The organism is Listeria aquatica (assembly GCF_014223975.1).
In the GTDB taxonomy this organism is placed as follows: Bacteria; Bacillota; Bacilli; order Lactobacillales; family Listeriaceae; genus Listeria; species Listeria aquatica.
Window position 1 is genome coordinate 1 of record NZ_JAARRM010000008.1, and the last position, 55,825, is coordinate 55,825.

At 40.7% G+C, this 55,825-nt stretch carries 69 protein-coding genes (1 of these 69 cut by a window edge); 47 read left to right on the plus strand and 22 right to left on the minus strand.

The window, feature by feature from the left end; genetic code table 11:
• Nucleotides 1-122: 122 nt before the first annotated feature.
• On the minus strand, nucleotides 123-1,499 hold the full coding sequence (locus tag HB912_RS12625; RefSeq protein WP_185375098.1) for a LysM peptidoglycan-binding domain-containing protein: 1,377 nt from the start codon (nucleotides 1,497-1,499) through the stop codon (nucleotides 123-125).
• A 252-nt stretch (nucleotides 1,500-1,751) separates the two neighbouring features.
• Between HB912_RS12625 and HB912_RS12630 the strand changes: the two genes are divergently transcribed.
• On the plus strand, nucleotides 1,752-2,318 hold the full coding sequence (locus HB912_RS12630; protein WP_036072753.1) for a TetR/AcrR family transcriptional regulator: 567 nt from the start codon (nucleotides 1,752-1,754) through the stop codon (nucleotides 2,316-2,318).
• A gap of 70 nt (nucleotides 2,319-2,388) precedes the next feature.
• Here HB912_RS12630 and fucO read toward each other — a convergent pair whose 3' ends face one another.
• The 6 genes from fucO to HB912_RS12660 all read right to left on the minus strand — a co-directional run bounded on the left by fucO (nucleotide 2,389) and on the right by HB912_RS12660 (nucleotide 8,804).
• Nucleotides 2,389-3,540 carry a lactaldehyde reductase gene (fucO, locus tag HB912_RS12635; protein WP_185375100.1) on the minus strand — a complete coding sequence of 384 codons (1,152 nt, stop codon included), beginning with the start codon at nucleotides 3,538-3,540 and terminating at the stop codon, nucleotides 2,389-2,391.
• A 76-nt stretch (nucleotides 3,541-3,616) separates the two neighbouring features.
• Nucleotides 3,617-3,931 (minus strand): L-rhamnose mutarotase, encoded by a 315-nt coding sequence (gene rhaM, locus HB912_RS12640; protein ID WP_185375102.1) that lies wholly within the window; start codon nucleotides 3,929-3,931, stop codon nucleotides 3,617-3,619.
• A 5-nt stretch (nucleotides 3,932-3,936) separates the two neighbouring features.
• Nucleotides 3,937-4,758 carry a rhamnulose-1-phosphate aldolase gene (gene rhaD / locus HB912_RS12645; protein WP_425324777.1) on the minus strand — a complete coding sequence of 274 codons (822 nt, stop codon included), beginning with the start codon at nucleotides 4,756-4,758 and terminating at the stop codon, nucleotides 3,937-3,939.
• Between the two features lie 12 nt (nucleotides 4,759-4,770).
• A complete protein-coding gene (gene rhaA / locus HB912_RS12650; protein ID WP_036072762.1) occupies nucleotides 4,771-6,024 on the minus strand; it encodes an L-rhamnose isomerase in 1,254 nt (417 codons plus the stop codon).
• 18 nt (nucleotides 6,025-6,042) lie between these two features.
• Nucleotides 6,043-7,491: a rhamnulokinase gene (rhaB, locus tag HB912_RS12655; RefSeq protein WP_185375187.1), complete on the minus strand. Its 1,449-nt coding sequence runs from the start codon at nucleotides 7,489-7,491 to the stop codon at nucleotides 6,043-6,045.
• 2 nt (nucleotides 7,492-7,493) lie between these two features.
• Nucleotides 7,494-8,804, minus strand: coding sequence for an MFS transporter (locus tag HB912_RS12660; protein WP_185375189.1), 1,311 nt, complete (start codon nucleotides 8,802-8,804; stop codon nucleotides 7,494-7,496).
• Between the two features lie 124 nt (nucleotides 8,805-8,928).
• Between HB912_RS12660 and HB912_RS12665 the strand changes: the two genes are divergently transcribed.
• Nucleotides 8,929-9,924, plus strand: coding sequence for an AraC family transcriptional regulator (locus HB912_RS12665; protein WP_185375106.1), 996 nt, complete (start codon nucleotides 8,929-8,931; stop codon nucleotides 9,922-9,924).
• Nucleotides 9,925-9,976: 52 nt separating this feature from the next.
• Here HB912_RS12665 and HB912_RS12670 read toward each other — a convergent pair whose 3' ends face one another.
• From HB912_RS12670 to HB912_RS12680, 3 genes are all read right to left on the minus strand, one after another.
• The gene (locus HB912_RS12670) at nucleotides 9,977-10,288 is read right to left on the minus strand and encodes a PTS sugar transporter subunit IIA (RefSeq protein ID WP_036072770.1); all 312 of its coding nucleotides are present in this window, start codon (nucleotides 10,286-10,288) and stop codon (nucleotides 9,977-9,979) included.
• Between the two features lie 41 nt (nucleotides 10,289-10,329).
• On the minus strand, nucleotides 10,330-11,619 hold the full coding sequence (celB, locus tag HB912_RS12675; protein ID WP_185375108.1) for a PTS cellobiose transporter subunit IIC: 1,290 nt from the start codon (nucleotides 11,617-11,619) through the stop codon (nucleotides 10,330-10,332).
• Nucleotides 11,620-11,709: 90 nt separating this feature from the next.
• Nucleotides 11,710-12,015: a PTS sugar transporter subunit IIB gene (locus HB912_RS12680; protein WP_149023338.1), complete on the minus strand. Its 306-nt coding sequence runs from the start codon at nucleotides 12,013-12,015 to the stop codon at nucleotides 11,710-11,712.
• A 261-nt stretch (nucleotides 12,016-12,276) separates the two neighbouring features.
• Here HB912_RS12680 and HB912_RS12685 point away from each other — a divergent pair, with 261 nt between their 5' ends.
• The 6 genes from HB912_RS12685 to HB912_RS12710 are packed head-to-tail and all read left to right on the plus strand — an operon-like array spanning nucleotide 12,277 to nucleotide 20,005.
• Nucleotides 12,277-12,366 carry a potassium-transporting ATPase subunit F gene (locus HB912_RS12685; RefSeq protein WP_221635750.1) on the plus strand — a complete coding sequence of 30 codons (90 nt, stop codon included), beginning with the start codon at nucleotides 12,277-12,279 and terminating at the stop codon, nucleotides 12,364-12,366.
• On the plus strand, nucleotides 12,363-14,054 hold the full coding sequence (gene kdpA / locus HB912_RS12690; protein WP_185375110.1) for a potassium-transporting ATPase subunit KdpA: 1,692 nt from the start codon (nucleotides 12,363-12,365) through the stop codon (nucleotides 14,052-14,054). The genes HB912_RS12685 and kdpA overlap by 4 nt, the downstream gene beginning before the upstream one ends.
• 12 nt (nucleotides 14,055-14,066) lie before the next feature.
• The gene (gene kdpB / locus HB912_RS12695) at nucleotides 14,067-16,112 is read left to right on the plus strand and encodes a potassium-transporting ATPase subunit KdpB (RefSeq protein ID WP_185375112.1); all 2,046 of its coding nucleotides are present in this window, start codon (nucleotides 14,067-14,069) and stop codon (nucleotides 16,110-16,112) included.
• 11 nt (nucleotides 16,113-16,123) lie between these two features.
• Nucleotides 16,124-16,654 carry a potassium-transporting ATPase subunit KdpC gene (kdpC, locus tag HB912_RS12700; RefSeq protein ID WP_185375114.1) on the plus strand — a complete coding sequence of 177 codons (531 nt, stop codon included), beginning with the start codon at nucleotides 16,124-16,126 and terminating at the stop codon, nucleotides 16,652-16,654.
• A 17-nt stretch (nucleotides 16,655-16,671) separates the two neighbouring features.
• Nucleotides 16,672-19,305 carry an ATP-binding protein gene (locus tag HB912_RS12705; RefSeq protein WP_342354376.1) on the plus strand — a complete coding sequence of 878 codons (2,634 nt, stop codon included), beginning with the start codon at nucleotides 16,672-16,674 and terminating at the stop codon, nucleotides 19,303-19,305.
• Nucleotides 19,295-20,005 (plus strand): response regulator, encoded by a 711-nt coding sequence (locus HB912_RS12710; RefSeq protein WP_185375116.1) that lies wholly within the window; start codon nucleotides 19,295-19,297, stop codon nucleotides 20,003-20,005. Before HB912_RS12705 ends, HB912_RS12710 begins: the two co-directional genes overlap by 11 nt.
• Nucleotides 20,006-20,383: 378 nt before the next feature.
• Here the strand turns inward: HB912_RS12710 and rpiB are convergent, their stop codons facing one another.
• The 3 genes from rpiB to HB912_RS12725 form a co-directional block, all read right to left on the minus strand.
• Nucleotides 20,384-20,839 carry a ribose 5-phosphate isomerase B gene (gene rpiB / locus HB912_RS12715; protein WP_185375118.1) on the minus strand — a complete coding sequence of 152 codons (456 nt, stop codon included), beginning with the start codon at nucleotides 20,837-20,839 and terminating at the stop codon, nucleotides 20,384-20,386.
• 166 nt (nucleotides 20,840-21,005) lie between these two features.
• Nucleotides 21,006-21,470: a universal stress protein gene (locus HB912_RS12720; protein WP_185375120.1), complete on the minus strand. Its 465-nt coding sequence runs from the start codon at nucleotides 21,468-21,470 to the stop codon at nucleotides 21,006-21,008.
• 86 nt (nucleotides 21,471-21,556) lie between these two features.
• Nucleotides 21,557-22,114 carry a class I SAM-dependent methyltransferase gene (locus HB912_RS12725; RefSeq protein WP_185375122.1) on the minus strand — a complete coding sequence of 186 codons (558 nt, stop codon included), beginning with the start codon at nucleotides 22,112-22,114 and terminating at the stop codon, nucleotides 21,557-21,559.
• 280 nt (nucleotides 22,115-22,394) lie between these two features.
• Here HB912_RS12725 and HB912_RS12730 point away from each other — a divergent pair, with 280 nt between their 5' ends.
• A complete protein-coding gene (locus tag HB912_RS12730; RefSeq protein WP_185375124.1) occupies nucleotides 22,395-23,789 on the plus strand; it encodes a deoxyguanosinetriphosphate triphosphohydrolase in 1,395 nt (464 codons plus the stop codon).
• Nucleotides 23,790-23,809: 20 nt separating this feature from the next.
• Nucleotides 23,810-24,196 carry a DUF2871 domain-containing protein gene (locus HB912_RS12735; RefSeq protein ID WP_185375125.1) on the plus strand — a complete coding sequence of 129 codons (387 nt, stop codon included), beginning with the start codon at nucleotides 23,810-23,812 and terminating at the stop codon, nucleotides 24,194-24,196.
• A 143-nt stretch (nucleotides 24,197-24,339) separates the two neighbouring features.
• Here HB912_RS12735 and HB912_RS12740 read toward each other — a convergent pair whose 3' ends face one another.
• From HB912_RS12740 to HB912_RS12760, 5 genes are all read right to left on the minus strand, one after another.
• Nucleotides 24,340-24,867 (minus strand): hypothetical protein, encoded by a 528-nt coding sequence (locus HB912_RS12740; RefSeq protein ID WP_185375127.1) that lies wholly within the window; start codon nucleotides 24,865-24,867, stop codon nucleotides 24,340-24,342.
• A complete protein-coding gene (locus HB912_RS12745; protein ID WP_185375129.1) occupies nucleotides 24,857-25,492 on the minus strand; it encodes an ATP-binding cassette domain-containing protein in 636 nt (211 codons plus the stop codon). Before HB912_RS12745 ends, HB912_RS12740 begins: the two co-directional genes overlap by 11 nt.
• 12 nt (nucleotides 25,493-25,504) lie before the next feature.
• Nucleotides 25,505-26,227 (minus strand): hypothetical protein, encoded by a 723-nt coding sequence (locus HB912_RS12750; RefSeq protein ID WP_185375130.1) that lies wholly within the window; start codon nucleotides 26,225-26,227, stop codon nucleotides 25,505-25,507.
• 666 nt (nucleotides 26,228-26,893) lie between these two features.
• Nucleotides 26,894-27,694, minus strand: a complete 801-nt coding sequence (locus HB912_RS12755) for a hypothetical protein (RefSeq protein ID WP_185375132.1) — start codon at nucleotides 27,692-27,694, stop codon at nucleotides 26,894-26,896.
• A 62-nt stretch (nucleotides 27,695-27,756) separates the two neighbouring features.
• Entirely contained in the window at nucleotides 27,757-28,164 is a 408-nt protein-coding gene (locus tag HB912_RS12760; protein WP_185375134.1) for a hypothetical protein, read from the minus strand.
• Nucleotides 28,165-28,686: 522 nt separating this feature from the next.
• On the opposite strand from HB912_RS12760, the gene rpsL reads away from it, so the two are divergent.
• From rpsL to HB912_RS12785, 5 genes are all read left to right on the plus strand, one after another.
• On the plus strand, nucleotides 28,687-29,100 hold the full coding sequence (gene rpsL, locus HB912_RS12765; protein WP_115753688.1) for a 30S ribosomal protein S12: 414 nt from the start codon (nucleotides 28,687-28,689) through the stop codon (nucleotides 29,098-29,100).
• A gap of 41 nt (nucleotides 29,101-29,141) precedes the next feature.
• Nucleotides 29,142-29,612 carry a 30S ribosomal protein S7 gene (gene rpsG, locus HB912_RS12770; RefSeq protein ID WP_036072795.1) on the plus strand — a complete coding sequence of 157 codons (471 nt, stop codon included), beginning with the start codon at nucleotides 29,142-29,144 and terminating at the stop codon, nucleotides 29,610-29,612.
• Between the two features lie 79 nt (nucleotides 29,613-29,691).
• Complete coding sequence (fusA, locus tag HB912_RS12775) at nucleotides 29,692-31,779, plus strand: elongation factor G (RefSeq protein ID WP_036072812.1); 2,088 nt, start codon at nucleotides 29,692-29,694, stop codon at nucleotides 31,777-31,779.
• A gap of 119 nt (nucleotides 31,780-31,898) precedes the next feature.
• Nucleotides 31,899-33,083 carry an elongation factor Tu gene (tuf, locus tag HB912_RS12780; protein ID WP_185375136.1) on the plus strand — a complete coding sequence of 395 codons (1,185 nt, stop codon included), beginning with the start codon at nucleotides 31,899-31,901 and terminating at the stop codon, nucleotides 33,081-33,083.
• 118 nt (nucleotides 33,084-33,201) lie between these two features.
• On the plus strand, nucleotides 33,202-33,594 hold the full coding sequence (locus tag HB912_RS12785; RefSeq protein ID WP_185375138.1) for a hypothetical protein: 393 nt from the start codon (nucleotides 33,202-33,204) through the stop codon (nucleotides 33,592-33,594).
• Nucleotides 33,595-33,636: 42 nt separating this feature from the next.
• On the opposite strand, the gene HB912_RS12790 is transcribed toward HB912_RS12785, so the two are convergent.
• The 4 genes from HB912_RS12790 to HB912_RS12805 all read right to left on the minus strand — a co-directional run bounded on the left by HB912_RS12790 (nucleotide 33,637) and on the right by HB912_RS12805 (nucleotide 37,702).
• Nucleotides 33,637-34,617 carry a polyprenyl synthetase family protein gene (locus HB912_RS12790; protein ID WP_185375140.1) on the minus strand — a complete coding sequence of 327 codons (981 nt, stop codon included), beginning with the start codon at nucleotides 34,615-34,617 and terminating at the stop codon, nucleotides 33,637-33,639.
• A gap of 22 nt (nucleotides 34,618-34,639) precedes the next feature.
• A complete protein-coding gene (eetB, locus tag HB912_RS12795; protein WP_036072818.1) occupies nucleotides 34,640-35,182 on the minus strand; it encodes a flavinylation system FAD exporter subunit EetB in 543 nt (180 codons plus the stop codon).
• A 33-nt stretch (nucleotides 35,183-35,215) separates the two neighbouring features.
• Nucleotides 35,216-35,653 carry a NusG domain II-containing protein gene (locus tag HB912_RS12800; protein ID WP_185375142.1) on the minus strand — a complete coding sequence of 146 codons (438 nt, stop codon included), beginning with the start codon at nucleotides 35,651-35,653 and terminating at the stop codon, nucleotides 35,216-35,218.
• Nucleotides 35,654-35,809: 156 nt separating this feature from the next.
• Nucleotides 35,810-37,702 carry an FAD-dependent oxidoreductase gene (locus HB912_RS12805; protein WP_036072822.1) on the minus strand — a complete coding sequence of 631 codons (1,893 nt, stop codon included), beginning with the start codon at nucleotides 37,700-37,702 and terminating at the stop codon, nucleotides 35,810-35,812.
• Between the two features lie 433 nt (nucleotides 37,703-38,135).
• On the opposite strand from HB912_RS12805, the gene pplA reads away from it, so the two are divergent.
• The 32 genes from pplA to rplQ all read left to right on the plus strand — a co-directional run.
• Complete coding sequence (gene pplA, locus HB912_RS12810; RefSeq protein ID WP_185375144.1) at nucleotides 38,136-39,035, plus strand: extracellular electron transfer flavoprotein PplA; 900 nt, start codon at nucleotides 38,136-38,138, stop codon at nucleotides 39,033-39,035.
• A gap of 159 nt (nucleotides 39,036-39,194) precedes the next feature.
• Entirely contained in the window at nucleotides 39,195-40,154 is a 960-nt protein-coding gene (menA, locus tag HB912_RS12815) for a 1,4-dihydroxy-2-naphthoate polyprenyltransferase (RefSeq protein WP_185375146.1), read from the plus strand.
• A 20-nt stretch (nucleotides 40,155-40,174) separates the two neighbouring features.
• Nucleotides 40,175-40,975, plus strand: coding sequence for an FAD export ECF transporter transmembrane subunit FmnA (gene fmnA, locus HB912_RS12820; RefSeq protein ID WP_185375148.1), 801 nt, complete (start codon nucleotides 40,175-40,177; stop codon nucleotides 40,973-40,975).
• Between the two features lie 846 nt (nucleotides 40,976-41,821).
• On the plus strand, nucleotides 41,822-42,130 hold the full coding sequence (gene rpsJ / locus HB912_RS12825; protein WP_007474836.1) for a 30S ribosomal protein S10: 309 nt from the start codon (nucleotides 41,822-41,824) through the stop codon (nucleotides 42,128-42,130).
• A 51-nt stretch (nucleotides 42,131-42,181) separates the two neighbouring features.
• Complete coding sequence (gene rplC, locus HB912_RS12830) at nucleotides 42,182-42,811, plus strand: 50S ribosomal protein L3 (RefSeq protein ID WP_036072838.1); 630 nt, start codon at nucleotides 42,182-42,184, stop codon at nucleotides 42,809-42,811.
• 24 nt (nucleotides 42,812-42,835) lie between these two features.
• Entirely contained in the window at nucleotides 42,836-43,459 is a 624-nt protein-coding gene (gene rplD / locus HB912_RS12835; RefSeq protein ID WP_036072839.1) for a 50S ribosomal protein L4, read from the plus strand.
• The gene (rplW, locus tag HB912_RS12840) at nucleotides 43,459-43,743 is read left to right on the plus strand and encodes a 50S ribosomal protein L23 (RefSeq protein WP_185375150.1); all 285 of its coding nucleotides are present in this window, start codon (nucleotides 43,459-43,461) and stop codon (nucleotides 43,741-43,743) included. The genes rplD and rplW overlap by 1 nt, the downstream gene beginning before the upstream one ends.
• 41 nt (nucleotides 43,744-43,784) lie before the next feature.
• Nucleotides 43,785-44,618, plus strand: coding sequence for a 50S ribosomal protein L2 (gene rplB, locus HB912_RS12845; RefSeq protein WP_036072851.1), 834 nt, complete (start codon nucleotides 43,785-43,787; stop codon nucleotides 44,616-44,618).
• A 90-nt stretch (nucleotides 44,619-44,708) separates the two neighbouring features.
• Nucleotides 44,709-44,987, plus strand: a complete 279-nt coding sequence (rpsS, locus tag HB912_RS12850) for a 30S ribosomal protein S19 (RefSeq protein ID WP_167628338.1) — start codon at nucleotides 44,709-44,711, stop codon at nucleotides 44,985-44,987.
• A 21-nt stretch (nucleotides 44,988-45,008) separates the two neighbouring features.
• Nucleotides 45,009-45,365: a 50S ribosomal protein L22 gene (gene rplV / locus HB912_RS12855; protein WP_036072854.1), complete on the plus strand. Its 357-nt coding sequence runs from the start codon at nucleotides 45,009-45,011 to the stop codon at nucleotides 45,363-45,365.
• Nucleotides 45,366-45,368: 3 nt separating this feature from the next.
• Nucleotides 45,369-46,025, plus strand: coding sequence for a 30S ribosomal protein S3 (gene rpsC / locus HB912_RS12860; protein WP_115753704.1), 657 nt, complete (start codon nucleotides 45,369-45,371; stop codon nucleotides 46,023-46,025).
• Nucleotides 46,026-46,027: 2 nt separating this feature from the next.
• The gene (rplP, locus tag HB912_RS12865; protein WP_007474821.1) at nucleotides 46,028-46,462 is read left to right on the plus strand and encodes a 50S ribosomal protein L16; all 435 of its coding nucleotides are present in this window, start codon (nucleotides 46,028-46,030) and stop codon (nucleotides 46,460-46,462) included.
• On the plus strand, nucleotides 46,452-46,643 hold the full coding sequence (gene rpmC, locus HB912_RS12870) for a 50S ribosomal protein L29 (RefSeq protein WP_036072858.1): 192 nt from the start codon (nucleotides 46,452-46,454) through the stop codon (nucleotides 46,641-46,643). The genes rplP and rpmC overlap by 11 nt, the downstream gene beginning before the upstream one ends.
• A 28-nt stretch (nucleotides 46,644-46,671) precedes the next feature.
• Nucleotides 46,672-46,935: a 30S ribosomal protein S17 gene (rpsQ, locus tag HB912_RS12875; RefSeq protein ID WP_036072860.1), complete on the plus strand. Its 264-nt coding sequence runs from the start codon at nucleotides 46,672-46,674 to the stop codon at nucleotides 46,933-46,935.
• 68 nt (nucleotides 46,936-47,003) lie between these two features.
• Nucleotides 47,004-47,372: a 50S ribosomal protein L14 gene (gene rplN, locus HB912_RS12880; RefSeq protein WP_003723686.1), complete on the plus strand. Its 369-nt coding sequence runs from the start codon at nucleotides 47,004-47,006 to the stop codon at nucleotides 47,370-47,372.
• 35 nt (nucleotides 47,373-47,407) lie between these two features.
• Entirely contained in the window at nucleotides 47,408-47,719 is a 312-nt protein-coding gene (gene rplX, locus HB912_RS12885; protein ID WP_115753705.1) for a 50S ribosomal protein L24, read from the plus strand.
• A 31-nt stretch (nucleotides 47,720-47,750) separates the two neighbouring features.
• Nucleotides 47,751-48,290, plus strand: a complete 540-nt coding sequence (rplE, locus tag HB912_RS12890; protein ID WP_036072862.1) for a 50S ribosomal protein L5 — start codon at nucleotides 47,751-47,753, stop codon at nucleotides 48,288-48,290.
• A gap of 28 nt (nucleotides 48,291-48,318) precedes the next feature.
• On the plus strand, nucleotides 48,319-48,504 hold the full coding sequence (locus tag HB912_RS12895) for a type Z 30S ribosomal protein S14 (RefSeq protein WP_036072865.1): 186 nt from the start codon (nucleotides 48,319-48,321) through the stop codon (nucleotides 48,502-48,504).
• A gap of 31 nt (nucleotides 48,505-48,535) precedes the next feature.
• Nucleotides 48,536-48,934, plus strand: coding sequence for a 30S ribosomal protein S8 (gene rpsH / locus HB912_RS12900; protein WP_036072868.1), 399 nt, complete (start codon nucleotides 48,536-48,538; stop codon nucleotides 48,932-48,934).
• 26 nt (nucleotides 48,935-48,960) lie between these two features.
• On the plus strand, nucleotides 48,961-49,497 hold the full coding sequence (rplF, locus tag HB912_RS12905; RefSeq protein WP_036072870.1) for a 50S ribosomal protein L6: 537 nt from the start codon (nucleotides 48,961-48,963) through the stop codon (nucleotides 49,495-49,497).
• A 34-nt stretch (nucleotides 49,498-49,531) separates the two neighbouring features.
• Nucleotides 49,532-49,891, plus strand: coding sequence for a 50S ribosomal protein L18 (gene rplR, locus HB912_RS12910; protein ID WP_185375152.1), 360 nt, complete (start codon nucleotides 49,532-49,534; stop codon nucleotides 49,889-49,891).
• A gap of 22 nt (nucleotides 49,892-49,913) precedes the next feature.
• On the plus strand, nucleotides 49,914-50,417 hold the full coding sequence (rpsE, locus tag HB912_RS12915) for a 30S ribosomal protein S5 (RefSeq protein ID WP_036072874.1): 504 nt from the start codon (nucleotides 49,914-49,916) through the stop codon (nucleotides 50,415-50,417).
• Between the two features lie 16 nt (nucleotides 50,418-50,433).
• Nucleotides 50,434-50,613 (plus strand): 50S ribosomal protein L30, encoded by a 180-nt coding sequence (rpmD, locus tag HB912_RS12920; RefSeq protein WP_036072876.1) that lies wholly within the window; start codon nucleotides 50,434-50,436, stop codon nucleotides 50,611-50,613.
• A 49-nt stretch (nucleotides 50,614-50,662) separates the two neighbouring features.
• Nucleotides 50,663-51,103 (plus strand): 50S ribosomal protein L15, encoded by a 441-nt coding sequence (rplO, locus tag HB912_RS12925; protein ID WP_036072879.1) that lies wholly within the window; start codon nucleotides 50,663-50,665, stop codon nucleotides 51,101-51,103.
• The gene (secY, locus tag HB912_RS12930) at nucleotides 51,103-52,398 is read left to right on the plus strand and encodes a preprotein translocase subunit SecY (protein ID WP_036072881.1); all 1,296 of its coding nucleotides are present in this window, start codon (nucleotides 51,103-51,105) and stop codon (nucleotides 52,396-52,398) included. The genes rplO and secY overlap by 1 nt, the downstream gene beginning before the upstream one ends.
• 63 nt (nucleotides 52,399-52,461) lie before the next feature.
• A complete protein-coding gene (locus tag HB912_RS12935; protein ID WP_185375154.1) occupies nucleotides 52,462-53,109 on the plus strand; it encodes an adenylate kinase in 648 nt (215 codons plus the stop codon).
• A gap of 337 nt (nucleotides 53,110-53,446) precedes the next feature.
• On the plus strand, nucleotides 53,447-53,665 hold the full coding sequence (infA, locus tag HB912_RS12940) for a translation initiation factor IF-1 (RefSeq protein ID WP_036072884.1): 219 nt from the start codon (nucleotides 53,447-53,449) through the stop codon (nucleotides 53,663-53,665).
• 101 nt (nucleotides 53,666-53,766) lie between these two features.
• Nucleotides 53,767-53,880, plus strand: coding sequence for a 50S ribosomal protein L36 (rpmJ, locus tag HB912_RS12945; protein WP_003720928.1), 114 nt, complete (start codon nucleotides 53,767-53,769; stop codon nucleotides 53,878-53,880).
• Nucleotides 53,881-53,909: 29 nt separating this feature from the next.
• On the plus strand, nucleotides 53,910-54,275 hold the full coding sequence (gene rpsM, locus HB912_RS12950; protein ID WP_036072887.1) for a 30S ribosomal protein S13: 366 nt from the start codon (nucleotides 53,910-53,912) through the stop codon (nucleotides 54,273-54,275).
• Between the two features lie 27 nt (nucleotides 54,276-54,302).
• Nucleotides 54,303-54,692, plus strand: coding sequence for a 30S ribosomal protein S11 (gene rpsK / locus HB912_RS12955; RefSeq protein WP_036072890.1), 390 nt, complete (start codon nucleotides 54,303-54,305; stop codon nucleotides 54,690-54,692).
• A gap of 104 nt (nucleotides 54,693-54,796) precedes the next feature.
• Entirely contained in the window at nucleotides 54,797-55,741 is a 945-nt protein-coding gene (locus tag HB912_RS12960) for a DNA-directed RNA polymerase subunit alpha (protein ID WP_185375156.1), read from the plus strand.
• A gap of 24 nt (nucleotides 55,742-55,765) precedes the next feature.
• Nucleotides 55,766-55,825, plus strand: partial view of a 50S ribosomal protein L17 gene (rplQ, locus tag HB912_RS12965; protein ID WP_115753714.1) — the 5' end (the start) only. It continues 336 nt past the right edge of the window; 60 of the gene's 396 nt are visible here — the first part of the coding sequence; its start codon is at nucleotides 55,766-55,768; its stop codon lies off the right edge, out of view.

Here is a 55,825-nt window from a genome sequence, read left to right on the forward strand (position 1 = left end):
CTTCTTCTTCTGATCGGCGTGTATTTATTAGGCAGAAAATCACGCAAGAAAAAGGAAGAGGAGTAATAGATGAAAAATAAGCCGAGTAAAGCGGGAAGGCTTTGCTCGGCTTATTGATACTTTTATTTTACACGTAATTTTTGACCTACATAGATTGTGTTCGAAGACAATTTGTTAAGTGATTTAATTTTAGCTACAGAAGTTTTGTTTTTTGATGCTAAACTCCACAGTGTATCACCTTTTTTAACGGTGTAGTAAGAAGCTTGTGAACTGTTGTTGCCAGGTTTTGGAGTGGAAACATTTCCGTTTGTGCTAGACGAAACTTTTAGAACTTGTCCAATGTGAATGACGTCAGATTTTAATCCGTTCCAGCTTTTTAGGTTTGCAACAGAAACACCAAATTTGCTCGAAATGCGCCATAAAGTATCGCCAGCGCTTACTTTATAAGTTTTTGCAGGGGCAGAAGAACCACCGCCTGTATTCGAATTTCCAGGATTTATGCCACCTGATGTTGGCGGTGCAACCACGGTTCCTTTTTTCACGATTAGTTTTTGATTTACATAAATCGTGTCGGATTTTAGGTTGTTCATCGATTTGAGTGCGGCAACGGAAACGCTGTGACGTGTTGCAATGCGCCACAAAGTATCACCTTTTTTGACAGTGTAATACACATCAGCCGAGGATCCTGCGTTATTTCCGCTTCCCGGTGTGTCAAACTGTGTGAGGTTATACGTTTTAATCAAGTTATTGAGCTTTACGCTATAGCTTGTATCTGTTGCGTATGTACCTGTTAGCGCTTTTGTTGCATCCAAGTAAGAAGCAGTGTTGCTCTTCCATGCGCCTGCATAATAATTTGGATTCCATGATGGACCTCCTTTAATAACGCGCGCATAATCTTCAAGAGATTGGTGATAAGATGGATACTTCCGGAAATAAGCATTTACTGGGTAAAGATTTCCTTTCCCATCATCTTCCATCGTTTGTTTCAATACGGACTGACCATTGTAGGATCCTTTTATGCCAAACAAGTTATAGTTTGGTACAGAACCTAACATGCTGGTTCCATATGCACTTTCTAAAATGGCTTGTGCCATCATAACGGAAGCATAAAGGTCGTTTTGCGACGCGATTTGCGATGCACTGCCGCTGATTTGGTTAATGAATCCTTGGACAGTTGCTGTCGAACGCATTGTCGTTTTTTGAATGTTGCTGTAAGTCGCAGAAGCGGAATAGCTTGCTATTGGTTGTGCTACTGAAGTTGCTTCCACATTTTGCTGCGATGTTTGCTCTTCAGCTGCTGGTGTGTGCTCTCCACCGTTTTGATCGTTTGCTGCCACTTCATCAGCGCTAACTGTTGTCGCATAGGCAGGAACGATAACGGAACTTGCTGCAGCTGTGAAGCCTGCTAGTGCTACTCCTTTTTTCAGTGCATCTTTTTTTTGTTGATCTTTTTCTTGGAGTTTAGCGGCTTCGATTCTCTCTTTTCTACTTACGTTCATGAACGCTCACCTCTATTATTCAATAATTTACAGACATTTGTCATCCTCTTTATTATCGCATGTTTTTAGCACGATAACCATCCAAAAAAGATTACAATTCAGTTTCAATTCCTTGTTATACAAAAAGTTGTCACATTTATTCGAATATATACCTCTACAAGATCAAAAAATAAGTAGCTTGAAGATTTTGCAAGGCTCTGCTATACTCTAATTAAGTAAGTACTTGCTTTAGGCAGTGAGGGGAGCAAATTTGTGATTACAAATGAATCGATCATGGAAGCCACTTTAGAAATGGTTGCCAAAAATGGAATCAAAGGTTCGACAACGAGACAGCTTGCAGAAGCTGCAGAAATCAATGAAGCGACGATTTTCAAGAAATTCAAAAGCAAAGAAAATTTGATTCACATGACGCTTGAATTTCAGTTTGAAGCAATGAAACAAGAAATTGATGATTTTTTCGCGAAAGAAATCACGGATAACGAAGTTTTCTTGCGTGAAGTGAGTCGATTTATTTTTGAACTTTACGACCAGCACCGCTCCTTCATGGTCATTTCTGTAAAAGAAATTGGCAGTAAAGACATGGAGTTTATTAATCCTACGATTGTTGAATATTTATATGAAAAAGTAGATACCAAATTGAAGAGTTTTATGGATAGAAAAGGACAAGCAGAGCAGTCAGAGATGGTTTCTCTCGTGCTGAATAGCGTGATTTTACTGACGATGGTGGAGCGCGTTAATGATGATATTTACGATCGACCGCCCAAAATCTCGATCGATGCTGAAATGCTTGCAAACGTGTTGCGAAAAATAATTTATTAAAAAGAAAAGCCAAAATCCGGCAAGAAAGCAGGGTTTTGGCTTTTTCGATTTTGGGGGACTAAAAGATAAGTTAAAGCATGGCCTTGTAAAGCGCCAAAATGTCGTGGAGAGAGGCTTCCCGCGGGTTCCCGCCTGTGCAAACATCTTTTAACGCGTCACTTGCAATGGCCTCAAGATCTGCTTCCTGAACGCCTAGTTCACTAATGTTTTGTGGAATCCCCACCGCTATTCCAAGGCTTTTCACTGCTTCTACCGCTTTTTCGCGGACTTCTTCAAGCGGAAGTGTTGCTGCATCAGGAACACTCATTGCGATCGCAATATCCCGGTATTTTTCGCCCGTTTCCGCTTTATTATAATCCATCACAATCGGAAGAAGCGAAGCACAAGCAACGCCATGTGGCACATCATACCAAGCACTTAACGGATGAGCCATGCCATGAACGAGTCCAAGCCCCACATTTGAAAATCCCATTCCCGCCATGTATTGTCCAAGTGCCATTTCTTCGCGCGCCTTTTCGCTACCAGAAACAGATGCTTCAAGCGCGTGGCTGATAATTTCAATCGCCTTTAAATGAAGCGAATCAGTGAGTGCCCAAGCGCCTTTTGTGATATAACCTTCAATGGCGTGAGTTAGGGCATCCATCCCTGTTGCCGCCGCAAGACCTTTTGGCATTCCGAGCATCATATCGCTGTCGACAAATGCGCAAACCGGGATGTCGTGCGGATCTACACAAACGAATTTACGATTATTCGCCGCATCAGTGATGACGTAATTGATCGTAACCTCGGCCGCAGTTCCTGAAGTCGTTGGGACTGCAAGAATCGGCAAGCTGGGTTTTTTCGTCCCCGGTTCCCCTTCAAGGCTCAAAATATCGGCGTGTTGCGGATTTGTGTGGATAATGCCCATTGCCTTCGCTGTATCAATTGGGGAGCCTCCGCCCACCGCCAAAATATAATCCGCACCAGAGGTCTTAAGCATATGAACCCCTTCCGTTACATCTTGCATAGAAGGATTCGGTTTAATCCCATCAAACACCTCAAAATTCAATTGATTTTGCTCTAAAATCACCGTAATTTTATCCAGAAGCCCCGACTTCACAATTCCTTGGTCAGTAACAACCAAGCCTTTTTGAAAAGCACGTTTTTCTACTTCCTCTGCAATTTTAGAAATTGCACCTTTACCAAAATAAGAAGTTTCATTTAAAATCATTCGGTTTACCACATTAAACAGCTCCTTTGTTAGTTTTTTCACAATAAATAACATAGAATTGGAGCTACAAGCGAGCAGCTCCAATTCGCTAAGCAAGGTAGAAAACTTGCACCAAGTCCTTTGAAACAGGACTATTATCTTCATTGGATTTCATGATGGGAGCCATATAAGCCCACCATTTTTGGCAGATTTCAGTTTTTGAAATCTTATCGTAGGTTGCCTTGTCAGCCACTTCCAAATAAGCAAATAAAATATCTGTTGCAGGATCTAGAAAGATTGAATAATTGGATGCACCGTGTTCTTTTAGTGCTTGCTCCATCTCAGGCCAAAGTTCATCATGCCGCTTTTTATATTCCTCTTGCTGTCCTTCATATAAATACATGATTGAAGCAATCCGTTCCATGTGAGTTAATCCTCCTTCAAATAGCCTTCTTTTGGGATAACGCCAAATCTTTCACCTAGCTGAGTTAGCTCTTCATCAGTAATCGTTTGTTTGGCGCCGCCTTGTGCGCAAACAATCGTATAAACCTGTGCTGCTTTTTCAGCCGTTTCAATTAAACCGAACGTTTCATCCATCGTTTCTCCAGAACCATAAATACCGTGGTGAGGCCAAACAACAAGTCGTGTTTCCTTCATTTTTTCAGAAGTCGCGATTCCAATTTCATTCGTTCCTGGAATTAGCCAAGGAACGATGCCGACGCCGTCTGGAAATACAACGAGGCATTCCGTGCACATCTGCCAAAGCGTCCGCGTAAAGAGGCGCTCATCTAATTCGTGCGTAAACGTCATGGCTAGCAAATGAGTCGCGTGGCAGTGCATCACAATCCGGTTTTTAGAATTGACAGAAAGCCTAGCGATGTGACTCATCAAGTGAGAAGGTAGTTCGCTTGTTGGCGTTCCGCCATCCGTGTAGCCCCATAGCACTTCAACCCCAGCACCATCCGCCGCAATTCGAATAATACCCAAGTTTTCAGCAGGCGCTTTAGCCACATTTTTAAAATATTTCCCAGAACCTGTGACAAGAAAGTATTTCCCAGCGAGGGCTTTTCCGTCAAAGTCCATCGGTATCAACCTAAGCGCATTGGTGGGATCAAGATAAGGCGTAATTTCACTTTCTTCTAGCAAATAACTAATATTGCCGCCATTTCTTTCATCCCAACCTAAGCGATATAAATTGGAAGTAGTTTCAATCATTTCCCGAAGAAAAGGGGCGTTTTCAATATTTTCCATCAAAGAGGACTCCTATCTATTTAAAAGTACATTTTTTTCATATTCGCGAACTTCTTTTAGCCAGTCAAGACCAACTGGAACCCCATTTAGTTCACAGAATTGGTTCCAGATATCGCCGAATGGAAAATCCTTTAATTCTTCCGTAAGAACCATTCGCGTTGTAAAGTCATTTTCAAGTTCGATTTTCTTCAGGTCGTCCGTTGGTTCAAGAAATGCTTTAAGCAAAGCCTTTTGCGTGTTTCGTGTGCCTACAACCCAAGCAGCGATACGGTTGATGGTCGCGTCGAAGAAATCGAGTCCAATATTTGTGATCGGTAGTAAATCGTTACGAACGAGCTCACGGCCGATTTCAGTTAATTCATCATCCATTAAGACCACATGGTCGCTATCCCAGCGCACAGGACGGCTAACATGCAACATAACACCCTTAGAAAACAAAGCTAACGAAGAAAGTTTGTTGGAAATAAATTCAGTTGGGTGGAAGTGGCCTGCGTCTAAGCAAATCAATTTGTCGCGAGTTAAGCCGTAGCCCATATAAAATTCGTGGGAGCCGACTGTATAGGCTTCTGCACCCAGTCCGAACAATTTGCTTTCTACCGCTTCTTGCGTATAGTTTTCATCTAGTTTTTCTTCAAAAATTTCATCGAGTGCTTCCATCAAACGTTTGCGCGGAGAAAGGCGATCAATCGGGTTATCTTTCATTCCATCTGGCATCCAGAAGTTGTTGATACAAGTTTGACCGAGTTCTTTTCCAAAGTATTCCGCAATTTTCCGGGAACGTTTGCCGTGCTCGATCCAGAAGTCACGCACTTCTTTATCAGGAGACGCTAGTGTGTAATTGTCCTTAAACATCGGGTGCGAGAAGAAAGTGGGGTTGAAATCAAGTCCCAATCCTTGTTCCTTTGCCCAGTCTACCCATTTTGAAAAGTGTTTTGGTTCAATCGTATTGAGATCCACTTTTTCATCGGTATCGACATAAATCGCATGCAAGTTCACTTTATGCTTCCCGGGAATCATCGCAAATGCTTTTTCCAAGTCAGAACGAAGTTGTTCTGGCGTATGTGCGGCGCCCGGATAATTTCCTGTTGCCATAATACCGCCCGTTAATTCGCCATCTGGATTTAAAAATCCCTTCACATCGTCGCCTTGCCAGCAGTGCATCGAAATTTTGACCTCTTGCAATTTTTTCAGTGCCTCATCTGTATCGACACCAATTTTTGCATAGCGTTCTTTAGCCGCCAAATAACGTTTTTCTACTTCACTCATTGTAAAAGCCTCCTCTGATTAGTTACGAATTAGCGCCGCATAGCTTTCAAGCGCCTTCGTTTCCTTCATTTGTTCAGGAATAAATTCTTTTATTTCAAAAGACTCGCGGATTAAATCGCGTGCATCTTGCACGCTTCCGATTTCGCCTTCTGTAATTAGTTGTACACTTAAGTTCCCGATAGCTGTTGCCTCTTGTGGGCCGGCATAGACCTTGATACCTGCTAGATTCGCCGTAAGCTGATTCAGTGTCGCTACATTACTTCCGCCGCCAACAATATAAAGCGCACCAATTTCCTTCGAAGTGATCTCTTTCATTTTTTGAAGCGCCTGCGCGTAACAAAGTGCCAAGCTACCATACACACAATTGGTTAGTTCCCCAATTGATTCTGGAACCGACTGCCCCGTTTCCCGGCAGTAAGCTTGAATTTCCTCAATCATGTTATCTGGATTGTTAAACCGGTCGTCGTTTACATCAATGATGGATACAAAGAATTCTTCTTTTTCGGCCAGTTGGGCCATCTCGGAAAAGCTATACTTATAACCTGTCAGGCGCGCGATTTCCTGTACGATCCAAAGCCCCATGATATTTTTTAGGAACCGGTAAGTGCCGTATGCGCCCCATTCATTTGTATAGTTTTCCTGAAAGGCAAGCTCACTTGTGACAGGCATCCGAAGTTCCATCCCAAGAAGTGACCAAGTGCCGCTGCTTAAGAAAGCCCAGTTTTCGCCTTTTGCGGGTGTCCCGACAACCGCAGAAGCCGTATCATGTGTCGCAACCGTGATGACATCCGTTTCTGGCAAGTCGAATTTTTCATGCCATTCGGGTTTTAATTTGCCAAGGTGTGTTCCGGCATCACGAAGTTCTGCAAATTTGCAAGGATCAATCCCGAGGTGCTCCAGCAAGTCCGAATCAAACAGCTGCTCCCGCAAATTGAGCATTTGTGTTGTGGATGAGTTGGTGGTTTCAGCAACTTGCTTGTCGGTAAGGATGAATCCAATATAATCAGGAATCAGTAGGATTTTGTCAGCAGCCGCAATTAAATTCTTATCTTCCACATAAAGCTGATAAAGCGTATTTAATTCGAGAAATTGAATCCCCGTTTTCTTGTAAATATAATCTTTCGGGTATTCACTTGTTAGCACGCTAATTTTGCCTGCTGTTCGACTATCACGGTAGCTCACTGGATCGCCCAGTTTGTTACCCGCCGAATCAACGAGGACATAGTCTACGCCCCATGTGTCGATTCCAAGCGTACACGCGGAAATACCCATTTGTTTGACCTTTTCAAGGCCGGTAAATATTTCGTGAATCAGAGAATCCATGTCCCAGCGGTCGTGCCCATCGCGAAAGGTAAATCCGTTTTTAAAACGATGGATTTCGCTAAGTACAAGTTTCCCATCTCGGATATTTCCGAGTAGGAGCCGTCCGCTTGATGCCCCAATGTCAATGGCAACATAATTTTTCATCATTAATCACTTTCCTTTAAAACGCCTGTCGTTTCTTTTCTTACAAGATTAGGCTCTAAGTTTCCATAACGTTCTTTTGTAATTTCATTAAGAGTTCGACCGCGTGTATTTGGTGCCCAAATAACACCGATTAAGAGTGAGATCGCAAGGAGAGCAATCATAATCGTTCCTGCAACTGTAAAGCCGAGATTTGCAAGAATCACAGGGAAGATGATGGACCAAATTCCTGCACTACCACGAACGAGGAAGAACATGATTCCTTGAACCCCGCCACGATATTGAGTTGGGAAGAGTTCCGTTGACCAAAGTGCATAAAAAGCTTGTGCACCGATTCCAGCAGAAACGCCCCAAAGAACAACGAATGTCCAAAGACCAAGCCAGCTCATGCCAACGTAAGTAAGAACGACCCAAGAAGCAACGGCCATTGCTGCGCCGACAAAGAATAAGAGGCGATGGCTTACGCGGTCGCCAAATTTGGCGAAGCCGAAATAAGTTCCAGCAGCAGTTAGTATCCAAAGTACCGCTTGTAGCAAATTGGCTTGTGTGTTGGTAAGGCCACCAACGGTTTCATAAACAAATGGCATGAAAAAGCCCATTGCTCCGGCAACAAGATTCCAGAACATATAAACCCCGACAAGGAATAAAATCGATTTGATATTTACTAAGTTTGAAAAAGCATTTTTCATCGGATGAGCTGTTTTTGCTCCAGATGCTTTTAATTTTGCTTGCTCTGCTTCCCAGTCTTTCGATTCATCGAGTTTGCGTTGTAAGTTCCAAGCGACAACTGCGACGATTAAAAGAGATAAGAAAAGTAAACGGTTTCCAAAGAGACCAAGCGGTGAAACTAAAATACCAAGGGTAAAAATGATTGCCGGACCGCAAGACCAGGCGAACTGGGAAATTCCAATGTTTCTTGCCCGAGTTTTAGGGTCTGCCATTTCCGAGATATAAGTCCAAGAAGCGGGAACGCCCGCGCCGACTGAGAGGCCAGTAATTAAAAATCCTGCTAAAAGCATTGCAAAGTTCATCGAGAACATGATAATAGCAACGCCGAGAATGTAAACAAGCATGTTATATGTGTAAATAAATTTACGTCCATATTTATCAGCTAAATGTCCGCCGATAAGGGCACCAAAAGCCGATCCAAATGCGTTGGCACTGACTGCTCCAAGGAGCCCAACAGCAAAACTGCTGAGTCCAAATTGTTGTGCCCACAGAGTAAGACCACTAGCACCTGCAACAATACAACCTGAGTCTAGATAATTCGTTAATGATACTGCGATAGTTCCTTTTTTACTACTACCATTTGACACATTACTCACAATTAACCCTCCTACGTATTTTGTTAAGCGCTTACTTATAATATATGTTTTAATGGTTGCGCTTACAATATCGAAGAGTTATGATAATAGTATCAAATATACAGGTGGAGATTACATGGAAGAACGCGTTGAAAAGCAGTTATATCGTTTGAATGCCAAGGAAAAATGGCAAAAAGAAACTGGACAATTTTCGATGGATTACCCGAAAAAATCCTTTTCTGAAAAAGATGGAACAATGAATTTGTTAAATGAATATTTTTTCCGAAATAAAGATATCTATGTTAGTAAACACAACCGTTTTGCAGATTATCCGGCGCATTCGCACCAGTTTTTGGAACTGAATTACATGCTTCGTGGTGAGTGTAAACAAGTGATCGAAGGAAAAGAAGAAACGTTGCAAGAGGGGGAGTTATTGCTACTCGACATTGATTGCCATCACTCGATTAAAGCGACGGGCGAGAACGACATTTTGATCAACATTCTTTTTCGCGATCAAAGTATCAATTTAGAGTGGCTTACGGGGATTAAGAAGAAAAACAGTTTAGTTTATGACTTTTTATTGAATTCAGCAGTTGATGGCCAGCGGATGAAAAAATATATTATCTTCAAAAGCGCCAACATTCCCCATATCAAAAGGGTTTTGGAACAAATTATTGTCGAGTATTTTTTAGATGAAGAGTTTTCAACTAAAATGATAACGCTTTATTTGCCAATATTATTTACTGAACTTGTAAGGAAATGTGATACGTATCTATCTGATGAAGTGAAAAATTTATATTCGGAAACGAATAATATTGCATTAAATACGCTACAATTGATTGAAAAAGAATACCGTGAACTGACTTTAAGCGGGGCTGCAGCTTCGCTCGGGTATAATAAAAATTATTTAAGCAATGTGATCAAGAAAAAAACCGGGGAAACTTTTACTGAGCTTGTGAACAAACAAAAATTGCTCGCGGCGGATCTTTTGATTGAATCAACAAGCCTGCCGATCAGTGAAGTTATAGAACAAGTTGGCTTTCAAAATAAAACCTACTTCTACACGCTTTATAAGAAAAAATATGGGATGCTGCCGCTTGAAAAGCGAAATACAAGCAAGGGAGTCAAATAATATAAAAAAATCCCGTTTGGTTCAGCCCACTGAACCAAACGGGATTTTTGTTTTAACGAACGCGATACAATTCAACGATTTCTTTTGCTAAATCTTTGAAAGTGATACCGTTCATCAAGTGATCTTGCGCGTGAACTAATAACAATGATACAGGTGTTTTTTCACCGCGAGCTTCACCTTGGATAAGGGCTGTTTGCGAATGGTGAGCTTCAAGAAGCGCTTTGTCCGCTTCTTCAAGATACTTATCCGCTTCTTCAAAATTACCTTCTTTAGCGGCTTGAATAGCAAGCATTGCATTACTTTTTGCGTTTCCGCCATTGACAATGAGTCCCATGATTGTTTGTTCTAGATTTTCTGTATCCATTTTAACACGTCCTTAATTCTTTAATACTATATACAAGGTGATTAAGCTTCTGCTTCTCCTTTTTCACGACGAAGCTCTTGAATTTGAGCCATTTTCGCGAATGGAAGATAGATCAAGACAGCGATAATCAAGTTAACGGCTGCAAGAATACCACCTGCGATACTTTGTGTTGCAAGTGCGCCACCGATAACTGGAGGCATTGTCCAAGGAGTGATGATTGTTGCTGCTGGAACAAGTCCAAGTTTTGTTGCAAAGTAAGCGATTGTTACAAGAACCATTGGTGTTAAGATATATGGAATGAACATGATTGGGTTCAGTACAATTGGAAGACCGAACATCATTGGTTCATTGATATTGAACACACCTGGTGCTGCTGAAAGTTTAGATACTGTCATGTAAGCTTTGTGCTTACGAGCAACGATAAAGATCGCAATGATCAGTCCGATTGTTGCCCCAGTTCCTCCCATGTTCACAAATGAATCGAAGAAAGGTTTGTTAACGATATATGGAAGTTCTTTACCAGCTTTAAGTGCTTCTTGGTTAGCTGTAATTGCTGGAGCATTGATTGTTTGCATGAACGGGTCGATGATGTTCGCACCGTGTAAACCGAAGAACCATAGGAATGCAGAGATGAATGCAAGTAGAAGTGCTACGCCCCATGAGTTAGCAAGTCCCATGAACGGTTCTTGGATAAGTTTATAGAATTCATTAACAAGGTTTGTAATTCCAAATGCTTGGAAAAGAGCTGTAATAAGTGCAAAGATTGAAACTGTAATCATCGATGGGAATAGTGCTGCGAATGAACGAGACACTGCTGGCGGAACACCGTCAGGCATTTTGATGATTAGTTTTGGATTTCCGCTTAAACGCGTGAAAATTTCAGTAGATAAAATTGCAACGATAAGAGCTAAGAAAAGACCAACGGAACCAAGTCCGCCAACTCCTGGAATCCCTTTATCATCAGGAGCAATTGCGCCAATCGTGAAGAAAGTGGCAACTGAGATGACACCAGAAGATAGTGCGTCTTTATCGTAAGATTTGGCAAGGTTATAAGCTACAGTAAAAGCAATTAAAAGTGCAAGAATCGCAAATGTACCATTCCAGATGTTTCCGCCGAAGTTTTGCCATTTTCCTTCGCCGAAAATGTTATTCATGAAATCTAGATAACCAGGAATTGGTAAATTGTTAATTAGTACTGCGAATGATCCTAGAATCATTAGCGGCATTGTCGCGATGAATCCATCACGGACAGCAACGAGATGGCGTTGTCCTCCGATTTTAGCTGCGTATGGAATAAAGTGTTTTTCCATAAAAGCGATAAAACCATTCATTTTAATACTCTCCTTTTTTTGATCCAGTTTGGATCTTTATTTAATATTTATAGAAACAACTTGTCAAAAGACGTTGTTCGCTAACAAAAGTTACTTCATCAATTCTTTCGCTGTTGCAAGAACTTTTTCCCCATTCATCGTACCGTAATCTGTCATATCAATAACGCCAACAGGTACGCCTTTGGGTTCTAGCTTTTCTTTCATTTTTCCTTCAAGGAAACGAACTTGTGGTCCAAGCATTAAGACATCAATTTCATCAAAGTGACTATCTGCCTCAGCTTCAGCGACAGCAAAAATATTTGCTTCAAGTCCTTCTGCCTCAGCTGCTTTTTGCATTTTGGTTACTAAAAGGCTTGTTGACATTCCAGCGGAACAAACGAGCATTATGGTTTTCAAAATCAAAACCTCCTAAAGTTTCATTTTATATTAACTATATATGCAAATTCCGTGCCAACTTTTAAAAATCATGAAAGGGCTTCATAATAGCGTTTTCAAAAATATTTTTGCGTTACACATACAAAAACATCCGTGTAAAAATTACACGGATATCTTAACGAAATCTTTATGCCACAGGATAAGACCTTAACACTGTCTTTATATGCTTTTTGTTAGGATGGGGGAGTGTAGAAAAAGTGAGGATTTAAAGGAGTGGGAAAAGTGGCTATTTTAATTGGAATCATGATCTGCATCACTGTAGGTTTAATGATTTATTTATTTTATATCCTGTTTCGAGGTGAAGACCTATGAGCAGGATTGTGATGCAAGATATTGTTTTTCTTCTACTATTAATAGCACTTGCGATACCAGTTGGAATTTATATTTACCGAATTCTAACATTTAAGCCCGTTTTTTTAACGAAAGTCATCGCTCCTCTTGAAAAATTGGCTTATAAAATGATTGGGAAAAATGCGGAAGAAGAAATGAGCGCAAAAAGATACGCCGCATCCGTCGTTTTATTCAGCGGAGTAGGTTTGATTTTTTTAATGGCAGTACTCATGCTTCAAGGTGTGTTGCCGCTTAATCCAGAACATCAAAAAGGCATGTCGCTCGGGCTAGCGTTTAACACGGCAGCAAGCTTTGTCACGAACACAAACTGGCAAGCTTATTCGGGGGAAAGCGCACTTTCTTATCTTTCGCAGACGATCGGACTTACGGTGCAAAACTTCGTGTCGGCAGGAACAGGGATTGCCGTGCTGTTTGCGCTTGTGCGCGGCTTTGTTTTGAAGAAAACACATTCGGTCGGGAACTTTTGGCAGGACTTGATTCGCGTTACGTTATACTTGCTCGTGCCACTTTCGCTTGTCATGGCGATTCTCCTTGTTTCGCAAGGGGTTGTGCAAAGCTTCGCGCCATACGTGACAACGGAAACGCTCCAAGAAGGTGCGAAACAGTTGATTCCGCTTGGCCCAGCAGCTAGCCAAATTGCGATAAAACAACTTGGAACAAATGGTGGAGGCTTTTTTGGGGCAAACTCAGCTTTTCCGTTTGAAAATCCAACAGCTTTTAGCAATTTATTAGAAATCCTTGCGATTCTTTTGATTCCGGCGGCGCTTGTTGTGGCATTTGGACGTGCGGTGAAAGATGCCAAGCAGGGGCGCGTAATCCTTACAGTGATGCTTGTTTTATTTTCAGTGGGTCTCGTCGCGATGACAGCTGCTGAGCAATTTAGTTTGCCAAGTACTACAGGTGTAGCAGATTCAGCCGGTAATATGGAAGGAAAAGAAGCTCGCTTTGGTGTCTCGGGCTCGACACTATTTGGCGTAGCGACAACCGCCGCTTCAAATGGTTCAGTGAACGCCATGCATGACAGCTTAACACCGCTTGGCGGAGCCGTGCCACTTTTCATGATGCAACTTGGAGAAATTGTCTTCGGAGGCGTTGGAAGTGGACTTTATGGCATGATCGCCTTTGTTATTTTAACGGTCTTTATTGCGGGGCTCTTAATTGGGCGAACGCCGGAATACCTAGGCAAAAAAATCGAGCCGTTTGATATGAAAATGGTTTGTCTGATCATTTTAGGACCGCCTCTTCTTACTTTATTTGGAACAGCTATAGCGGTGCTTTTACCAGCCGCAACGAGCTGGCTAACCAATTCAGGTGCGCATGGCTTTTCTGAAATTCTTTATGCGTTTACATCCATGGGGAACAATAATGGTAGTGCTTTTGCGGGATTTTCAGCGGATACCGCTTTTACCAATTGGATTGGCGGAATCATTATGATTCTTGCAAGGTTCTTGCCGCTAGTCGCGACTTTGTTCTTAGCTGGAAATTTGGCGCAGAAAAAAGTTGTTCCTGAAAGTAGTGGGACGCTTTCGACGAAAAACGGGATGTTTGCGGGACTTTTGATTGGCGTTATTTTGCTAGTGGGAGCCCTTAGTTTCTTGCCAAGTTTAGCACTTGGACCGATTGCCGATTTTTTCACGGCTGGTAAGTAGGAGGACTTAAAAATGAAGAAAAAAGAAATTTATGCGGACGCGGCGGCACAGTCGTTCTTTAAGTTGTCACCGAAAATTCAAATAAAAAATCCAGTTATGTTTGTGGTGTATTTGGGAGCAGTCCTAACGACTGTCCTTTACTTCCTTGGCTTTTTCGGGATTCAAGATGAGGCGCGCTGGTACACATTTGTGATTGCAATTCTTTTGTGGTTTACTGTTCTTTTTGCAAATTTTGCAGAGGCGATAGCAGAAGGACGTGGCAGAGCGCAGGCAGGAAGCTTGCGCGGTGCAAGGAAAGACGTTTCAGCGAGAAAATTGCAAGATCCAGAAAATCACGAACTTTACACGGAAGTGCTTTCCAATGAACTTAAAAAAAATGATGTGGTTTTAGTTCAGATGGGCGAACAAATTCCGATGGACGGAGAGGTCATTACGGGAGCAGCTTCTGTAGATGAAAGTGCGATTACCGGGGAATCAGCACCAGTCATTCGCGAATCAGGTGGAGATAGAAGCGCCGTGACTGGCGGAACAACACTTGTCTCGGATTGGCTTGTGATTCGCGTGACAGCAGAGGCGGGTGAAAGTTTTCTCGATAAGATGATCGCGATGGTGGAAGGTGCGGCAAGAAAGAAAACGCCGAATGAAATTGCTTTGCAAATTTTGCTTGTGACACTGACGATTATTTTTCTGGCGGTATCGGCGACATTAATTCCATTTACCGAGTTTTCAAGTCATCTGGCTGGAAAAGGGGAAGCTATTTCACTTACTAATGTGATTGCGCTCCTTGTTTGCTTAGCTCCAACGACGATTGGTGCGTTACTTTCTTCCATTGGGATTGCGGGAATGAGCCGTTTAAATGAAGCAAACGTACTCGCGATGAGTGGTCGGGCGATTGAAGCGGCTGGAGATGTGGATGTCCTTTTGCTAGATAAAACGGGCACGATTACACTTGGAAACCGGCGAGCAAGTGAATTTTTGCCCGTAGCGGGTGTTTCGGAGCGCGAATTAGCTGATGCGGCGCAGCTTTCCTCATTAGCTGATGAAACGGCTGAGGGGAGAAGTATCGTGGTGCTTGCCAAGGAGCGCTTTGACATTCGAGGTCGGGAGCTTTCGAGTGCGGAAGCGGAGTTCATTCCTTTTACGGCGAAAACGCGGATGAGCGGTACGAATTTTGGTGGAGATGAAGTTAGAAAAGGTGCCGCGGATGCGGTAAAGCAATTTGTGGAATCGGTTGGGTCGACTTATCCGGCTGAATGTGAGGAGCTTGTCGCCAAAGTAGCACAGGCTGGTGGTACGCCACTTGTTGTCGTGAAGAATAAGCAAGTGCTTGGCGTTGTTTATTTAAAAGATATCGTAAAAAATGGTGTAAAGGAGAAGTTTCAAGATTTACGGGCGATGGGGATTAAAACGATTATGATTACAGGGGATAATCCGATGACAGCAGCGGCTATCGCGGCAGAAGCGGGTGTTGATGACTTTTTGGCGGAAGCAACTCCAGAAGCGAAACTGGATTTGATTCGCTCGTATCAAAAAGAAGGGCACCTTGTTGCGATGACGGGCGATGGTACAAATGATGCGCCGGCGCTTGCGCAAGCAGATGTAGCTGTTGCGATGAATTCAGGGACGCAAGCGGCAAAAGAAGCTGGAAACATGGTTGATCTTGATTCTAGCCCAACGAAGCTGATTGATATTGTAAGAATTGGGAAGCAGCTACTCATGACAAGAGGCGCGCTGACGACATTTAGCGTTGCAAATGATATTGCTAAATATTTTGCGATTATTCCCGTACTTTTTTATGGGATTTACCCTGAACTTGAAGTGCTCAATTTGATGCAATTAACGAGTCCTGTCACGGCGCTCTTATCGGCAGTTATTTACAATGCGTTTGTTATCGTCTGCTTGATTCCATTGTCACTTAGAGGCGTGAAATATCGTGAACTTCCCGCACAAAAATTATTAGGACGGAATATTTTGATCTATGGGCTCGGCGGCATTATCGCGCCGTTTATTGCGATCAAAGCGATTGATATGCTACTCACAGTGATGGGGATTTCTTAGGAGGCGAGAAAATGAAGGTTTTGATAAAGCAAGCTTTACTGGCATTCCTTTTTTTGACACTGGTTTGTGGTGTGGCTTATCCCGCAGTTGTAACTTTAATTGCGCAAGCTGCTTTCCATGATCAAGCAAATGGCAGTATAATAGAAGAAAATAAAGGCTCAACATTAATTGGTCAGACGTTTACGGAACCTAAATACTTGCTTGGTCGGCCAAATGACGCCGCTTCGAATTTGAATCCTGCTAGCAAAGAAGCGAAACAGGAGCGAGAGGAGCGTGCAAAAGCCCTTAAAAAGCTTGATCCGAATCAAGATACACCAGTTCCAGCTGATCTCGTTATGGGTTCTGCAAGTGGTGTCGATCCACACATTTCCGTTGCGGCGGCCGATTATCAGGCGAAGCGGATTGCAAGTGAACGAGGAGTTTCGGCAGAACAAGTTGAAAAAATTATCCAAAAGCATACAACAAAGCGACTGCTCGGTTTTATGGGGGAACCAGTTGTGAATGTGCTAGCTGTAAATTTAGAACTCGATAAAAGCTTATAGAGAAGGGGGAACTTGCTGTGGAACCGGTGAATAGGGATGAGCAAAATAAGAAACGCGGAAAGCTGAAAATTTATTTTGGTTATGCAGCAGGTGTTGGAAAGACTTACGCGATGCTCAGCGATGCGCGCGAGGAACTCGCGCGCGGTGTGGACATCCGGATTGGCTACTTGGAGCCTCACATGCGGAAAGAAACGGCGGAACTCGCAGCTGGGCTTCCCCAAATTCCACTTAAGTCGATTCGCTACCGCGAAATCGATTTAACGGAGCTAGATCTAGATGGGATTTTGGATGCGCATCCGGATGTTGTGCTCGTGGATGAGCTGGCGCATACGAACCCTGCAGGTATGCGAAATCGTAAGCGATATCAAGATGTCAGTGAACTTTTGGATGCTGGCATTAGTGTCTATACAACCGTCAATGTACAACATATTGAAAGCTTAAACGATCTTGTTTCAAGTATGATGGAGAGCGATCTTGCAGAGACCATTCCGGATTGGTTTTTTGACCAAGCAGATCAAATCCGCTTGATTGACGTTGAGCCAGATGAGCTTATTAAGCGACTTGAAGAAGGGAAAATTTATTCCAGTGATAGCATCCAAGTGGCGCTGAGCCACTTTTTTACGAAGTCAAATCTTCGCGTTCTACGGGAAATGGCGACGCGCAAAGCGGCTGACCGGATTAGTTCTTCTAATCAAAAAGAAGCTAGAACTAGCAATACAAACTGGCTTGTATGTGTTGATACATCTTTATCCGCAAAAAAGCTCATTCGATGGACAGCGCGCGCGGCAGAAGCTTTTCACGGTACTTTTACAGCATTACATGTTTCGAGTGGTAAGCCACTTTCAAAAGACGAGACAGAGCGGCTGCGCGAAAATATGGAGCTTGCAGAAGAACTTTCGGCAGAAACCGTTACAATAACGGGAAGTGAACTTGCGACGGCGATCTCTGAATATGCTAAATTGTCCGGTGTTACAAATATTGTGATTGGCAAATCAAAAAAACATAATTGGATTTTTGGTGAAGACCTAGAAGACACATTATTTCATTTGTTAGATAAAACCGAAATTCATATGGTGAAAACTGCGCCTGAAAAAGCAAAAAGGAGGTTGCGTTTTTCTTTGCGTGACACAATTAGCTGGAATGATACTTTCAAGATGTTAGTTGCACTTATTCTTGCGACATTAGTGTCAGAAGTCTTGCTGCACCTTGGAATCGGTGACCAAAATATCATCATGGTGTATATTTTGGCTATTGTTATCCTTTCACGTATAACGACAGGCTATCTTTATGGCATCATTGGTTCTTTTTTTGCCGTTTTAATGTTCAATTTTTTCTTCATGGACCCGCTTTACACCTTTGATACAATTCAAGCAGGTTATCCGATCACATACGGTATCATGTTAATTGTAGCGCTCACGACAAGTGCACTTACCGTCCGGATTAAAAACTTTGCCAAACAAGCCGTAATCAGAGAAAAGCATACTGAAATTTTATATGAATTAAATCGCAAGTTGTTAGCGGCACAAAATCTCCAAGCCATCCTCGAGCTGTCGACTAATTATATGTTGCGATTGTTTGCACGTTCAGTTGTTTTTTATCCAAAAGATCCAGAAAAAGAGTCAAGTGCTGTATTCCTACAGGCTGAGGATGAAACAAAATCTGAGGTGCTGCTCTCAAAAGCGGAGCAGGCAGTTGTGCACTGGGTATTTCATAATGGAAAAGCAGCTGGGAAAACAACGGATACACTAAGTGGCGCGGCTGGATATTATATGCCCGTCATCGCTCAAGGGCAAGTGCTGGGTGTTGTGGGCTTATATGCGAGTCGTGAAAAAGAGTTGATTTCGCAGGAGGAACGGAATTTTTTGCGGATGATAGGGTCGCAAATTGCGTTGGCACTTTTGAAACAGAAACTTTCTGATGAACAAAATGAAATCTTAGTCGTTGCTGAAAAAGAAAAAATGCGCGGCAATTTGTTGCGAGCTGTATCACATGATTTGCGTACACCGCTTACAGGAATCTTAGGAGCTAGCTCTGTTCTGCTTGAAAGCGAAGTGAAGTTAGACCATGATACGAAAACGAAACTGGTTCGAGATATTAAAGAAGATTCTGAGTGGCTAATTCGGATGATAGAAAACTTGCTATCAGTGACACGGATTAGTGATAAGGAGTTCGCGTTGAAGCCTGAAAATGAAGCCATTGAAGAAATCATAGGTGAAGCTGTTCAGCGTGTACGAGCACGATTCCCAGGAAGAGAAATTGCCGTCCAAGTTCCAAATGAAGTGGTTTTTGCGCCAATGGACGGGACCCTAATTGAACAAGTTTTAATCAATTTAATGGAAAATGCACTGCGACATGGTGGAGCAAATGCACGTATTTGGGTCACAGCGAAACTTGCTCAAAATGAGGTGCAATTTACGGTAAAAGATGATGGAACGGGGATTCCGCGCGAAAAAATGAGCCATCTATTTGATGGGATTTCAGCGTTAGAAACGAGTCGCGTAGATCAGTCGCGCGGTTTAGGAATCGGGCTTTCGCTTTGTATGTCGATTATTAAGGCGCACGGTGGTAAAATGGAGGCGTTAGAAAATCCAGGCGGTGGAACCATTTTCCGATTTACACTACCCTTAGGAGGAAATGAGGATGGGAATTAATCAATTTGTACTCGTGGTTGAAGACGAAGAAGGAATTGGTCGATTTATTCAGGCTGTATTAGAGGCAAGTGACTATAAAGTTCTCAGTGCGAAAACAGGAAAAGAAGCATTGCGCGTGGCTGCTTCCTATACACCAGACCTCATTTTGCTCGATTTAGGATTGCCAGATATGGATGGGTTAGAGTTACTAAAATCACTTCGCCACTGGTCGAGTATCCCTGTAATTGTAGTGTCAGCGCGGCTTCATGAGCGCGAAAAAGTAGAAGCACTTGATTTAGGTGCTGATGACTACATTACGAAACCTTTTGGAACTTCTGAACTGCTCGCACGAATTCGGACAGCTCTTCGTCACCGGAATAACAACTTAACGAATGAACAGGGACAAGAAATGACGATTTTTCAGTTTGATGATTTGCAAGTTAATTTTTTAAAACGACAAGTCACTTTAAATGGTGTAGAAATTCATTTTACACCAATCGAATATAAAATTGTGGCACTGCTTGCCAGTCATGCAGGCAAAGTGTTGACACATGACTTCATCATGCATGAAATTTGGGGCCCCTATGCAAATGAAAATCAGGCACTGAGGGTTAATATGAGCAACATACGCCGGAAAATTGAAGCAAATCCGGCAGAACCCCATTATATTCGAACAGAAGTAGGGGTAGGCTATCGGATGCTAGAACCAGAGAGAGATTGATATTTTAATTAAGATAAAAGGAATGCACAGAGTACCGTTGAGGATCCCTATTTATACTGTGTCTTTTTGCGAGCCTTATTTGGATGTTATGATAAATTTATCTGCGGACATAGTTGAAAATGGAAATTTAGGAATTTATCCACAACCTGAAAGATGGATGAGAAAGGAATTTTGGAAGGCAGCTGTGGAAATTGTGGATAACTTGTGAGTGAACGATTGGCTTTTTAGCGGGCTAATAGGTATTTTTATACAAAAATATGCAGGGGAGAACGGCTTTTTAAAGCCATTCTTCCTTTTTTAATATGTATAAAAAGGAAATGTCCACAAGTTATTCACAGACATTTATCCTGTGAATAACTTGTGGATATCTTAAATAACTTAAAGATGCTCCCGTTCAAATGCCGTAATTTGATCAATTCGATTTGCGTGCCTACCGCCTTCATACTCAGCATTTAGCCAAACTTTTACAATATCAGAAGCAAGGCCAGACCCAACAACACGGGCGCCAAGAGCAATCACGTTTGAATCATTGTGTTCACGGGTCGCATGTGCTGTAAATGTATCCCCAACTAAAGCGCACCGAATACCAGGTACCTTGTTAGCGGCGATGCTCATACCGACACCTGTTCCGCAGATCAGGATACCACGATTCACTTCGCCATTAGTCACTTTTTTAGAAACCGTGAAAGCGAGTTCAGGGTAATCCACAGATTCCGGTGTTTCCGGTCCAAATTCTTGATAAGTAATTCCAAGTGTTTCTAGCAGTTGAACAAGTGATTTGCGAAGCTCAATACCACCATGATCCGAAGCAATAGCAACCGTTAAAGCAGACATAACACAAAAGCCTCCTCGCGTAATCTTATTTCCATTTCTATTATAACCTTTTCCACAAGAAATGGGGAGAGGGCTTACAACATTTTATACCCATAAAAAATACTGAGTGATCTAAGTAAATTTTAAGAGGCGTTTCTCTAGAACTTACTTATTCACTCAGTATTTTTCATAGAGTTTTCTTTTTTTGATTCCAAGCTTCACTGCGAACCACAATAACATCGCAAGGAGCATTTTGGGCAACATATTCAGTGACGCTGCCAAGTAACATTCGTTCCGTCGAGCTCAGCCCAGTTGCGCCAACGAGTACAAGGTCAGCTTGAAAATCAACTAGGATTTTTTTTACAAAAGTGCTCTTCGGAGTACCAAATTGGATGAAAGTTTCAATATTTTGGACGCTGGCTTTCTTCGCTTCGTTTTCATAAATGCCTACAAGTTCTTCCCCGTAGCTCCTCGCCTTGTGAATAAAGGTTTGTTCGTAATCGATCAACGGGACGATGCGGCGAATATCTGCAACAAAAGCAATTCCAAGTACGGCTCCGTCGCTAGCAGCCATTTTTGCTGCACGGCGGAAAGCAGCTTCAGCCTCGTTGGAACCATCAACGCCAACTAAAATGCGGCTATAAGTCGTCATTTTTCTCACCCTTTCAGATGTGCCTTTTTATTTCCTATACCCGCTTTTGGTGGTTATAGACGCGATGGATTTGTAAAATTTTAGGGTTATAGAATAAGAGGTTTATAAGCATCCAAAATGATAGATACCATTCCGAGTTTTTCGCTGCTATTCCGCGTGTCATAACGAAAAGAGCGGCCAATTGAACCATCATCTGGATTCCAGTAATGAAAATGAAAATGCCCATCCGAATCGCAGTATTCTAGTAAATTTGTGACAAATCCTGCCGTTTCGAAAACAGTTGCTAGTTGTTTGGCATCGTAAACGATTTTATGACTAGCGGCAGGGTGATCCACAGGTCCAGGTCCACCAATTTGCACAAGCTCTTGGTAAGCTTGATTTCGAAAATGACGATCGGGAACAGCCACACGAATGTAACCGCCGGGTTTTAAAAAGTGAAAACAGTTTTTGGCAGCGAGAATCCCTTCTTCAAAATCCAGATGTTCAAAGACATGCTCGGCCAGAAGGGCATCAATACTACTTGCAGAAAACTGCCGGTTCCAGCTTGTGCGATCCAGTAAATCAAGTTCGTTTTCTTGAGTGGGAATCCAGCCCGGGTAGCGGGTTTCACCAGCGCCGATAATAACTTTTAAAGAATTAGCCACAAAATCACCTCATGTTTTTAACTTTATTATATAAAAAACGGTGAGTGATTAAAATTTTTATGGGGAAAATAAAGTTTGAGCCGTTAAGAATTTGTCTTGTGTAAAGCGCAAAATCCTGTGTTTTCTGTTATAGTTAAGGAGAGAAAGTTTCATAAGAAGTGCATGCTATCGTTGGAATAGACCCGATTTTTAGTTTCCATCTTGAAAAATCGATTCGATAGCTATTGCAATATTAATAGAAAATCATTTTAAAGAAACCTTGAAAAGTGAGGAATGTGAAATGGATTGGAATACACTTTTAAATGATAAGCGTCGACGTGAATCTGCTGTCACCCGCAGTAAAAGTACGGATATCCGAAGCGCTTTTGAAAATGATTATCAGCGAATCGTAATGAGTGCTTCATTCAGACGTTTGCAAGATAAAACACAAATTTTTCCACTTGAAAAAAGTGATTTTGTGCGCACGCGTTTAACGCATTCTATTGAAGTTGCGACGATTGCTAAATCAATGGGTAACATGGTTTCGCATAAAATTGTAGAAGACGGTCTTGATCCGAGTTTTAAACCCGAACACGCTGAAAAAATTGCGGATATCCTAGCTTGTACAGGCTTGCTGCATGACATGGGAAACCCGCCGTTTGGGCACTTTGGTGAAGAATCCATCCGCGAATGGTTCAAGGAAAATTTGGAACGCCTCGAATATGGCGGAAAAAAATTAACAGATATTTTAACAAAACAAATGAAAGAAGACTTTTACCATTTTGAAGGGAATGCGCAAGTTTTACGCGTCGTTTCCAAGCTCCACTACTTATTTGACGAGTATGGACTGAATTTGACACACGCGACATTAAACGGTGTGATCAAATATCCGGTTTCTTCGCTTGAAATCAATAAAAAACGAACTCGCAGTAAAAAGCTGGGATACTTTTATGCAGACGAAGCCATTTTTAAAGAGGTGACAGCCGCAACAGGCGCCTTTAACAAACGCCACCCGCTCACGTTCTTGCTAGAAGTAGCCGACGATATCGCCTACTTGAACGCTGATTTAGAAGATGGTGTGAAAAAAGGGACGGTGACGATTCAGCAAATTTTACGTGGCTTCGAGGAATTCGACGAGCATAACTGGGTCACATCGGCCTGCTTCAATGAACTTAAGAAAAAAGCAGATCGCTATGAAGGTCAGGAAGAGGCTTTTATTGCTCAACAATGGTTGGCATCAAACGTGCGTGGGCAACTCATCAACCGCTCGCTTGAAGTCTTTTATGAAAACTACGAGTTAATCATGAAAGGTGAGTTTGATGATTCGTTACTAGACGCATCCGAAGCTTCACAGCTCGTTCAGATTCTGCAATATTTATCACGCACTTATATTTATACGAATCAAGGTGTGGTCGAATCAGAAATTGCCGGAAGTGAAATCATCTCAGCATTACTTGACAGCTACATTCCAGCCGTTTTATATTTTGATAGTGAAGAAGGAAAACAAACGGCCAAAGATAAACGACTCATGTCGCTTATTTCGGATAATTATCTGGGGTGTTATCGTAAAAATGCAGCGGAACAAGATGAAACCGTAAAACTCTATCTACGTTTGCTACTTGTGACAGACTTTATTTGCGGAATGACGGATAATTACGCCAAAGATTTATACCAAAAACTAAGAGGACTACGCTAAACACAAAGGAGCTACTATTCATGAAAAAACTGCTAACAACATCACTTTTTTATTGTATCTTGGGGCTTATCTCAGGAATCTACTACCGAGAAATCACGAAATATGCAGATTTTACGGGAAAAACACAACTCTCCGTTTTGCACACACACTTGCTAATGCTTGGGATGTTCATGTTTTTGATCGTACTACTACTTGAGAAAAATTTTGGTATCATGTCGAGCAAAAAGTTCAACGCCTTCTATTACATTTACAATGCGGGCTTGCTTCTCACAGTTGGCTTACTAACTTTCCATGGAACAATGACCGTACTTGGGCAAGAAACAGGAGCTGCGGTTTCCGGAATAGCCGGCCTAGGACACATTTTGCTTGCAGTGGGCCTTGTCATTTTGTTTTTAATCATGTACTAGAAGTTGAAAGAGGAAAAATAACTGGTTAAAAGTATTCTAATTTGGCGAAAAAGGAGCTTTCTATGTATGACTTCATACATAGAAAGCTCCTTTTTTCAGGGAATGCAGATAGATATTTTGATTTTTATGCCGTGAATGCTAGCTTAGGGGATAAGAATGGAGTATTTTGTAAAGATTCTACCTGGTTTTGGAACAAGAAAACTGAAGCGCATAGGCTTGTCTTGATGACTAACTTCTTGTTTAGCTACATTAAAGTGAAATTCAAGCTTTGTTTCTTTAGAAAGGCGCAACTCTTTACTAACAAACCGTTTTCCGTCTTCTGTATATACGTCTGCTGCTATTCCGGGCTCGAAATAAGGAATATTTAGCCAAATATTTTCAACGAAATTTTTATTGTTTTTCTTAAAACCATAATCATTTAACCCCAGAAGCTTAATAGATAAAAGAACATTAACATTAATTTGATCGCCTAATTGTTTTTTGCTCGTATTTAGTACTTTAAACTGAACAGATTTGTCCTGAACTTCTTGCTGGATGGGAATGATTTTTTCTGTCACTAAATGCCGGCTTTTGTAAGCCTGATTAACTACATGGTAGCGATAAACAGCTAAGCTTAAAATGATCAAAATAAGAAGAATGGAAGTAAAAAGAAGTCTTTTTTTATTTTTCACTCACAGTTCCTTCTTTCACAATAAAATGTTTCGTAGCTAAGGATTCAATAAATGGCAAATCGTGGGAAGCTATAATAAAAGTAATATTCAATTCTTGATTTAATTTTTTTATATAGTGAATTAAATTTTGAATGCTTGTCTGGTCAAGAGCATTAGTAGGCTCATCTAGAATAATAAGTTCGCTATTTCCAATTAATGCCTGTGCGATGCCAAGTTTCTGTTTCATTCCGAGGGAGAACTTCTTAACTTTTTGTTTTCCTTGGAAAGGGAGATTAAATTCTTTTAAAAGCGAAATAATGTCTTCCTCTGTAACATTCTCTTGCAGTTCCGCTAATAGCTCCAAATTGGTAAAAGCAGTAAATTCTTCAATAAGACTCGGATTTTCGATGAGAATCCCAGCTTTTACAGGGTATTTTTCACCAACACGAACCATCTGACTGTCTACTTTAATTTCCCCAGATGTTTTAATTAATCCAAGTATTGCACGAATAATCAAGGTTTTACCGGAACCGTTAATTCCTTCTAAGGCCACAATATCTCCTTTATTAATAGAAACAGAGATGTCTTGTAATAAAGGTGTTCCTTTTAGCGTTTTTGAGACGTGATTTAGTGTGATATAGCTCAACTGACTGCCTCCTTATAGACTCTTTTTTTTATAAACGATCAAATAGCTAGCGCTCAAAATAATTAGCGTAATGTAAATATAGAAACAATCAAAATTGGAATAATAAGAAAACCGAGCCAGCATAGCTAAATTTAATAAATTCCATTTGACGCTTGTATAAATAGAAACAATCAAAATGATTATTGGGATAACAATGCCAGCAATAGGGCTAAATAGCGCGCATATTTGCTGGATAAATAAGAGAACTAACACGCTTCCTAAGAGAATCGCGAAAAACAAAAAAGGGTGATGGGTTTCAGAAATTTGTAACCAAGTATGCGTTCCAGTTATCAGTTTTTGACAAAAACTAGCAATGGCAAATGCGATACTTGTATAGGCAAAAGCGATTAAATAAAGAAAAAATGTATTTATTATTCCAAACTGGAATTGACTAAACCCTTTTCCTCTTAGTTGAATGGAATATTTTTCCCAGAGTGCTTGTAAGCTGTTACCGATTATGAATAAAGGAATTGTAAAAAAACAAAACCAAAGGACGGGGATTTGGACTCGATTTGAAGCAACATCATGAAATGAAGTTCCATAAAAAAACAAACTGAACATAGACGTTTGTGGGTTGTCCTTTAACTGGATGGCTAGAATAATCTCTGTAAGAATGATAACCATCATTAAGTATAAGAAGCGTTTTTGAACAAGTTGCCTAAAATAATAGAATTGCACTTTTATCAATGCCTTCATAAAATATCCTTTTTCATTAATATGACGTATGCGCAAAGTAAAATGCTAACCATAAAGCCAGCTGTAATGAATAAAGTAGCAATCTCCTGTAGCAAGTATTTCTTGCCGATATATTCATAAATCACCGAGGGGAGTTGCTTAAGCGATAAAGCAAAACAAATAATATTGAAAATAAAAGCTATGATAAAAGTAAATAGCTTGGAGCGAAATAAGAAATATAATAGGATACACAAGCTTGCCAAGACTAGTTGGCTTAGAAAAAGTGTAAGACTTTTTAAAATGAAGCTAGTGATAAAACTAGTAAGAACAGAGAATCGGTTTGAAAAAATAAAGCTTAATATAGTTGAAAACAGCCAACTAAGCCAGATAAATAAATTTATTAGAAGGGTTTGCAAACAAGCTTGCTTCAACCAAATTTTTCTGCTTTGTGTAAAAGGAATATCGTGGATTTGAAAATGTAATACAGATAGATTGGCGATTATACACACATTAAAATAAACGATGAACAACAAAAAACGATTGAATATTGATTCAAATGCTGAACTAAAATTGTCTGCGTCTAGATAGATGGGGATAAATGAAAAAGAATATAGGATAACCAAAATGGCTAGACTGATATAGAGTGGAACAAAGAGTTTAGACTTTTTCATTTGCTGTTTCCAAAGCTTACCAAAAGACACGTTTCTTCACCCCTCGAAAAATGAAATAGGCACTGTAGCAAAGGAGAGCGAAAAGAATGACTAAAATAGGGAGCCACTTGATATTTGTAGTTAGGGCTGTCTCTCTTGTAAATTCAAAAGGAGCAAGACTTCCAGTTTTGAGTGTTGGTAAAAATGAAGAAATAATCAATAATATGATCTGCAAGACAAGTCCTGACATAAGTGCTATAAAGGTGTTTTTAATCCACAAAGAACTTGCAGTGACAAATAAAGAAAATAGCCCGCCCCAAAAAGCTGACCACAAGATAGAAAGCACTGCATGGAGAAACGGATGCGAATAATAAAGTGTTACAAACAGGGTGTTTTGATGAATAATTAAGAGATTTGAATTAAGCAAATTATCTGGAACGATATTTGGAAATAGGAAGAAATACAAGCCAAAATTAACAGCTAATGAAATAAGAACTACTATAAATCCTAAGCCAAAAGAGATGCTGAGATAGCTTCCTAATACTTGTCGAACATTGGATTTAATGAGGCTTTGATAGATAAAACCAGAATCAATATCTTTTCGTAAAAGTGATCCTGCTGGAAGAGCTGCTATTAATGGAAGTAGGATGAAAAAGATGGCAGACATCGTATTGAAAGGATCAATTGACATCCATCTGGTATAAGGTGAATCTAAGAAATGGTTTTCTGTTGCTAAGGAAATAGAAGGGTAAATTTGAAAAAGAGGAATAAGCAAAATGAGTAACAATAAAGCAAAAAAATAACGTCTGTTAATTCGTCTAAAGATGAATTTGAACATGGTTTCACTTCTTTCGTTTATTATGCAAGCAAATTATTATATGTCATGGCCTCTAGCGACGCTTATCTGACAGAATCAGGACTCCATACTCCTCGAGCATGAGCGTTAGCAAATCGGCGCGAATCAATTCTTACAGAGACCCCAGAACCATACCTTTCGACAGCTAAATTATAAAGGAAGGTCGCTTGTCCTCCTGGGTAGCTTCGATAGGTTCGTCCTCCTGAAACATCTCGACCGTCATATAAAGCTGCCCAAATGTTGATGTAGGTTGATCCAGAAGTTGTTTTGTTATAGTAAGCAGTGCGGTTGTCTTTTTTACGAGCAGGGGTATGATCATTCGGACTCCATATTCTATATTCATTTCCCCACGAAGTATCACCATGATTACTGGCTAAAGCATCTGTAGCAAATCCGAAACCGATAAGTGATAAGGAAAGTGCTGAAAACGGTATTATTTTCTTAAAATTCATATAAATCCTCCTATTTGTAGTTTGTTCATGATTGTATTAATGCTAAGAGGAACTTCTTATAATAATTTGCTTACCTCAACATACTAGCTTACATCATAAAAAATTGCAAATTTTCCGAAAATGTATAAAAATAGATGTTAATTTTTAGGGAAGTAGATATAAGTACGTGTTTAAAAATTTATTAGTAAAAAAATTTTGATAGGGATAAAAAAGGAGAGACTTAGTATCTAAACTTTATTTAAATTTGTCTATAAATTGAATGATTAAAGTAAATTTAATTAAGAAGCTACTGAAAGTTAAAAGTGAATTTTACAACTACCCAAAAAATTTATTTGTAGGAGGAGAGATCATGACTGCCTCTTGACACACACAACTCAAAGTGCTATCATAATCAAGGTGCCTCTTCTATAGAGGTCTTGAAAATGGAAATTGTTGTAGGGTTGTCTACAGCACTTTTATTTTTCCGAAAAAATGAACCACCTGGATGTGTGGAACTACTAAAGGAAAGGAGGAACCCATCCAATGCCTACTATTAACCAATTAGTTCGCAAACCGCGTCAATCTAAATCGAAAAAATCTGACTCTCCAGCACTTAACAAGGGACTAAACACTTTCAAGCGTGAACTTACTGATGTAAATTCTCCGCAAAAACGTGGTGTTTGTACTCGTGTTGGTACAATGACTCCGAAAAAACCGAACTCCGCGCTTCGTAAATATGCTCGTGTGCGTCTTAGTAACGGAATCGAAGTTACAGCTTATATCCCAGGTATCGGACACAACTTGCAAGAGCACAGCGTTGTTCTTATTCGTGGTGGACGTGTAAAAGACTTGCCAGGGGTACGTTACCATATCGTACGTGGTGCTCTTGATACAGCTGGTGTTGAAAATAGAGCTCAAAGCCGTTCTAAATACGGTACAAAAAAACCTAAAAAATAAGCGATTTATTTTAAATCCAATTTATGAAAGGAGGATATCCAATGCCTCGTAAAGGTCCTGTTGCTAAACGTGACGTTTTGCCAGATCCGATTTACAATTCTAAACTTGTAACTCGTTTAATCAATAAAATGATGATTGACGGTAAACGTGGAAAATCCCAAGCGATTCTATACGCTGCTTTCGATATCATTAAAGAAGAAACTGGAAACGATCCAATGGAAGTTTTCGATCAAGCGATCAAAAACATCATGCCGGTTCTTGAAGTAAAAGCTCGTCGTGTCGGCGGTGCGAACTATCAAGTTCCAGTTGAAGTACGTGCTGATCGTCGTACTACTCTTGGTCTTCGTTGGTTAGTAAATTATGCGCGTCTTCGTGGAGAAAGAACAATGGAACTTCGTCTTGCTCGCGAAATCATGGATGCAGCGAACAATACTGGTGCATCTGTTAAGAAACGTGAAGATACACATAAAATGGCGGAAGCAAACCGTGCATTCGCTCACTATCGCTGGTAATAAAGAATTGGCTGCCGCTTTCTTTTTTGAAATTAGGCGAGCCGCTTAAAAAAATGTTTTATGGAAGGAGAAAGACAACATGGCAAGAGAGTTCTCCTTAGAAAAGACACGTAATATTGGGATTATGGCGCATATTGATGCTGGTAAAACCACTACTACGGAACGTATTCTTTTCTATACAGGGCGTATTCACAAAATTGGTGAAACGCATGAAGGTGCCTCCCAAATGGACTGGATGGAGCAGGAACAAGAGCGTGGTATCACGATCACTTCTGCTGCAACAACAGCTCAGTGGAAAGGGTACCGCGTAAATATCATTGATACACCAGGACACGTAGACTTCACTGTTGAAGTTGAACGTTCGCTTCGTGTACTCGATGGTGCAGTTGCCGTTCTAGATGCACAATCTGGTGTTGAACCGCAAACTGAAACTGTTTGGCGTCAAGCTACTACTTACGGGGTTCCTCGTGTAGTATTCGTCAACAAAATGGACAAAATTGGCGCAGATTTCTTATATTCTGTAGGAACTTTGCATGACCGTTTACAAGCTAATGCTCATCCAATTCAACTTCCAATCGGTGCTGAAGATACTTTCACTGGTATCATCGACTTGATTGAAATGCATGCATTGTATTATGAAGATGATCTTGGAAACGATCCACATGTTAGAGAAATTCCTGAAGATATGAAAGATCTTGCTGAAGAATATCATGGTAAACTTATCGAAGCTGTTGCTGAGCTTGATGAAGAGCTTATGATGAAATATCTAGAAGGTGAAGAAATCACAAAAGATGAACTTAAAGCGGCGATCCGTAAAGGAACACTTGCTGTTGAGTTTTATCCAGTCGTTTGTGGTACTGCGTTTAAAAACAAAGGTGTTCAACCGATGCTTGATGCAGTTATCGATTACCTTCCAGCACCAACTGATGTTCCAGCTATTAAAGGTACTTTGCCTGATGGTGAAGAATCTGAACGCCACGCAAGTGATGAAGAACCCTTCTCATCTCTTGCATTTAAAGTTATGACTGACCCTTATGTTGGCCGTCTAACTTTCTTCCGCGTTTACTCTGGTACTTTGAACTCTGGTTCTTACGTACAAAACTCAACAAAAGGTAAACGTGAACGTGTAGGTCGTATCCTGCAAATGCACGCTAACCACCGTGAAGAAATTGATATTGTTTACGCTGGTGATATTGCTGCAGCTGTAGGTCTTAAAGACACGACTACTGGGGACACACTATGTGATGAAAAGAACCAAATTATCTTGGAATCCATGGAATTCCCAGAACCAGTTATCTCGGTTGCAATCGAGCCTAAATCGAAAGCAGACCAAGATAAAATGGGTCAAGCTCTTGCGAAACTTGCAGAAGAAGATCCAACATTCCGTACTGAAACAAATACGGAAACGGGTCAAACGATCATCTCTGGTATGGGTGAACTTCACCTTGACATCTTAGTTGACCGTATGAAACGTGAATTCCGTGTTGAAGCAAACGTTGGTGCTCCTCAAGTATCCTATCGTGAAACATTTCGTTCTGCTGCTGATGTCGAAGGTAAATTCGTTCGTCAATCAGGTGGTCGTGGACAATATGGTCACGTTGTGATTCACTTTGAGCCTAACGAAGAAGGAAAAGGCTTCGAATTTGAAAATGCGATTGTTGGTGGGGTTGTTCCACGTGAATATATTCCAGCTGTTCAAGCAGGTCTTGAGGGTGCACTTGAAAATGGTGTCCTTGCAGGCTATCCACTAATCGACATTAAAGCAAAACTATTTGATGGTTCTTACCATGACGTTGACTCTAACGAAATGGCCTTCAAAGTAGCTGCTAGTATGGCGCTTCGTAATGCTGCTAAGAAATGTAACCCAGTTCTTCTTGAACCAATTATGGGTGTGGAAGTTGTTATCCCAGAAGAATATCTTGGGGATATCATGGGGAACATTACTAGCCGTCGTGGTCGTGTAGATGGTATGGAAGCTCGCGGTAACGCACAAGTTGTTCGTGCTTTTGTTCCACTTGCTGAAATGTTTGGTTACGCAACCGACCTTCGTTCTTCAACTCAAGGTCGCGGAACTTACACAATGCAATTTGACCACTATGAAGAAACACCAAAATCAATCACTGAAGAAATCATCAAGAAAAATGGCGGAAATAAAGGCGAAGAATAATCGTTGCATTTCTGACTCACATCAAGTATAACTTTAATTAAGGAAGTACTTGCCGAGTGAATTTCACTTGGCAGCTATTAAATATCATTTTTTTAAACATTAAGGAGGATTTTATTAAAATGGCAAAAGAAAAATTTGACCGCTCAAAACCCCATGTAAACGTTGGAACAATTGGACACGTCGACCATGGTAAAACTACACTAACTGCAGCTATCACTACAGTTCTATCTAAAGACGGAATGGCACAAGCATCTGCTTATGACCAAATCGATGGTGCACCAGAAGAACGTGAACGTGGTATCACTATCTCTACTGCACACGTAGAGTATGAAACTGCTAACCGTCACTATGCACACGTTGACTGCCCAGGACACGCTGACTATGTTAAAAACATGATCACTGGTGCTGCACAAATGGACGGAGCTATCCTAGTAGTATCTGCTGCTGATGGCCCAATGCCACAAACTCGTGAACACATTCTTCTTTCTCGTCAAGTAGGTGTTCCTTACATCGTTGTATTCCTAAACAAATGCGACATGGTTGACGACGAAGAACTACTTGAACTAGTTGAAATGGAAGTTCGTGAACTTCTAAGCGAATATGACTTCCCTGGCGACGACATTCCTGTAATCAAAGGTTCTGCACTTAAAGCTCTTGAAGGAGACGCTGAATGGGAAGGCAAAATCCATGAATTAATGGATGCTGTTGATTCTTACATTCCAACTCCAGAACGTGATCATGACAAACCATTCATGATGCCAGTCGAAGACGTATTCTCGATCACTGGTCGTGGTACTGTTGCAACTGGACGTGTTGAACGTGGACAAATCAAAGTTGGTGACGAAGTTGAAATCATCGGTATCAAAGATACTGCTAAATCAACTGTTACTGGTGTGGAAATGTTCCGTAAGCTTCTTGACTATGCAGAAGCTGGAGATAACATTGGTGCGCTTCTTCGTGGGGTTGCTCGTGAAGATATCGAACGTGGACAAGTTCTTGCTCAACCAGGATCGATCACTCCACACACTAAATTCGAAGCTGAAGTTTATGTTCTAACTAAAGAAGAAGGTGGACGTCATACTCCATTCTTCACAAACTACCGCCCACAATTCTACTTCCGTACAACTGACGTAACTGGTGTTGTTGAACTTCCAGCAGGTACTGAAATGGTTATGCCTGGAGACAACATTACAATTACAGTTGAACTTATCGCTCCAATCGCGATTGAAGATGGTACTAAATTCTCAATCCGTGAAGGTGGACGTACAGTAGGCGCTGGCGTTGTATCTAAAATCGACAAATAATAAATTTATTTGTTCTATAAAAGTCGGTGAAGCATTTATGCTTCCCGGCTTTTTTTGTTGTTTTTCTGACCCTGATAGGCGTATGCTTGATATGGAAAAGGAAAGGTAGGGATAAAGAATGACAGCAAAAGAAAGAAGATTACAAATAAAAGCAAAATGTGCGGAGTTTGGTGGTGGATATGCTCAGCTAGTCGAACCCATTAATGATATGTTACTTGCACTAGATGCAGATATTTCGCAAGAAACGGCAAGTCAGGTGCTTTTGAATATTGAACTCTATGCAAAAGGAGAGAAATATCTACCGGATTGCCATCTGGATGAAAGTAATCATTTTCTAGATGACGGCATAAAAGCGCTAAAAGCAGGGGATCTTGGGAATGCGGCCTTACAACTATTCGGAGCAGGGCTCAATTTTGCAAGTTTTGCTGCGAAAGCGAACGTTGTGAAAAAAGTAGACGCGCATCTGATGCTTGCTGAACGTTTCAAGCGTTTGAAGGAAATAGAAGAATAACAAAAAGGAACTTGGCAACTACCAAGTTCCTTTTTGTTACGCCTAAATTTGGCGGGTCAAAATTTCATTTGTAAGAGCCGAAAGCTGGTCACGGTAAGCACCTTTCGGCAGCTTAGCGATTTCTTTTTGGGCTTTCTTCGTGTATTTTCCTGCAAGTTCAAATGCTTGCGCCGTACCCTGATAGCGGTTGATAAGCGTCGTTAGCTCGCGGAGATCCGCGTCTGTCATCTCCTCTTTCTTGCTAAGAAGAGGTTCAAAATCTCGCTTATGGCCACGCATCGCGTAGATGAGCGGAAGCGAGTAAACCCCTTGGAGGACATCGTTTAACACCGGTTTTCCGAGCCCGTCATCCGTACTCGTGTAATCAAGTACATCGTCAATGATTTGAAACGCCATGCCGAGATAATGCCCGATATTCCAAGCTTTAATGGCAAGTGCACGAGGAGCTTTGCTAGAGACTGCGCCAGAATAGCAACTCAAGGCAAACAGCTGCGCCGTTTTCCCTGAAATGCGTGCGAGGTAGGACTTTACAGACACATTTAAATCGTAACGCGTGCGCATTTGATCAAGTTCACCCATCAAAATTTTCTCGATGTTTTTACTGCTGAATTCAATGTTCGAAATCGAATCCGAATGCTTGGACAAAATCTTAAAACAAATGGTGAATAAATAGTCACCAGTATAGACCGCATAGTGATTTCCGTATTTCGAATTGATCGTTGGTTTACCTCGTCTGATAGAAGATTCATCCACAACGTCATCGTGAATCAGCGTCGCCATATGTAGGACTTCAAGCGCTGCTGCAACAGATATGGCACGATCTCGGTCGTAATCCGGACCAAGGTTCGCCGAAAGTAAGGCAAATGCCGGCCGAAGTAACTTACCGCCAGCGTGAATCAACATTTTAATGTTTTCTTCAACACGTTTATCGCGAATTTGAATATTTTCTTCAATGGTTTGAAGCACATCAGCAAGATCAGTTTTTAGTTCAGGATAATGTTCCCACATGGAATGAAGTTGCATAGCGAAACTCCTTTTTTTCTATTTATTCGAGTGTGCGCTGTTCTTGTTTGGCGTTAAAAAACACACGTAGGGTTTCAACGTTTTTCAGTAAATAATTAGCTGCGATTCCTACTGCGATTCCTGAAAGAATACCGATAAAGGAAAGGACAGGTAGATAAAGCATTACGCTCCAAGAACCCGCGATCCAGCTTGCTACAACTAGTTGACCAACGTTATGCAGAATTCCCCCGGTTGTGCTGACGCCAATGATACTAACATTTTTAGGTCCTAACTTTTGCACTGCCCACATTCCGATAAAACTTAGTAAAGCACCGGCTGCGCTGTACAAAAATGTAGAAATAGTTCCGCCAAGTAAAGTCGAAAGGACAAGGCGGATGATGATAATCATAAAAGTATCTTTAGTCGAGAGCGTATAAAGCGAGATGCAGGTAATGATATTAGCGAGTCCAAGTTTTGCTCCAGGTGCGAATGCAAAGGGGAAGGGGATAGCTCGCTCTAACAAGCTAATCACCACAGCTTGCGCCGCGAGCAGAGCGATATAAACCAGACGTTTATTTTTCGTCATAAAATTTCACTTTCCTTTTTTCTTCCTGAAGAATCAAGAAGAAATAATCATATCGTCATCATCAGTGTTGTTTGAACTGCCATCAGTTGCCTTCACTTCGATAACGAGTTTATGTGGGAGACAAACAATCGTTTCACCGCGTTTTGTAATGGCACCTGTTCGAACACAAACTTGGTCACCACATGTAGCTTTAGAGATTCGAATTTGTTCATCTTTCACTTCAATCGTATTGGAATCGCCATCATCTTGTGTAATAGTGAAGGATTCTGTACCGGTGTGTCCAGTTAAAGCAACTTTTTTATATTCTTTGCCATCTACCGTAATAACGGCAGTCAACCCTTGATTTTCTGCGGTTTTCGGTTCATTCGCTTTAACATAAGAGAAAATAGCTAGAGGCAAAAAAGAAAGCAATGTTAGCAAAACGACAAGAATGATATCGAAGCGACGAATCATTTTTAAATATGGCTTCACTTACTTTCCCCTCCGATCATTTTCCTATCCCTTTTATTGTATAGGATTTAAGTGAAAAAATATACCGTTTTTCTTCTGAATGTATAAATAAACTGATTGAAAATAAGAGGAGCGAAATCCACAAATGGGACTTCGCTCCTTGTTCAAAGTTATCCGTTATTTCCTGTCTGAATCCCGGTAAACAGCACGAGGTTTACCGTACCAGAAGTTGCCAAGGTGTTTTTGGAACCAAGGAACAACCCAATAATCTAAACCAAATGTGCGACCAGCACCATTTAGCATTGCGAACGAAGCAGGAAGAGCCCAGAATTTGTCCCATCCAAGCATAGCGCTCAGTGTAAACATTACTAGGAAGCCCATGCTTCCAACGCTTGCAAGCCAAGTGAATAGTCCAACTACAAGTGCAAGACCAATGGCAAGTTCAATGAAAGGAACAACCTTTTGCATGAAAACAGCCACATCTTGATTTGGCATTACGATTTTCATGATCCATTCAAACCAGCCCCACATGTGACTTAAAATAGGTGTTGTCACATTTTGAGCAGCATCTCCGGCAGCGTCTCCAGCAGCTTGGCTCGCGCCGGATGTAGCAGCAGCTTGCAACCAGTCAAATGGCATTTTCGAAGTCGTTGCAGTTAACCAAGAATCAGGTCCAAGCCCTTGGAACATCGGCTTAAGATTTGTCAGACTGACTTTATCCCAAGTCCCTTCACCGTAAATCTTCGCAAGTGCTTCATCAATCCAAAACCAACCTAGATAAACACGTAGTGGTAAGCTCCAAATAACATTTCCGTAACGAGAAGTCCAGCCGCGGAAAATGTTGCGATGGTCTTTGATATGGAAGAATTCGTGCATAATATATTGCCACATGTAGTAACCGCTTCGGATTCCGAAGAAGTAGTACAAGTTAACGATGTGTTTCATAAAGATCGCAAACCAGCCAGAAAGATGCATCCCAGAAAGGTTTGCAACCCCATACTTAGCACCAATCGAAACCATAACACCGTGATATTTCCCTTGGAAAGGTGTTTTGTCTCCGCCACTAATTTCAGCAATGATGCTTTTGGCAGCAGTCATCCCAGTTTGTTCGGCCGCTTCAACGATTTGTGGAGTTGGTTTGCCTTCTTCTTCCTCAAAGTAAGCTAAATCCCCGATAACATAAGTGTTTTCGTATTTTTCAGCTTCCATATATTGGTTGACTTTAAGACGACCAGCACGTGCTGATTCCATTCCGTAATCTTTTGTATCTGAGTTTGCACGAACACCAGCAGTCCAAATTAACGTGTGTGTCGGAAGTTCTTCGCCAGATTTTAAGACAATGCTTTCAGGTTTGACTTCAACGATCGCAGCACTTTTAAGGATTTTAATACCTTTTTTCACCATGTATTTTTCAGCTTTGTCGGCATCGCGGCGTTCTAACATGTTTAGAATTGTTGGAGCCGCTTCAACGACGATCAATTCAATTTCAGCTTTGTCGATTTTGTTATCTTTTGCAAGACGATCTTTCCATTCAAGCAATTCGCCAACCATTTCAATTCCAGTAAAACCAGAACCGCAGACAACGAAGCGTAGCATGGCTTTACGCTTTTCAACGTCTTGTTCGCGGCTAGCTTTTGTAACGGTCGCTTCAATATGTTTTCTCAAACGAACAGCATCTTCCCAAGACCAAAGCGTGAATCCGTTTTCTTGTACGCCCGGCGTACCGAAGTCATTCGGCTCTCCACCCATACCAAGTACAAGATAGTCATAGGGATAGCTTCCATGTTCGGTTGTTACAACCTTTTTGTCGTGATCTACGTTTGTGACATTATCCGTCACCAGATTTACTTTTGTACGATTGAACAAACGACGCAAATCATATTGAATAGCTGTCGGTTCAACGCGTCCACCAGCGACTTCATGAAGTTCCGTCATCATTGTATGATATGAATGACGGTCGATCAAAGTGATTTTCACATCTTGATCTCTTTTGTACTTTTTCGCAAGCTTCTTTGCTGCGTGTACCCCTGCATACCCTGCCCCTATCAGAACAATATTTTTTTCAGGCATATGCGTTCTCAACTCCTTGTTATTTTATTCACAAACAAATAAATTAGTGCAAAGTAAAAAGTATAATAATAACCTAACATAGTGTAACAGATTCTATAGACCCTTGTCTAGACTGTTTTGAGTAAAAAACTACAAAAGTAAAAAAATAGTGCTTTATTGGAAACAAGTCATTTTTTATGGGTGTAAATACCTTGGAGTCAGTAGGTATAATGACTGTTTTGTTTGCTATTTATCAAATTTTGCAAGAAACAAGGGCTTTCCTCTATCGTTTAGTCTTTTATTCATAAAATTCTATAAATTAGATTATTTTGTTGTGTATAGACAAAGTCCGGTCGTGATGGTATGATTTGAATGTAATCGTGATAGACGCTTTCAAATTAGGTTTTCTTGCTCGCGTTATCACAAACTTTATTAGTTAAGGTGGGAGCGAATTATGGAATTGAAAAAAGTTGCGATGGGGCTTACTGCTATAGTAGCATCAAGCATGTTGTTAGTAGCTTGTGGGAATGATAATAGTTCTTCTGACAAGAAATCAGGTAGCGATGCAAAACAAGAACAAAAAAAATCCGCAGATGCTAAAACAGACGGAACAATGACTGATGGAACATACAAACTAGAAGAACAAAACTATGATGATAAAGGCTGGAAAGGCTTTATGTCTATCAAAGTAAAAGATGGCAAAATTACAGACGCAAACTATGACTATAAAAATAAAGATGGCAAGTTAAAATCTGAAGATGCAGACTACGAAAAAGCAATGAAAGCTAAAGCTGGTACTGGTCCCAAAGAATACTTGAAAGAACTTAACGATTCTCTTGTGAAAAACCAAGCGGCTGGAGCAGTAGAAGTTGTTTCTGGTGCTACGCATTCTTCTGATACATTTATCAACTATGCAAACCAATTGATCCAAGCTGCACAACGTGGCGACACAACAACAATCAAGATCAATAACGGTGAAAAAATGCAAGACGGAACTTACAAACTAGAAGAACAAAACTACTCGAACGGCTACCGCACAGTGTTCTCGATGACTGTTAAAGATGGTAAAATCTCTGAATCTGATTACAACTATGTAAATAAAGATGGTCAAAAGAAAACGGATGATGCTGACTACGAAAAAACAATGAAAGAAAAAGCTGGCACTGGTCCAAAAGAATATATCCCAGCACTTAATGAATCTTTAGTTGACAAGCAAGAAGCAGGAGAAGTGGATACAGTTTCTGGAGCTACTCATTCTTCCGATCAATTCAAGATTTACGCTGCACAACTTATCAATGCGGCACAAAACGGGAACACAAGTACAATCAAAGTTTACAACAAAGTAGAAGAATAAGATTCTTTCCGAGTTGGAATTAACAAAAACCCCTAGAGTTAGGCGTCTAACTCTAGGGGTTTTTCATTTGGAAGGGATAGCATTTTAGCGGCTTTTAAGTTATAGTGTAAACATTGAATAAAAAGATATATTTTAAGGAGTTAAAGGGGAGGGAACCCAGTGTCTATCAAGGCATTTTTAGAGCTGGTGGAAATCAGAACAAAAATTGCAAGTGTCTACCCATTTGTTCTTGGTACATTGTTTGTCTTTTACAAACTACAAACGATTAACCTTGGAAATACACTTATTTTCTTTGTTGCAATGCTGATTTTTGATTTAACAACAACAGCTATCAACAATTATATGGACTACCGAAAAGCAACGGACAATCACGATTACGATTTTCGAGTGGAAAGTAATGTGATTGGGAAAATGAACATCCCACAAAAAAACGTCATTTTATTGATTTTTACGATGTTTCTCATAGCTACGGCTCTTGGTGTATGGCTTGTAGTTCGAACAGATTTATTGGTACTTTTAATTGGCTTTGTATGTTTTTGTATTGGCATTTTATATACATTTGGACCAGTTCCATTATCGCGCATGCCGCTTGGCGAAGTGTTTTCAGGCGTAACAATGGGATTTGGGATTTTCTTTTTGGCAGTTTACATGAGTGCGTATGATGCAGGAGTCGCTAACTTATTGTGGCAAGGGGAATGGATTGACATTCGTTTCAATCTGCTACGAATCATTGAAATTGGTGTCGTATCGCTACCGTGCATCTTCACCATCGCGAATATCATGTTAGCAAATAATCTTTGTGACCTGGACGAAGATATTCGTAATCACCGTTACACGCTACCATATTATATTGGCAGGAAAATGGGAGTGCTACTTTTCAATGCGCTTTATTACGCCTCTTTTGCCGCCGTGGTCGCTGCAGTCATTTTGCGTTACTTAAGTCCGATTATGCTCCTCGTGTTACTTGCGACCCCGCTTGTATATCGTAATCTTAAAAAATTCAATCAAGAGCAAGTGAAGTCAAAAACTTTCGTTGTAGCCATCAAAAACTTTGTGCTCATCAATGCATCGCTTGCCGTGTTACTTGCGATCAGTATTCTCATTAAATATCTATTTTAAATGGAAGGAAGGCAATTTGGATGATTGATAAGCTCATATTTGGCCGCTTTGTTCCAGGAGAGTCTTGGATACATGCGTTGGATGCCCGCACGAAATTACTTGGCGGATTCTACTTCATTGCCATCTTATTTTTAGCCAATAACCCATACGCCTATGCTTTGATGATTGCTTTCACTTTCGGCGTAATCTTCCTAACAGGGATTAAAGTTAAAGTATTCATCAAAGGCGTTCGGCCGCTGCTTTGGTTGATTTTGTTCACGGTGATCATGCAAATGCTATTTACAAGTGGCGGAATCATTTATTTTGAGTTCGGTCCTTTCACGATTTCATCTTTCGGAGTCATAAATGGCATCTACGTATTCATCCGTTTTACACTCATCATCATCCTATCTACAGTCATTACACTCACAACAACGCCGATGGATTTGACTGATGCCATTGAATACTTACTACGCCCACTTAAGTATCTCAAGGTTCCGGTCGCAGACATTGCTTTAATGATCACCGTTGCGCTTCGCTTTATTCCAACACTCATGGAAGAGACGGATAAAATCATGAAAGCCCAACGAGCGCGAGGTGTCGAGTTTGGAGAAGGGAATTTGTTTGAGCAAATGAAAGTAGTCGTACCGATCTTCATTCCGCTATTCGTCAGTTCGTTCAATCGAGCGGAAGATTTGGCGGATGCAATGGAAGTCCGTGGTTACGATGGCGGAGAAGGGCGTACAAAATTCAGATTGCTGCACTGGCGTTGGATCGACTTAATCGCTTTGATTGTAATTGTGCTACTGACAGCTTCACTTATCTATTTAAGAGGTTATTAATTTAAACTATCCCGCCCAAAAACAAGTTCTTGACTTGTTTTTGGGCGGGATTTGTTTTGGCGCGTTTTACTCCAATTGTGCTACCTATAGATAGCTAAGGGTGCTTGGTTCTTTTTGTTGTTCGTATGCTCATGACTCAAATTATAACAACACAAAATGCTATAGGTTAAGTAAAAAAATAGTACTTGTAAAATAATGGTGGGTTCCCTCATGGAACTATAGGTTTTACAACAAAATCCTGCTTATTAAAAAACTTTTTATAGCTGCTATTATTGTCTTCTTGCTAGCGCTTTATGCTGTCATTGCCAATATGACTTATGATGACCTAGTAGTTAAAATTGAGGATTGGTTCCGGTAAAACAATGAAAAGATGAATGAGTACACAAATATAGACAATATTTGGACTGCGACTAACCGGTGAATAAAGGGGTTGGCGCAGTTTTTTGCTGTCGGAAGAATTGGGTTTTAATCTTTTTGCTTTTTATCAGTGTAGTAAAGACAAGTGGGTCGTCTGTTTTCCTAAAGAAAAATAAATACTAATTTTTTCTTCTATAATATACAACGTTTATTTTACGTTAGAATTTCAAAAATGAAATTCCCTAATCGAATCTGAAACTTTTTCAAAAAACGGTTGATTCGTAAGGGTAACCCGTGTATAATAGATAAAGTGCAAATGGATAGGCACTCGTCTGCCCTTTTGTGCCCACAACCCCCCTATTTGGCGAGGTTGTAGATGTGATGAAGTGGAAGGTTGCTGACACACCCGGCCGCTTTGCCATGGCGGGTACTCAGGTAATTTCCATGGAGAATGTCTATTTTAAAAATAGGCGAGAAGGAGGGAAAATAATGGCAAAACAAAAAATTCGTATTCGTTTAAAAGCTTATGATCATCGTATTTTAGATCAATCAGCTGAAAAAATCGTTGAAACTGCGAAACGTTCTGGCGCTTCTGTGTCTGGTCCGATTCCGCTTCCAACAGAAAAATCTGTTTATACGGTTTTACGTGCGGTTCATAAATATAAAGATTCGCGCGAACAATTCGAAATGCGTACGCACAAACGTTTAATCGACATCGTTAACCCAACACCACAAACGGTTGACAGCTTGATGCGTTTGGATCTGCCGAGTGGTGTAGATATCGAAATCAAACTTTAATAAATTGGGCGAAATGCCCGCAAAAATAACAATTAACAGGAGGTGTGACTCATGACCAAAGGAATCTTAGGTAGAAAAGTAGGGATGACTCAAGTTTTCACTGAAAACGGGGAACTTATTCCAGTTACAGTAATCGAAGCAGCGGATAACGTTGTACTTCAAAAGAAAACAGTTGAAACTGACGGTTACGAAGCGGTTCAAATCGGCTTCGAAAACAAACGTGAAGTTTTAGCGAACAAACCCGAAAAAGGTCATGTAGCAAAAGCCAATACTACTCCTAAGCGCTTCATTCGCGAATTCCGCGATGTAAACTTAGACGAGTATGAAATTGGTTCAGAAATCAAAGTAGATGTATTCGCAGAAGGTGACGTCGTGGACGTGACAGGCGTATCGAAAGGTAAAGGGTTCCAAGGTGTTATTAAACGCCACGGACAAGCTCGCGGGCCAATGGCTCACGGTTCTCGTTACCACCGTCGTCCTGGTTCAATGGGTCCTGTAGCACCTAACCGTGTTTTCAAAAATAAACTTCTTCCAGGTCGTATGGGTGGAGATCAAATCACTATCCAAAACTTGGAAATCGTTAAAGTAGACGCAGAAAAGAACTTACTTTTAGTAAAAGGTAATGTTCCTGGTGCAAAAAAATCATTAGTTCAAATTAAAACTGCTATTAAAGCAAAATAAAAAGTTGGAAAGGAGGACTAACGAATGCCAAAACTAAGCTTACTTAAACAAGATGGATCACAAGCTGGCGAAATCACGTTGAACGATGCTGTTTTCGGTGTTGAACCAAACGAAAAAGTTGTTGTCGACGTTATTTTGAGCCAAAGAGCTTCCTTACGTCAAGGGACTCATAAAGTAAAAAATCGTTCTGAAGTACGTGGTGGTGGTCGTAAACCATGGCGTCAAAAAGGTACTGGTCGTGCTCGTCAAGGTTCGATCCGTTCGCCGCAATGGCGTGGTGGTGGTACTGTATTTGGACCAACTCCTCGTTCATACGCATACAAATTGCCGAAGAAAGTTCGCCGTTTAGCGATCAAATCGATCTTATCTTCAAAAGTACTTGATAATGATATCGTAGTACTTGAAGATCTAGCATTTGAAACGCCAAAAACAAAAGAATTTGCGGCTTTCCTTAAAAATATCTCTGTAGATACTAAAGCTCTTGTTGTCGTTGCTTCTGAAAGCGAAAATATCGAACTTTCTGCACGCAACATCCAAGGCATTACTGTTATTCCGGCTGAAAGTATCTCAGTACTAGAAGTTGCTGGACATGATAAACTCATTGTCACACAAGCAGCTGTTCAAAAGATAGAGGAGGTGCTTGCATAATGGATGCACGCGACATCATTAAGCGCCCGGTTGTAACTGAGGAATCTACTAGTGTTCTTGATAACAAGAAATATACTTTTGAAGTAGACACTCGTGCTACAAAAACTCAAATCAAACATGCAATTGAAGAAATCTTTGAAGTTGAAGTAACGAAAGTAAACGTTATGAATTACAAAGGGAAGAAAAAACGCATGGGTCGTTATGTTGGTTATACGAACAAGCGTCGTAAAGCAATCGTAACTTTGAGTAATGATAGTAAAGAAATTCAATTCTTTGAAGTTTAATATGAACGTTTTTGAATAAAATCTAACGAGGAGGGAAAAAAATGGCGATTAAAAAGTACAAACCTACCACAAACGGCCGCCGTCATATGACAAGTTCTGATTTTGCTGAGATTACGACAAGTACTCCAGAAAAATCTTTGCTACGTCCTATGAAAAAGAAAGCTGGTCGTAACAACCAAGGTAAGTTAACTGTTCGTCATCACGGTGGCGGTCATAAACGTCAATACCGTGTGATCGATTTTAAACGTAATAAAGACGGCGTTCCTGGACGTATCGCTACAATCGAATACGATCCAAACCGCTCGGCTAATATTGCACTCGTTCACTACGCTGATGGAGAAAAACGCTACATCATCGCAGCGAAAGGCCTAGAAGTTGGCCAAACAATTCATTCTGGAGCAGAAGCTGATATCAAAATCGGAAATGCTTTAGAACTTAAAGATATTCCAGTGGGTACTGTTGTTCACAATATCGAACTTAAACCTGGGAAAGGCGGACAACTTGTTCGTTCTGCTGGAGCAAGCGCTCAAATTCTAGGTAAAGAAGGTAAATACGTTCTTGTACGTCTTAAATCTGGTGAAGTTCGTATGATTCTTGCTACTTGCCGTGCTACAATCGGTCAAGTTGGTAATGAGCAACATGAACTTATCAACATTGGTAAAGCTGGACGTTCGCGCTGGATGGGTAAACGCCCAACTGTTCGTGGTTCGGTTATGAACCCTAACGATCACCCACATGGTGGTGGTGAAGGTAAAGCACCAATCGGACGTAAATCTCCAATGTCTCCTTGGGGCAAACCAACACTTGGATACAAAACTCGTAAGAAAAACAACAACTCCGATAAATTTATCGTACGTCGTCGTAAAGGTAAATAAGATTTGGGATAAAATTACGTTAATTTTGATAGCAGGGAGTTTGCGGAGGCTAAACTCCGGCTTCCTAGCTATACGAAGGGAGGTTCCGTCATGGGTCGTAGCTTAAAGAAAGGACCTTTTGTCGATGAACATTTGATGAAGAAAGTGGAAGCAGCAAATGAAAGTGACAAGAAACAAGTAATTAAGACTTGGTCGCGTCGTTCCACTATTTTTCCAGTATTCGTAGGTCAAACAATTGCTGTATATGATGGACGCAAACATGTTCCTGTTTATGTTCAAGAAGATATGGTTGGACACAAATTAGGTGAATTTGCACCAACTCGTACTTACCGTGGACACGCGGGAGACGACAAAAAAACAAAACGATAATTTCGAGAGGAGGATATCTAAATGGCAAGTGAAATTACAAGTGCAAAAGCCGTTGCCAAAACGGTACGTATTGCTCCTCGTAAAGCGAGAATCGTTATTGATTTAATCCGAGGCAAGCAAGTTGGCGAAGCAATTGCAATTTTGAAGTTTACTCCAAAAGCAGCTTCACCAGTTATTGAAAAAGTATTGAAATCTGCTATGGCAAACGCTGAACATAACTATGATTTAGACGTAAACAACCTAGTGGTTTCGGAAGCTTTCGTTGATGAAGGCCCGACACTTAAACGTTTCCGTCCACGTGCACAAGGTCGTGCAAGTGCAATCAATAAACGTACAAGCCACATCACTGTTGTGGTATCTGAAGTGAAGGAGGGATAAACGTTGGGTCAAAAAATACATCCAATTGGTATGCGTATCGGTGTCATTCGGGACTGGGATTCAAAATGGTACGCTGAAAAAGATTACGCTAATTTCTTACATGAAGATTTGCGCATTCGTGATTACATTGCTAAACGCTTGGCTGATGCTTCCGTTTCGCGTGTTGAGATCGAACGTGCTGCTAACCGTGTGAATATCACTATTCATACAGCTAAACCTGGTATGGTAATCGGTAAAGGTGGTTCAGAAGTTGAAGCGCTTCGTAAATCCCTAAACGATTTAACTGGTAAACGTGTCCACATCAATATCGTTGAAATCAAACGTGCTGATCTAGACGCAAAACTTGTTGCTGAAAACATTGCAAGACAACTTGAAGGACGTGTTTCTTTCCGTCGTGCACAAAAACAAGCTATCCAACGTACAATGCGTGCTGGTGCGAAAGGAATTAAAACTCAAGTATCTGGTCGTCTTGGCGGAGCTGATATTGCTCGTGCTGAACACTATAGCGAAGGAACTGTACCGCTTCATACTCTTCGTGCTGATATCGATTATGCATGGGAAGAAGCAGATACAACTTATGGTAAACTAGGCGTTAAAGTTTGGATCTACCGTGGTGAAGTCCTTCCAACGAAGAAAAACAATGTGGAAGGAGGAAAATAATTATGTTAGTCCCTAAACGTGTAAAATACCGTCGTGAATTCCGTGGAAATATGCGCGGTCGTGCTAAAGGCGGCACAGAAGTTGCATTTGGTGAATATGGTCTCCAAGCTGTTGAAGCTTCTTGGATCACAAACCGTCAAATCGAAGCTGCTCGTATCGCAATGACTCGTTACATGAAACGTGGCGGTAAAGTTTGGATTAAAATTTTCCCTCATAAATCTTACACATCTAAACCAATCGGAGTTCGGATGGGTAAAGGTAAAGGTGCTCCGGAAGGCTGGGTAAGTCCAGTTAAACGTGGCAAAATTATGTTTGAAATCGCAGGTGTGCCTGAGGAAGTTGCGCGTGAAGCGTTGCGCCTTGCATCACACAAACTGCCGGTCAAAACAAAGATCGTAAAACGTGAAGAAATTGGTGGTGAAGCAAATGAAAGCTAAAGATATCCGTGAACTATCCACTACCGAAATCCAAGATCAAGAAAAAGCGCTAAAGGAAGAGCTTTTCAACTTGCGCTTTCAATTAGCTACAGGACAATTGGAAAATACTGCTCGCATTAAAGAAGTACGTAAATCCATTGCTCGTATGAAAACAATTGTGAAAGAAAGAGAACTTGCTTAAGACGAAATTAATAAGGAGGTTTTAATACATGGCTGACCGTAATCAACGTAAAGTCTATACAGGTCGCGTTGTATCCGACAAAATGGATAAAACGATTACTGTAGTTGTTGAAACATACAAAAAGCATGGTTTGTATGGTAAACGCGTGAAGTATTCGAAGAAATTCAAAGCTCATGATGAAAATAACACTGCAAAAACTGGCGATATCGTTCGTATCATGGAAACTCGCCCTCTATCTTCAACTAAACATTTCCGTTTACTAGAAGTAGTAGAAGAAGCAGTAATTATTTAATGGTTTTATAAAATAGTGAGAGATCAAGATGTTTCTCTTACCTGTTATTCTGGAAGGAGGGTGTCCTAATGATTCAACAAGAAAGTCGTATGAAAGTGGCTGATAACTCTGGCGCACGTGAAGTACTAACAATTAAAGTGCTAGGTGGATCAGGACGCAAAACTGCTAACATTGGTGATGTTGTTGTATGTACTGTTAAACAAGCAACACCAGGTGGCGTTGTCAAAAAAGGCGAAGTCGTTAAAGCAGTAATCGTTCGTACTAAGAGTGGAGCACGTCGTCAAGATGGTTCTTACATCAAATTTGATGAAAATGCATGTGTCATTATCCGTGATGATAAAAGTCCTCGTGGAACACGTATTTTTGGACCTGTTGCTCGCGAACTTCGTGAAAACAACTTCATGAAAATCGTTTCTTTAGCTCCAGAAGTTCTTTAATAAACAAGTTTCAAACCAAGGAGGTGCTAAGACTAATGCATGTCAAAAAAGGTGATAAAGTACAAGTTATTACTGGTAAAGATAAAGGCAAATCCGGCAAAGTTCTTGCTGCATTCCCAAAAAAAGATCGTGTAATTGTTGAAGGAATCAACATGGTGAAAAAACATACGAAACCTTCCAATATCAATCCACAAGGTGGAATCTTGAATGTTGAAGCACCAATTCACGTATCTAACGTAATGCTTATCGATCCTAAATCAGGCGAGCCAACACGTGTGAGCTATGAAGTAAAAGGCGATAAAAAAGTACGTGTAGCTAAAAAATCCGGTGAAGTCATCGATAAATAATTTAAGTAATTGAGGAAGGAGGCAACATTACATGAATCGCCTTAAAGATCGCTATCTTAAGGAAATTGTTCCTGGTATGATGAGCAAGTTTAACTATTCTTCTGTTATGGAAGTACCTAAAATTGAAAAAATCGTAATCAACACTGGTGTTGGTGATGCAGTAGCAAACGCTAAAGTTCTTGACAGTGCTGTTGAAGAACTTGCATTAATCACTGGTCAAAAACCAGTTATCACAAAAGCTAAAAATTCGATCGCTGGATTCCGTCTTCGTGAAGGAATGCCAATCGGTGCGAAAGTAACGCTTCGTGGTGACCGTATGTATGATTTCTTAGACAAATTAATTAATGTTTCACTTCCACGTGTTCGTGACTTCCGTGGGGTTTCGAAAAAAGCTTTCGACGGCCGCGGTAACTACACGCTGGGTGTGAGAGAACAATTGATTTTCCCTGAAATTGATTATGATAAAGTTTCTAAAGTTCGTGGTATGGATGTTGTTATTGTTACAACTGCAAAAACTGACGAAGAATCCCGTGAGTTATTAACTCAAGTTGGAATGCCGTTTCAAAAATAATCAATAATTAAAGTAGGGAGGCGAAAACGTGGCTAAAAAATCAATGATCGCTAAGCAAAAACGCGAACCAAAATTCGCAGTTCAAGGTTATACTCGTTGCGAACGTTGTGGACGTCCACATTCCGTTATTCGCAAATTTAAATTATGCCGTATTTGTTTCCGCGAACTTGCCTATAAAGGTCAAATTCCTGGCGTTAAAAAAGCAAGCTGGTAAACCTAAGTTTAAGGAAGGAGGATAATAACACATGGTGATGACAGATCCAATTGCAGATTTTCTAACTCGTATCCGTAATGCGAACATGGTGAAACATGACAAATTAGAATTGCCTGCATCGAAAATCAAAAAAGAAATTGCTGAAATCTTAAAACGTGAAGGTTTTATCCGTGACGTTGAGTATATTGAAGATGAAAAGCAAGGCACAATTCGTGTTTTCTTGAAATATAGTCCATCTGGCGAACGCGTAATCACTGGTCTTAAACGTATCAGTAAGCCAGGGCTTCGTGTTTATGCTAAATCGAACGAGGTACCAAAAGTTCTTAACGGCTTGGGTATTGCAATCGTATCTACTTCTCAAGGTGTCCTAACTGACAAAGAAGCTCGCGCTAAACAAGTGGGCGGAGAAGTACTTGCATACGTTTGGTAAAATTTTATTCATAAGGAGGTGCGACAATGTCCCGTATCGGTAAAAAGCCTATTACAATTCCTGCTGGTGTAACAGTTACACTTGATGGAAATAAGGCAACAGTTAAAGGTCCTAAGGGTGAACTTGTAAGAGAGTTTAATCCTGAGATTAAAATTGAAATCGAAGGAAGTGAAATTAACGTTTCACGTCCATCTGACAATAAAAATCACCGTGCTCTTCATGGTACGACTCGTGCAGTCCTAAATAACATGGTTGTTGGGGTCTCAGAGGGCTACGAAAAATCACTTGAATTAGTCGGTGTCGGTTACCGTGCTCAAAAACAAGGTTCAAAACTTGTTCTTAACGTAGGGTATTCCCATCCAGTCGAATTTGAAGCGCCAAAAGGTGTCGAAATTGAAGTGCCTGCGAATACTAAAGTAATCGTAAAAGGCTTCAACAAAGAACACGTTGGTGAACTTGCTGCTAATATTCGTGCTGTACGTCCGCCTGAACCATATAAAGGTAAAGGTATCCGCTATGAAGGCGAATATGTACGCCGCAAAGAAGGTAAAACTGGTAAATAATGCCGCGTAAGCGATAAGAGAAGAGGTGAGTCGTGTGATTACTAAAATCGATAAAAATAAAGTTCGTAAAAAAAGACATGCTCGTGTTCGCTCTAAAATTACTGGAACTGAAAGCCGTCCTCGTCTAAACGTTTTCCGTTCTAATAAAAATATCTACGCTCAACTAGTTGATGACGTAAATGGCGTAACACTTGTAAGTGCTTCGAATTTAGATAAAGACTTTGGTTCTGCTGAATCAAAAGTTGACGCTGCTAGCAAGGTTGGCGAATTAGTTGCAAAACGTGCTTCTGAAAAAGGAATTTCTGCAGTTGTTTTCGACCGCGGAGGGTACTTGTACCATGGCCGTGTTAAAGCGCTCGCTGATGCAGCTCGCGAAAATGGATTAGAATTCTAATAAAGAAGGAGGGAAAACTTAGATGGCTGAAATTATTGATGGAAACAAATTAGATGTAGAAGAACGCGTTGTTACAATCAACCGTGTTGCTAAAGTTGTAAAAGGTGGACGTCGATTCCGTTTTACAGCACTTGTGGTTGTTGGCGATAAAAACGGTCATGTTGGATTCGGTACTGGTAAAGCACAAGAAGTTCCAGATGCGATCCGCAAAGCTGTCGAAGACGCTAAGAAAAACATGGTGTTTGTACCAACTGTTGGAACTACAATTCCTCACACAGTAGTTGGTCACTTTGGTGGTGGAGAAATCCTACTTAAACCAGCAAATGCCGGTTCTGGGGTAACGGCTGGTGGTCCAGTTCGTGCCGTACTTGAGCTTGCTGGGGTTGCGGATGTGTCTTCTAAATCACTTGGATCAAACACGCCAATCAACATGGTTCGTGCGACAATTGATGGAATTAAACAACTTAAAAAAGCTGAAGAAGTAGCTAAACTTCGCGGTAAAACAGTTGAAGAATTGTTAGGATAAGGAGGGAATTATCATTATGGCTAAATTAGAACTTACTCTAAAACGTAGCTTAATCGGTCGTCCCGGAGATCAACGTGAAACTGTAAAGGCATTAGGCCTTCGCAAGACACATTCCGTTGTCGTTAAAGAAGATAATCCTGCAATTCGTGGGATGATTAACAAAGTTAGTCATCTTCTAGACGTAAAAGAAGTTTAAGCTAGTATATTTAATGAAATAAAGAAGAAATAGGAGGAGGTGCTTGAACATGAAACTTCACGAATTAAAACCTGCAGAAGGTTCGCGCAAAGAGCGCAATCGTGTTGGTCGTGGAACAGGCTCTGGTAACGGAAAAACTGCCGGCCGTGGACATAAAGGGCAAAAAGCTCGTTCAGGCGGTGGCGTACGTTTAGGATTTGAAGGTGGACAACTTCCACTTTTCCGTCGTTTGCCTAAACGTGGTTTTACAAACATCAACCGTAAAGAATTCGCGATTGTGAATTTAGATGTTTTAAACCGTTTTGAAGACGGCACTGAAGTAACACCTGAACTTCTAATTGAAACAGGTGTTGTGAACAATGCTAAATCTGGTATTAAAATCCTTTCGAATGGATCTATTGAGAAGAAACTTACAGTGAAAGCTAATAAGTTTTCTGCAGCAGCTAAGGAAGCAATCGAAGCTGCCGGCGGAAAAGCTGAGGTGATCTAATGTTTCAAACGTTAGTAAACTTTTTCCGTGTAAAAGATATTCGGAATAAGATTTTCTTCACCCTTGCGATGCTTATCATTTTCCGTATTGGAACATTCATACCTGTGCCTGGGGTGAATGCAGCGGCATTGCAACAAACAATGGAAGGCGGTATTTTTGGGTTCTTAAACACCTTTAATGGTGGGGCACTTAAAAATTTCTCCGTTCTTGCGATGGGGGTTATGCCTTACATCACTGCGTCCATCATTGTACAACTTTTACAAATGGATGTTGTTCCAAAACTCACTGAGTGGTCTAAACAAGGTGAAATGGGACGTAAAAAACTCAATCAATTGACGCGTTATTTGACAATTGGTTTGGGACTTATTGAAGCCTTCGGTATGGCTTACGGATTTAACCGTTTGTCAGGGTCCACACTTATCTTCAACGCTTCTGTAGCGCAGTACATCGTTGTTGCGATTGTGCTTACAACAGGAACAATGTTTTTAATGTGGCTTGGTGAACAAATTACGGTTAAAGGTGTCGGAAACGGGATTTCCATTATCATCTTCGCGGGGATCGTAGCTCGTATTCCAGATGGAATTCGTCAAGTTTACGTTCAACAAATTGAAGATGCTGGTGATCAACTTTTCCTTCACATCTTAGTTCTTGCTGGAATTGCACTTGCTGCACTTCTAATTGTTGTTGTAGTTATTTACTTCCAACAAGCGCTACGTAAAATTCCGATCCAGTATTCAAAACGTGTAGCTGGAAATAAACAAGCGGGTGCGCAAGCTACTCACTTACCACTAAAATTGAACTCTGCTGGGGTTATTCCAGTAATCTTTGCGAGTGCTTTTATTATCACACCGCAAACGATCTTGACGTTCTTTGATAGTAGTAACGGTGTTGTATCTGTACTCAAAAACGTATTTGATTATACAAAACCGATTGGCATGGTCTTGTATGTAGCTCTGATCATCGCATTCACTTATTTTTATGCTTTTATCCAAGTTAACCCTGAAAAAGTGGCAGATAACTTGAAAAAGCAAGGTGGATATATTCCAAGTAAACGTCCGGGAAGGGAAACACAAGCTTATCTTACTTCGGTACTTTATCGCTTGACCTTCATCGGAGCCTTATTCCTTGCCGCAGTTGCAATCATTCCGACAATCGGAACGACAGCATTTGGATTACCTCAAACGCTCGCAATCGGTGGCACGAGTCTTCTAATCGTTATCGGGGTAGCACTTGATACAACGAAACAATTGGAAGGGCAACTGGTTAAACGGAATTATCGAGGATTCATCAAATAACGCGCGGGCACTTGCTATGGTTTTCCTAGCAGGTCTGCCTTGCGGGTACAAGGAGCGAATCAATTGAAACTAGTATTAATGGGCCTTCCTGGTGCCGGTAAAGGTACACAAGCCGAGAAAATTGTTGAAAAATATCATATTCCCCACATCTCAACAGGAGATATGTTTCGTCAAGCAATGAAAGATGAAACTGAACTAGGACTTGAAGCTAAATCTTATATGGATAAAGGCGACTTAGTTCCTGATGAAGTGACAAATGGTATTGTTCGCGAACGTCTAGCTCAAGATGATGCAAAAAGTGGTTTTCTCCTAGATGGTTTTCCAAGAACTGTTGCCCAAGCTGAAGAGCTTGAACGTATTTTAAGTGACTTTGGGACTGAACTCGATGCGGTCATCAATATTGATGTACCAAAAGAATCTCTGATGAAACGTCTTACGGGACGCTGGATCTGTCCAACTTGTGGCAGAACATATCATGAGCTCTATAACCCGCCAAAAGTAGCTGGAAAATGCGACGTCGATGGTTCTGAACTTTATCAACGTGAAGACGATAAAAAGGAAACCGTTGAAAATCGATTAAATGTGAATTTGAAACAGACGAAACCTTTGCTTGATTTTTACACGAAAACAGGTAAACTTCATAGTATTAATGGCGAACAAGAGATTAATAAAGTTTTTCTTGATGTAGATCAAATTCTTGCTTCTTTTTAAAGGAGAAAGGCTTGAACACTGCTGAGAATTTAAACGTGCAAATCCTGTTGATTTGTAGTATAATGGATAATTGGCAGTGGAATATAAGCATTTTTGCAAATCATGATGAACGAGAGAACCATTTGAGGATTATCCGAAACATTTGCTAAACCGAACTTTAGTCTTTGCACTCAAGTTTTCCGGATTACGGATTTCACTTTTCAGGTTGTCTAAAGGCAGGTCGGCTTTTTGAAATGATAGAAGCAGATCTCTTTTCACGTTTTTTCATGTAATCAAGTTTTACACTGATAAAATCGGAACCAAGTGGTCTAGTAACCGAGAAGGAGGTAGCGAACATATGGCTAAAGAAGATGTAATAGAAGTTGAAGGCGTAGTACAAGAAACTTTGCCTAACGCAATGTTTAAAGTTGAACTCGAAAATGGGCATGAAGTGCTTGCCACTGTTTCAGGTAAAATTCGTATGCACTACATCCGTATTTTACCAGGGGATAAAGTAACTGTTGAACTTTCCCCATACGATCTGACTCGTGGAAGAATCACTTATCGTTTTAAATAATTTGCACTCCGAAATTGAATTTATATACCGGTCTGGTTCGCCAGCTTAGTAGTTATCGGTTTATAGAGACATTTTCTCTAGTAAACAAGGAGGTATATGGAATGAAAGTAAGACCATCTGTTAAACCTATGTGCGAAAAATGTAAAGTTATTCGTCGTAAAGGTAAAGTTATGGTAATCTGTGAAAACCCTAAGCATAAACAAAAACAAGGTTGATTATAGAAAATAAGGAGGTGCTTGATTAGATGGCACGTATTGCAGGTGTGGATGTTCCACGTGAAAAACGTATCGTGATCTCACTAACTTACATCTACGGTATCGGAAAAGCAACAGCTGCTAAAGTCTTGGAAGAAGCAGGCGTTTCTGAAGATGTACGTACGAGAGATTTAAGTGAAGAAGAATTAGGTAAAATCCGTGAAATCGTAGACCGTATTAAAGTTGAGGGGGATCTTCGTCGTGAAGTGAACTTAAACATTAAACGTCTAATCGAAATCGGTTCTTACCGCGGTATGCGTCACCGTCGTGGACTTCCTGTTCGCGGACAAAATACGAAAAATAATGCGCGTACTCGTAAAGGTCCTTCTAAGACTGTCGCAGGTAAGAAGAAATAAACGAATAGTAAAGGAGGTAATTAGTGAATGGCACGTAAAACAAACACTCGTAAACGTCGTGTGAAAAAGAATATCGAAAATGGTATTGCACACATTCGTTCTACATTTAATAATACAATTGTAACGATTACTGATACACATGGTAATGCTTTATCGTGGTCTAGTGCTGGTGCTTTAGGTTTTAAAGGTTCTCGTAAATCTACTCCTTTTGCAGCTCAAATGGCAGCAGAAACTTCAGCAAAAGCAGCGATGGAACATGGTCTTAAATCTCTTGAAGTAACAGTTAAAGGTCCTGGTGCAGGTCGTGAAGCAGCTATTCGTGCTCTTCAAGCCGCAGGTCTTGAAGTTACTGCAATTAAAGATGTTACTCCAGTTCCTCACAATGGATGTCGTCCTCCAAAACGTCGTCGTGTATAAGTAGTCGTCTTTGTGCGCAACTTTTAAAACAGCGATATTTTGAAGCACAATTGAGGTTCGACTAGGTTTCTGAAATAAGACGTTTTGAAGGAGGGTATATTTGAATGATCGAAATTGAAAAGCCAAAAATCGAGACGATTGAGATCAGCGATGATGCCAAATATGGAAAGTTTGTTGTAGAACCACTTGAGCGTGGATATGGTACAACTTTGGGTAACTCCTTACGTCGTATTCTATTATCTTCACTTCCAGGCGCTGCTGTAACGTCCATTCAAATTGATGGAGCTTTACATGAGTTTTCTGTAATTGAAGGTGTAGTTGAAGATGTGACAACCATAATTTTGAATATCAAAAAACTGGCACTTAAAGTTTACTCTGATGAAGAAAAAACATTAGAGATTGATATACAAGGACCTGGTGTTGTAGCAGCTGGAGATATTAATTATGATAGTGATGTCGAAATTTTGAATCCAGATCTTCACATTGCAACGTTGAGCGACAACGCGAAATTTCATGTTCGCCTTAACGCTGCTCGTGGCCGCGGTTATACGCCGGCTGATCAAAACAAACGTGAAAGCATGCCTATCGGTGTCCTTCCGATAGATTCAATTTTCTCGCCGGTAATTCGTGTGAACTACCAAGTTGAGAATACACGTGTTGGTCAATCTACAAATTATGATAAGCTGACTTTTGATGTTCTAACTGACGGAAGTATCAGTCCAGAAGAAGCTGTGTCACTTGGCGCAAAAATTCTTTCTGAGCACTTGAGCATTTTCGTTAACTTAACAGATGAAGCACAAAAAGCTGAGATCATGATTGAAAAAGAAGAAAGCCATAAAGAAAAAGTACTTGAAATGACAATTGAAGAACTTGACTTATCGGTTCGTTCTTATAACTGTCTAAAACGTGCTGGAATCAATACAGTTCAAGAACTCGCTGACAAATCTGAAGATGATATGATGAAAGTTCGTAACTTGGGTCGTAAATCTTTAGAAGAAGTAAAAGTGAAACTGGCTGATCTTGGCTTAGGTCTTCGCAACGAAAACTGATTAGAAATGTAAGGAGGGAATTCCATGGGTTACAGAAAATTAGGCCGTACAAGTGCACAACGTAAAGCATTGCTTCGTGATCTT

Coding starts and splice junctions, on each gene's coding strand:
- HB912_RS12625 (WP_185375098.1), bottom strand. CDS start 1,499: ATGAACGTAAGTAGAAAAGAGAGAATCGAAGCCGCTAAACTCCAAGAA.
- rhaM (WP_185375102.1), bottom strand. CDS start 3,931: ATGGAACGGATTGCTTCAATCATGTATTTATATGAAGGACAGCAAGAG.
- rhaD (WP_425324777.1), bottom strand. CDS start 4,758: ATGGAAAATATTGAAAACGCCCCTTTTCTTCGGGAAATGATTGAAACT.
- rhaA (WP_036072762.1), bottom strand. CDS start 6,024: ATGAGTGAAGTAGAAAAACGTTATTTGGCGGCTAAAGAACGCTATGCA.
- rhaB (WP_185375187.1), bottom strand. CDS start 7,491: ATGAAAAATTATGTTGCCATTGACATTGGGGCATCAAGCGGACGGCTC.
- HB912_RS12665 (WP_185375106.1), top strand. CDS start 8,929: ATGGAAGAACGCGTTGAAAAGCAGTTATATCGTTTGAATGCCAAGGAA.
- HB912_RS12670 (WP_036072770.1), bottom strand. CDS start 10,288: ATGGATACAGAAAATCTAGAACAAACAATCATGGGACTCATTGTCAAT.
- celB (WP_185375108.1), bottom strand. CDS start 11,619: ATGAATGGTTTTATCGCTTTTATGGAAAAACACTTTATTCCATACGCA.
- kdpA (WP_185375110.1), top strand. CDS start 12,363: ATGAGCAGGATTGTGATGCAAGATATTGTTTTTCTTCTACTATTAATA.
- kdpB (WP_185375112.1), top strand. CDS start 14,067: ATGAAGAAAAAAGAAATTTATGCGGACGCGGCGGCACAGTCGTTCTTT.
- kdpC (WP_185375114.1), top strand. CDS start 16,124: ATGAAGGTTTTGATAAAGCAAGCTTTACTGGCATTCCTTTTTTTGACA.
- HB912_RS12710 (WP_185375116.1), top strand. CDS start 19,295: ATGGGAATTAATCAATTTGTACTCGTGGTTGAAGACGAAGAAGGAATT.
- rpiB (WP_185375118.1), bottom strand. CDS start 20,839: ATGTCTGCTTTAACGGTTGCTATTGCTTCGGATCATGGTGGTATTGAG.
- HB912_RS12720 (WP_185375120.1), bottom strand. CDS start 21,470: ATGACGACTTATAGCCGCATTTTAGTTGGCGTTGATGGTTCCAACGAG.
- HB912_RS12730 (WP_185375124.1), top strand. CDS start 22,395: ATGGATTGGAATACACTTTTAAATGATAAGCGTCGACGTGAATCTGCT.
- HB912_RS12735 (WP_185375125.1), top strand. CDS start 23,810: ATGAAAAAACTGCTAACAACATCACTTTTTTATTGTATCTTGGGGCTT.
- HB912_RS12750 (WP_185375130.1), bottom strand. CDS start 26,227: ATGAAGGCATTGATAAAAGTGCAATTCTATTATTTTAGGCAACTTGTT.
- HB912_RS12755 (WP_185375132.1), bottom strand. CDS start 27,694: ATGTTCAAATTCATCTTTAGACGAATTAACAGACGTTATTTTTTTGCT.
- HB912_RS12760 (WP_185375134.1), bottom strand. CDS start 28,164: ATGAATTTTAAGAAAATAATACCGTTTTCAGCACTTTCCTTATCACTT.
- rpsL (WP_115753688.1), top strand. CDS start 28,687: ATGCCTACTATTAACCAATTAGTTCGCAAACCGCGTCAATCTAAATCG.
- rpsG (WP_036072795.1), top strand. CDS start 29,142: ATGCCTCGTAAAGGTCCTGTTGCTAAACGTGACGTTTTGCCAGATCCG.
- fusA (WP_036072812.1), top strand. CDS start 29,692: ATGGCAAGAGAGTTCTCCTTAGAAAAGACACGTAATATTGGGATTATG.
- tuf (WP_185375136.1), top strand. CDS start 31,899: ATGGCAAAAGAAAAATTTGACCGCTCAAAACCCCATGTAAACGTTGGA.
- HB912_RS12785 (WP_185375138.1), top strand. CDS start 33,202: ATGACAGCAAAAGAAAGAAGATTACAAATAAAAGCAAAATGTGCGGAG.
- HB912_RS12790 (WP_185375140.1), bottom strand. CDS start 34,617: ATGCAACTTCATTCCATGTGGGAACATTATCCTGAACTAAAAACTGAT.
- eetB (WP_036072818.1), bottom strand. CDS start 35,182: ATGACGAAAAATAAACGTCTGGTTTATATCGCTCTGCTCGCGGCGCAA.
- HB912_RS12805 (WP_036072822.1), bottom strand. CDS start 37,702: ATGCCTGAAAAAAATATTGTTCTGATAGGGGCAGGGTATGCAGGGGTA.
- pplA (WP_185375144.1), top strand. CDS start 38,136: ATGGAATTGAAAAAAGTTGCGATGGGGCTTACTGCTATAGTAGCATCA.
- fmnA (WP_185375148.1), top strand. CDS start 40,175: ATGATTGATAAGCTCATATTTGGCCGCTTTGTTCCAGGAGAGTCTTGG.
- rpsJ (WP_007474836.1), top strand. CDS start 41,822: ATGGCAAAACAAAAAATTCGTATTCGTTTAAAAGCTTATGATCATCGT.
- rplC (WP_036072838.1), top strand. CDS start 42,182: ATGACCAAAGGAATCTTAGGTAGAAAAGTAGGGATGACTCAAGTTTTC.
- rplD (WP_036072839.1), top strand. CDS start 42,836: ATGCCAAAACTAAGCTTACTTAAACAAGATGGATCACAAGCTGGCGAA.
- rplW (WP_185375150.1), top strand. CDS start 43,459: ATGGATGCACGCGACATCATTAAGCGCCCGGTTGTAACTGAGGAATCT.
- rplB (WP_036072851.1), top strand. CDS start 43,785: ATGGCGATTAAAAAGTACAAACCTACCACAAACGGCCGCCGTCATATG.
- rpsS (WP_167628338.1), top strand. CDS start 44,709: ATGGGTCGTAGCTTAAAGAAAGGACCTTTTGTCGATGAACATTTGATG.
- rplV (WP_036072854.1), top strand. CDS start 45,009: ATGGCAAGTGAAATTACAAGTGCAAAAGCCGTTGCCAAAACGGTACGT.
- rplP (WP_007474821.1), top strand. CDS start 46,028: ATGTTAGTCCCTAAACGTGTAAAATACCGTCGTGAATTCCGTGGAAAT.
- rpmC (WP_036072858.1), top strand. CDS start 46,452: ATGAAAGCTAAAGATATCCGTGAACTATCCACTACCGAAATCCAAGAT.
- rpsQ (WP_036072860.1), top strand. CDS start 46,672: ATGGCTGACCGTAATCAACGTAAAGTCTATACAGGTCGCGTTGTATCC.
- rplN (WP_003723686.1), top strand. CDS start 47,004: ATGATTCAACAAGAAAGTCGTATGAAAGTGGCTGATAACTCTGGCGCA.
- rplX (WP_115753705.1), top strand. CDS start 47,408: ATGCATGTCAAAAAAGGTGATAAAGTACAAGTTATTACTGGTAAAGAT.
- rplE (WP_036072862.1), top strand. CDS start 47,751: ATGAATCGCCTTAAAGATCGCTATCTTAAGGAAATTGTTCCTGGTATG.
- rpsH (WP_036072868.1), top strand. CDS start 48,536: ATGGTGATGACAGATCCAATTGCAGATTTTCTAACTCGTATCCGTAAT.
- rplF (WP_036072870.1), top strand. CDS start 48,961: ATGTCCCGTATCGGTAAAAAGCCTATTACAATTCCTGCTGGTGTAACA.
- rpsE (WP_036072874.1), top strand. CDS start 49,914: ATGGCTGAAATTATTGATGGAAACAAATTAGATGTAGAAGAACGCGTT.
- rpmD (WP_036072876.1), top strand. CDS start 50,434: ATGGCTAAATTAGAACTTACTCTAAAACGTAGCTTAATCGGTCGTCCC.
- rplO (WP_036072879.1), top strand. CDS start 50,663: ATGAAACTTCACGAATTAAAACCTGCAGAAGGTTCGCGCAAAGAGCGC.
- secY (WP_036072881.1), top strand. CDS start 51,103: ATGTTTCAAACGTTAGTAAACTTTTTCCGTGTAAAAGATATTCGGAAT.
- infA (WP_036072884.1), top strand. CDS start 53,447: ATGGCTAAAGAAGATGTAATAGAAGTTGAAGGCGTAGTACAAGAAACT.
- rpmJ (WP_003720928.1), top strand. CDS start 53,767: ATGAAAGTAAGACCATCTGTTAAACCTATGTGCGAAAAATGTAAAGTT.
- rpsM (WP_036072887.1), top strand. CDS start 53,910: ATGGCACGTATTGCAGGTGTGGATGTTCCACGTGAAAAACGTATCGTG.
- rpsK (WP_036072890.1), top strand. CDS start 54,303: ATGGCACGTAAAACAAACACTCGTAAACGTCGTGTGAAAAAGAATATC.
- HB912_RS12960 (WP_185375156.1), top strand. CDS start 54,797: ATGATCGAAATTGAAAAGCCAAAAATCGAGACGATTGAGATCAGCGAT.